At 49.4% G+C, this 57671-nt stretch carries 42 protein-coding genes (1 of these 42 running past the window's edge); 20 read left to right on the top strand and 22 right to left on the bottom strand.

All coding sequences use genetic code 11. The annotated features are described in order from the left end of the window. From CVT49_00210 to CVT49_00120, 19 genes are all read left to right on the top strand, one after another. Positions 1-819, top strand: the 3' portion of a protein-coding gene (locus CVT49_00210) for a hypothetical protein (GenBank protein ID PKK84999.1). 249 nt of this gene lie to the left of the window's left edge; the window shows 819 of its 1068 coding nt (coding positions 250-1068); its start codon lies beyond the left edge, outside the window; the stop codon is at positions 817-819. 46 nt (positions 820-865) lie between these two features. Continuing rightward, positions 866-4411 carry a hypothetical protein gene (locus CVT49_00205; protein ID PKK84998.1) on the top strand — a complete coding sequence of 1182 codons (3546 nt, stop codon included), beginning with the start codon at positions 866-868 and terminating at the stop codon, positions 4409-4411. Then, the gene (locus tag CVT49_00200) at positions 4408-5628 is read left to right on the top strand and encodes a hypothetical protein (protein ID PKK84997.1); all 1221 of its coding nucleotides are present in this window, start codon (positions 4408-4410) and stop codon (positions 5626-5628) included. Before CVT49_00205 ends, CVT49_00200 begins: the two co-directional genes overlap by 4 nt. Next, entirely contained in the window at positions 5625-6080 is a 456-nt protein-coding gene (locus CVT49_00195; GenBank protein PKK84996.1) for a hypothetical protein, read from the top strand. Before CVT49_00200 ends, CVT49_00195 begins: the two co-directional genes overlap by 4 nt. Before the next feature lie 5 nt (positions 6081-6085). Continuing rightward, positions 6086-7192: a hypothetical protein gene (locus CVT49_00190; protein PKK84995.1), complete on the top strand. Its 1107-nt coding sequence runs from the start codon at positions 6086-6088 to the stop codon at positions 7190-7192. Between the two features lie 22 nt (positions 7193-7214). Then, positions 7215-9611: a hypothetical protein gene (locus CVT49_00185; GenBank protein ID PKK84994.1), complete on the top strand. Its 2397-nt coding sequence runs from the start codon at positions 7215-7217 to the stop codon at positions 9609-9611. A gap of 255 nt (positions 9612-9866) precedes the next feature. Then, on the top strand, positions 9867-11321 hold the full coding sequence (locus tag CVT49_00180) for a hypothetical protein (protein PKK84993.1): 1455 nt from the start codon (positions 9867-9869) through the stop codon (positions 11319-11321). Beyond that, positions 11318-12415, top strand: a complete 1098-nt coding sequence (locus tag CVT49_00175; protein ID PKK84992.1) for a hypothetical protein — start codon at positions 11318-11320, stop codon at positions 12413-12415. Before CVT49_00180 ends, CVT49_00175 begins: the two co-directional genes overlap by 4 nt. Positions 12416-12437: 22 nt before the next feature. Continuing rightward, positions 12438-12878 (top strand): hypothetical protein, encoded by a 441-nt coding sequence (locus CVT49_00170; GenBank protein ID PKK84991.1) that lies wholly within the window; start codon positions 12438-12440, stop codon positions 12876-12878. 17 nt (positions 12879-12895) lie between these two features. Further along, positions 12896-14323, top strand: a complete 1428-nt coding sequence (locus CVT49_00165; protein PKK84990.1) for a hypothetical protein — start codon at positions 12896-12898, stop codon at positions 14321-14323. 30 nt (positions 14324-14353) lie between these two features. Then, positions 14354-14758, top strand: coding sequence for a hypothetical protein (locus CVT49_00160; protein ID PKK84989.1), 405 nt, complete (start codon positions 14354-14356; stop codon positions 14756-14758). Between the two features lie 76 nt (positions 14759-14834). After that, a complete protein-coding gene (locus CVT49_00155; protein ID PKK84988.1) occupies positions 14835-16613 on the top strand; it encodes a hypothetical protein in 1779 nt (592 codons plus the stop codon). A gap of 8 nt (positions 16614-16621) precedes the next feature. Further along, positions 16622-16996, top strand: a complete 375-nt coding sequence (locus CVT49_00150) for a hypothetical protein (GenBank protein ID PKK84987.1) — start codon at positions 16622-16624, stop codon at positions 16994-16996. Between the two features lie 21 nt (positions 16997-17017). Continuing rightward, entirely contained in the window at positions 17018-18688 is a 1671-nt protein-coding gene (locus tag CVT49_00145) for a hypothetical protein (GenBank protein ID PKK84986.1), read from the top strand. After that, entirely contained in the window at positions 18685-19611 is a 927-nt protein-coding gene (locus CVT49_00140; protein ID PKK84985.1) for a hypothetical protein, read from the top strand. The genes CVT49_00145 and CVT49_00140 overlap by 4 nt, the downstream gene beginning before the upstream one ends. Positions 19612-19741: 130 nt before the next feature. Beyond that, positions 19742-21148 (top strand): hypothetical protein, encoded by a 1407-nt coding sequence (locus CVT49_00135; protein ID PKK84984.1) that lies wholly within the window; start codon positions 19742-19744, stop codon positions 21146-21148. Positions 21149-21164: 16 nt separating this feature from the next. Next, positions 21165-22094 carry a hypothetical protein gene (locus tag CVT49_00130; GenBank protein ID PKK84983.1) on the top strand — a complete coding sequence of 310 codons (930 nt, stop codon included), beginning with the start codon at positions 21165-21167 and terminating at the stop codon, positions 22092-22094. A gap of 21 nt (positions 22095-22115) precedes the next feature. Continuing rightward, positions 22116-24326: a hypothetical protein gene (locus CVT49_00125; GenBank protein ID PKK84982.1), complete on the top strand. Its 2211-nt coding sequence runs from the start codon at positions 22116-22118 to the stop codon at positions 24324-24326. Between the two features lie 29 nt (positions 24327-24355). Beyond that, entirely contained in the window at positions 24356-24883 is a 528-nt protein-coding gene (locus tag CVT49_00120; protein PKK84981.1) for a hypothetical protein, read from the top strand. An 84-nt stretch (positions 24884-24967) separates the two neighbouring features. Here CVT49_00120 and CVT49_00115 read toward each other — a convergent pair whose 3' ends face one another. From CVT49_00115 to CVT49_00010, 22 genes are all read right to left on the bottom strand, one after another. Further along, positions 24968-26479, bottom strand: coding sequence for a hypothetical protein (locus tag CVT49_00115; GenBank protein ID PKK84980.1), 1512 nt, complete (start codon positions 26477-26479; stop codon positions 24968-24970). 14 nt (positions 26480-26493) lie between these two features. Then, on the bottom strand, positions 26494-27612 hold the full coding sequence (locus tag CVT49_00110) for a hypothetical protein (protein ID PKK84979.1): 1119 nt from the start codon (positions 27610-27612) through the stop codon (positions 26494-26496). Next, positions 27602-28897: a hypothetical protein gene (locus tag CVT49_00105; GenBank protein ID PKK84978.1), complete on the bottom strand. Its 1296-nt coding sequence runs from the start codon at positions 28895-28897 to the stop codon at positions 27602-27604. Before CVT49_00105 ends, CVT49_00110 begins: the two co-directional genes overlap by 11 nt. 27 nt (positions 28898-28924) lie before the next feature. Continuing rightward, the gene (locus CVT49_00100) at positions 28925-29974 is read right to left on the bottom strand and encodes a hypothetical protein (protein PKK84977.1); all 1050 of its coding nucleotides are present in this window, start codon (positions 29972-29974) and stop codon (positions 28925-28927) included. Between the two features lie 66 nt (positions 29975-30040). Then, positions 30041-31585, bottom strand: coding sequence for a hypothetical protein (locus CVT49_00095; protein ID PKK84976.1), 1545 nt, complete (start codon positions 31583-31585; stop codon positions 30041-30043). 400 nt (positions 31586-31985) lie between these two features. Beyond that, positions 31986-32468, bottom strand: a complete 483-nt coding sequence (locus CVT49_00090) for an adenosine monophosphate-protein transferase (GenBank protein PKK84975.1) — start codon at positions 32466-32468, stop codon at positions 31986-31988. After that, a complete protein-coding gene (locus tag CVT49_00085) occupies positions 32465-33274 on the bottom strand; it encodes a hypothetical protein (protein PKK84974.1) in 810 nt (269 codons plus the stop codon). The genes CVT49_00090 and CVT49_00085 overlap by 4 nt, the downstream gene beginning before the upstream one ends. Continuing rightward, the gene (locus CVT49_00080) at positions 33271-33966 is read right to left on the bottom strand and encodes a peptidylprolyl isomerase (GenBank protein ID PKK85112.1); all 696 of its coding nucleotides are present in this window, start codon (positions 33964-33966) and stop codon (positions 33271-33273) included. The genes CVT49_00085 and CVT49_00080 overlap by 4 nt, the downstream gene beginning before the upstream one ends. A gap of 1415 nt (positions 33967-35381) precedes the next feature. Then, the gene (gene ilvC, locus CVT49_00075; protein ID PKK84973.1) at positions 35382-36362 is read right to left on the bottom strand and encodes a ketol-acid reductoisomerase; all 981 of its coding nucleotides are present in this window, start codon (positions 36360-36362) and stop codon (positions 35382-35384) included. Positions 36363-36463: 101 nt separating this feature from the next. Next, on the bottom strand, positions 36464-39097 hold the full coding sequence (locus CVT49_00070) for a hypothetical protein (protein ID PKK84972.1): 2634 nt from the start codon (positions 39095-39097) through the stop codon (positions 36464-36466). 353 nt (positions 39098-39450) lie between these two features. Further along, positions 39451-40875 carry a hypothetical protein gene (locus tag CVT49_00065; protein PKK84971.1) on the bottom strand — a complete coding sequence of 475 codons (1425 nt, stop codon included), beginning with the start codon at positions 40873-40875 and terminating at the stop codon, positions 39451-39453. 5 nt (positions 40876-40880) lie between these two features. Further along, positions 40881-43637 (bottom strand): hypothetical protein, encoded by a 2757-nt coding sequence (locus tag CVT49_00060; protein PKK84970.1) that lies wholly within the window; start codon positions 43635-43637, stop codon positions 40881-40883. Beyond that, on the bottom strand, positions 43634-44224 hold the full coding sequence (locus CVT49_00055) for a hypothetical protein (protein PKK84969.1): 591 nt from the start codon (positions 44222-44224) through the stop codon (positions 43634-43636). The genes CVT49_00060 and CVT49_00055 overlap by 4 nt, the downstream gene beginning before the upstream one ends. A 34-nt stretch (positions 44225-44258) precedes the next feature. Beyond that, on the bottom strand, positions 44259-44843 hold the full coding sequence (locus CVT49_00050) for a hypothetical protein (GenBank protein ID PKK84968.1): 585 nt from the start codon (positions 44841-44843) through the stop codon (positions 44259-44261). A gap of 449 nt (positions 44844-45292) precedes the next feature. Next, complete coding sequence (locus tag CVT49_00045) at positions 45293-46741, bottom strand: hypothetical protein (GenBank protein ID PKK84967.1); 1449 nt, start codon at positions 46739-46741, stop codon at positions 45293-45295. Positions 46742-46756: 15 nt separating this feature from the next. Continuing rightward, positions 46757-49036 (bottom strand): hypothetical protein, encoded by a 2280-nt coding sequence (locus CVT49_00040; protein ID PKK84966.1) that lies wholly within the window; start codon positions 49034-49036, stop codon positions 46757-46759. Further along, positions 49029-49532 (bottom strand): hypothetical protein, encoded by a 504-nt coding sequence (locus CVT49_00035; protein PKK84965.1) that lies wholly within the window; start codon positions 49530-49532, stop codon positions 49029-49031. Before CVT49_00035 ends, CVT49_00040 begins: the two co-directional genes overlap by 8 nt. Continuing rightward, on the bottom strand, positions 49529-50119 hold the full coding sequence (locus CVT49_00030) for a hypothetical protein (protein ID PKK84964.1): 591 nt from the start codon (positions 50117-50119) through the stop codon (positions 49529-49531). The genes CVT49_00035 and CVT49_00030 overlap by 4 nt, the downstream gene beginning before the upstream one ends. A 55-nt stretch (positions 50120-50174) precedes the next feature. Next, positions 50175-50759, bottom strand: a complete 585-nt coding sequence (locus tag CVT49_00025) for a hypothetical protein (GenBank protein ID PKK84963.1) — start codon at positions 50757-50759, stop codon at positions 50175-50177. 505 nt (positions 50760-51264) lie between these two features. Continuing rightward, positions 51265-52662, bottom strand: coding sequence for a Fis family transcriptional regulator (locus CVT49_00020; GenBank protein PKK84962.1), 1398 nt, complete (start codon positions 52660-52662; stop codon positions 51265-51267). Next, positions 52559-54226, bottom strand: coding sequence for a hypothetical protein (locus CVT49_00015; GenBank protein PKK84961.1), 1668 nt, complete (start codon positions 54224-54226; stop codon positions 52559-52561). Before CVT49_00015 ends, CVT49_00020 begins: the two co-directional genes overlap by 104 nt. Continuing rightward, a complete protein-coding gene (locus CVT49_00010; GenBank protein PKK84960.1) occupies positions 54223-55503 on the bottom strand; it encodes a hypothetical protein in 1281 nt (426 codons plus the stop codon). The genes CVT49_00015 and CVT49_00010 overlap by 4 nt, the downstream gene beginning before the upstream one ends. Positions 55504-55788: 285 nt before the next feature. On the opposite strand from CVT49_00010, the gene CVT49_00005 reads away from it, so the two are divergent. Continuing rightward, positions 55789-57030 (top strand): hypothetical protein, encoded by a 1242-nt coding sequence (locus CVT49_00005; GenBank protein ID PKK84959.1) that lies wholly within the window; start codon positions 55789-55791, stop codon positions 57028-57030. Positions 57031-57671 lie beyond the last annotated feature (641 nt).

Raw genomic sequence — 57671 nt, 5'->3', positions numbered from 1 at the left:
TCCGGCGGCCCCCCGGCCACCATTATTGCCGGATGTCCCACCGTTCTGGTCGGTTCCGGCGGTGGCGGCGGTGGCGGCGGCGGAACCGGCGGTGAAAAAGCCGCCAAAGCCGAATCCAAGGGAAGTGAAGCCGAAGAGGGCCACAAGCTGGATGTCAAATTCGCCGACAAGGGCGGCAATCCGATTACCGGCGTTCAATATACCGTCAAGTCGCCGGACGGTGAGGAATCCAAGGCCCCGCTGGCCGGCCGCATCAAGAAAAGCGGCATTAAAGAAGGTAATTACGAAATCGAGCTGAAAGCAATCGTCAAGGCGGAGTGGTCGAAAAAGACGGCCGAGGTTGAAGATACCGTCAAAATGAAGGCCCAGGTGGCCGGTATTAAGTCCGGAACCAAAGCTACTCTGGAAATATTTGTCAAAGATTCCGGCCCTTTTGCTGACCGCCTTTTGAGAACTGTTGAATCCAAGGTTGACGGCGACAAAATTGAAGAAGAATGGGCGCTCAAGATCGATAAAAAATTTATAGATTTGCAGGCCGCAAAGGAAGGAAAAGGCGGCTATTCCGGCCCCTCTTTCTACTTTCGGGTGACGGCCGACGGCATTTCGACCCGTTCCGGAATCCTCGAAATCAAAGATTATATCGAACTGGAACTTAAGGATGAGGACGGCAATCCCATTAAAGGAGCGGGCTATAAGGTCTTTTTGCCCAATGGCGCTATCAAGGAAGGCACCCTTGATAATAAAGGTTATGCCAAAGTGGAAAAAGTGCCCCCGGGACAGGTAAAAGTCTCATTTGATATTAAAAAAAGCAGCGGATAATCCTTCAGTATCGGGATTATTGGCCGCCGCACAACAACTTCATTAGATGAAAAATTTTCTCAGCAGACTTTTCGGCAAGAATATCGCTTATTCCCACAGTCTGGTATCTTTTCAGGCCCAGCGGGTCAAAGTGGAAATTCTGGAGATGGAAGATGTCCTCTATCATCTCAACAGCGCCGTTATGCTTCCTTCCGCACCGGCCGGGAAAAGTTCTTCGCAGGGAGCATCCGACAAGCAACTTAAGGCCAAACAGGAAAAACTTTCCGGAATCCGCGCCCTGGCCGTTGTGTTCCGGCAATATGAATTCGATCCCCGCAAAAAAATCCTGATAGCCGCTCATACCGATACCTCGGGCGATGTCGAGCCCAATTTTAAGTTGTCCGACAAGCGCGCCAAAAGCGCTCTCTACCTGCTAAATGGTGACCGGGACAACTGGGCCAAAAACTGCTACGGCCAGCATAAGGTGGAAGATTATCAGCAGATTATGAAATTTTTTGCCCTTCGTCCCGGCTGGGATTGCGACCCGGGCAGCATTGATAATAAATTCGGCAAAAAAACCAACGCCGCCGATGAAAAGTTTTTTATTGCCTATCGCAACTTACACGCCGATCCGAAAACAACCGATGCCTTTCCGGAAAATCTGCCGCTTGATCTCGCCCGGAAGATAAATGATGATTCCACGCATAAGTGGCCGGAAATAGCCTGGAAAGCGGTCTATGACCTGTATATCGACGAAATGTGCAAGATTTTGGGAACAGACTACAAAAGCCTGGATTTGATGCGCCCCAAACGCATCCGGGAACGGTTTGTTGACAGGAATAAGCCTTATGTCGCCTGCGGTGAATCTTTCCCGCTCCAGAAACCGGACAAGAGCAATTACCGCTCACAACGCAATCGCCGGGTCGAAATTCTTTTCTTTAACGAGAAAGAAACCCCCGACAAAATCAACTGTCCCCTGCACATAGACAAGAAGCATACCGCCGCCGAATGTCCGCTCTGGTACGACAAGCACATGGATGTCAAATATGTCGACCCTGATTATATCAATTCCGATATCTTTCATCTTAAGTTTTCCTATTACGACAGAATCCTGAATGAAGTCAAGGGAGTTCCTGACGGCCTGGTGATCAAAGTCTTCAAAAAAAACGAGACAGAGCCCCTCAAATCGATAACGGGTTATAGTGAAGGCATATATACCATCGGCGTCCTGGGCCTGAAGAAAGGGGACAAAGCTTTTATTACGTTCAACACGGTCAAGAGTCCCGATGGAAAGAAACGGCAGTGGATTTACACCAAAAGCAAGAATGATTCGCCTGAAATGGTCGAAAAGACAGATGCCGAAATCGCCGCCATGGATTTCAAGGAGCGGATGAAATACTATGACCTTCCCGCCGATTGGTCGTCGCGCAACTATTTCACCCGCCATGAGGGCAAGGAAGATGCCGGCGATAAATACGATACCATTATTGCCAATTATAAGCCGTTTGGAAGCAAAAACACCGCCCTCGACAAGCCGCTGGTCTTTTCTCTCGATGATCTCGTCCTGGTGGATAAAAACAGCCTGCAAAATATAAAAGATAAAAATGATACCGATAATGCCGAGGATTTATCCAAAGATTCGCGGGTGACGCTTCTTTATCTGGATAACAAGGACAAATTCAAGGTGAAGGTGCATAAACCGAAGGATGATGAACCGTTTTTCAGCGATGTGAAGGATGGTTATAAGAAGAACCTGATATACGATAATCTGTGCAACGCCGATGGAAAGTTTCATCCCCCCTGCCGTATTGTCATATTTTGTAATGATTTCTATGACGTTTGCGACCGACGCACGACGAAGGCCGCCGGCTTCGATTTCAATAAGGGTCATATTCTTGGCGCTCGCGCGGCCACGATAATACATAAGAAGCCGTCTCCGGCATCAATCATAAAAGGCTCCGATTACAGTTGCACCCGGCCCGTCAGCGGCTTCGATGGTGCCAGGAAAGACTATGACAAAGCTTACTGCTGCAATGGCGCCGGTAATTTCGAATTGCTCTATCTTCATAACTGCGACTATGACTATGACAACAGCAAAATTTATGCGGCCTTGATTTTGTACTGGTCATGTCGGTTTGCTTTCGGAACCGGAGGGATAGACCCCGACGACAAGGATAATTATATCAAGGAAGGATTGATAAACGCCACCAATCGAGCCGGGGTCAAGGATTATCAATATGAAAAGTTTGACGGATCCGAAGATATTATTATAAAGCCGCTTTCGCTTTTTGTGGCCAAGCAGGATTATAAGGACGGCGCTACTGTCGTAAAAAGAGGCGGCTCCCATAAGTGCCTGGTATCTCTCGTTAAAGACAGCGAAGGCAGTAATATGGGAAATACTTCAGGGCAATTGCGCCATTCCGCCTATAAGGAGGAGAATAAACATTATAACTCGGCCCCGGGAGATCCCGATGATCCGCTCAATACCAAGGATGATTACGACAGTACTAAAACCAAGCGCTTGACGGTCGCCCATGAGTTTACCCACGCCTCCGGCCTTGACGATGATTACGCATACAGCCTGATGTTGTGCGATCCATGCATGAGATACGAACAGTACTATGAAGGAATGCCCTACGTAATCGACGAGTTTTCGCTGATGCTCTCGAATCACGCCCTCAGAATGCGTCATTTCTGGGGCCATTTAAACTGGCTTAATGATGCCTCGAAATTGGGCGGCGAATTAAATGCGTTCTTAAAAGGGACAAAATTTCAAATCATCCTGAAGGGTGATTCCTTCAACACTCTTGAATTCGAACTGACTGACGACAAATACCGAAATATTTATAAGGCGGCTTATGATGAAACCAGGTTTTCCTTCGGCAACAATGCCGTATCCGACCTGCTCTTATATAAGCTGGGCGATGATGAACTTGCCAATATCATCACCAACGGTCAAAAATACGGTGGTATGCTGATTGTCAGGCCGTTCTTGCTGTTTAAATTCGTCGACGGCGGCAATACCGATGATAAGAAATGGATCACCACCGACGTCACCGGTAAGGAAACACATCATTTTGCGACCTGGCTGACCGCTTTCAACCGCCGTCTGGATACGATGTTGAACAAAAAATTCAGATTGGAATGCTCCGGCGCCACTGCGCAGAAGGAGAAAGATTTCAGAAATACTTTTATCCGCTTCGCTCCATTCTATGAAGTCGAGCTGGATCTTGGCGGCTGGAAGTATCTGAGTACCTTCAGGCACAACACCAATCCTCCTAAGGTCACGACAACGAATTATGTTAACGGCCATACGCATGTAAAAATTACCGTCACCAGAGACGGCACTCGGAAATTCGAAGCCACCGGCGCCCTGGCGGCTCCCTTTGATGTTAACAGCCTCGCGCTTGAAGTCGGGAATAATGTCGATCAGAAAAGAATTATCCGCCGCATTTTTGGAAACAAAGAAACCGCCATCGAGCAAAGAAAATTTCTTGTCAGCGTTCACGAGAGAGCCAAGGATCTGAAAAAAGAAGATTTTAATAAACTTAAGACCTGGATCAAGAGTAAAACAGGTGCTGCTAATAATTTTGATATTATAGATATAACATGAGCTTGAAAACTTATTTCAGCCAGTGCGGTCTTATCCTGATGACCATTTTATTCGGCCTGTTATCCAATGGCTGCAGGGCGGAGTCGCCCGGTCGTCAGGCGCAAACGTCCGCACAAAAAGGAGAAATAATGAGTGCAGAAATATGCCCGACTTATTTCGGAAATCCCAGACGAAGTTCATTTATACCGGTGGTCTCAAACACCGGCGGCGTTATCGAATGGCAAACACCATTGGATTTGCCGGGAGGTGTCATCCCGCACGCCGCGCTTATCTGGAATGACAATATAGTCCTGGAGACCATGGATGGGATTCAGGTTTATTCCCGACAGGGGAAATTCGTTTTTAAGCAGAAAAAAAATTATGGAGCTCCCTTGGGGGTCGCCGGTGAATTCCTTTTCACACAGGATCCGAAATTCTGGCTGACCGCCTTTAATATCAAAGGAGAAATCACACTGGAAGAAGCCGACTTTCCCAATGCCAATAACAAGGATTATAACGTTTCGATGCTGATCGCCGGCAAGAGTGATTTTATCGCCGTCATACAGTTTAACGGTGGCCCTGAAAATCTCAAACCCGAAATTTTTGTCGAGCTTGCCAATTACGGTGACATCCTCCCCAAATGGCAAAACAGATTTGACGGCATACAGTCAGCCGCTCCTTTGTATATGGCGGACATTGGATTGGTTGTCGTTTTCACCAATGAAATCATTTTTATCGATGCCGGAACAGGGGGCGAGAAATCACGCCTCGTATTGCCACTTCCTTTAATTTATTCCGGAAGTGCCGACATCGACGGCACCCTTTATCTCATCGGCAATGATGACGGACAGGCAATCCTGGTTGCCCTGGCTCCGGATGGAACCGAAAAGTGGCGGTTCAAAATCGACGGCGGCATAGCCGAAGTGTTATCCAAACAGCCCCCGGTGGTCGGCCTCGACGGCCTGATTCATGTTCCGGCGGGGCGAACGCTGAAAACCGTCAAAGACGGCCGGCTCATTCGTGAATTCACCATCGAAGAGCGCACCATTGACCATTGCACCGCGCTGGCCGATGGTTCCGTGCTGATAACGGCAAAGAACACGCTTTACCGGGCCGATGCTTCGGGAAAGAAAATTTACGGTTTGCTGTTCGATCATGATATTGTCACCCCGCCCGTTGTCGATGCGCAGGGGCATGTCTATATAGCGACCGCCTTCGAATTGTTAAGGATCGATTGATCGGGGGAGCCATGAGTAAGAAAAGAATCCTGTTTAAGATCAACCTGCCCGATGAATGGCAGGATCAGACCGTGCATACCTTCATGGGCCCCGATGACAGCGGCCTGCAGCATATGGTGACCATTATCGTCGATAAGGATGCCGGGAGCTACGGTCTCGAGGAATTCGCCCGCGAGCGAATCGATAACGTGGTCGATACCATGCAGAGCATCGAGGTGCTCAAGGATGAACAGAAAGAACTGGCGAACGGTATTTTGGTGCATGAATTCGTCTATCGATGGATTCCGACCGATAATAAAGTCATTTTCAAGAAACAAGTATTTATGATCATCGACGGCATCGGCTACACTTTTTCGTCTGACTTCACGAAGAAAACCTTGAAGACCATCGCCATGCAGGTGGAACAGATGATTAACTCCTTCCGGCCGCTTGACCTGCCGGATGAAGAATAAAAGTTATGGATCTGAAGTACAACAAAGCCACCGACACCGAGCATGAAATAAAGCTCACCTCTTACCTGATTTCGGCCTCCTGGCGATACGGGGCGGTGCATGCCGGGCAGAAGGCGCAGGTTGAAGTTCTGACCTCATTTGTCGGCAATGGCACGGCGGTAAAGATTACCGGTCGAAGCGGCAGCGGCAAAAAAATCGGCAAGCTCGACGGCAAAATCAAAAATAATAAATTTATCGGCGAGATTGACATCGATGAAGACGCCAAAATCGGCGACGATGCTTATTTCGAGGTCGATATATCGAAGGCCGGTATCAATGGCGAATCCAATACGGTCCCGATTCTGCCCCCGATCGAGGTTATCAATATGAAATGGAGTGCCGCCGAAGCGCGCCGGGGCGATATTTTGACCCTTTCGGCCGATATCAAGGGTGTCGTCAGCGGGATCGAAGTCAAAATCACCATCTATGAATTCGACCGCGATAAAATACATGACAAAATCACCGAGTTTCCGGCAACCGTCGCCGATGACAAAATCGAAGTCAAATGGGAATATGAGTATCACGAAGATACCGATGAAATCGCTTCTGAAGAAGAACTGCAGAGATACGGCAACAACTACAACCCGCCCGAGTATTTCTTTGTCATCGAAATAGATGGTCTCAAATTCGGCAAAGACCAGGAATCAAAACTGCTCGAATTCAAAGACTGGATCGAGATCGAACTGCTGGATGTCAATGGCCGGCCGGTACCCAATGTTGACTTCGAAATTAAAATGCCGGATGGCGCCACGCAAACCGGTAAACTAAACAGCGAGGGCAAAGTCAAGGTCGAAAATGTCCCGCCGGGTCAGTTTGTCATAACTTATAAGGATATCTATCCTCAGCTTGATGTGAAGGATGCTCCTCCGCCGGAGGATAAAGCCGCGGCCCGCCGCAGTCCCGATGATGGTCAGGTTACCCGGGAAAAAGATGAAGACGATGAGGCCGAGGGATCACAGTCCGAGGGCGACGAGGCGCCGGACAGTTTTGAGGGCAGATCCGAAAGCCGGAGCTCGTCCGATTTCGGCGGAGGTGGCGGCGGTCTCGAAGAGGAAGAGCCATTGCAGGGATAGGAATTAATGAAACGAGGGGAAAATGTGCCGTCATGATGTGAGACCTGATGGAAGTGCCGCGATGGGATCGGGCGGTTCTCGGACAGCCGTCATGAGGAACCATGCCCGGCTGCATTTCCGTCGCTATAATTATGTCATATATCAGAATATCGGCGCCAATCTGGAAGACGGTTTCCTCTCGTTCCTGAGCGGTTTGTTCAACGGCCGTAACGGGGATTTTTATTATATCGACCCGACCACCCCCGACAACCTTAACATCCTGTTCAATGTCTCCAACCCGTCAGGCATTCCGTCCCAGTACCGCTCATTTGAATCCTCGGCCTATGGCCGGTTTATATATCTTTTTACTTCCGGAACCCGGAACCGCGACAAGGTCACTGAATTGGAATATCGCGGAGCCAATGACTGGACGACAAATACGTACGAATGGCCGGATGCGGGAGCGCTGCGGGCGGTCAGGACCGATTCTTCCACGGAAGCTTATTTCACCATGGATCGCGGCGATCTGTCCCATACTATTGCCATTGCCCTGCCCGGCCGTCTCTCGACCGAATCGATTGAAAATATTTTCACGGGAAGTTTTTATACAAGCGCGCAGACATTCTGCCGTCTGGAAATGACGCAGCCGTCCGGCGGCGTTTCCGCATATGATCTTGATATATATGTTTTCGATCCGGCGCATATTATCGCTCATTCGGTCGATGTCATCTCCTATCATACCCATCTCATGAGCGTGGTTGATGCCCGCGAAACCCATCCCCGATTAAGCAGCTTCGAATCAAGGCTGCGCAAGCGCGGCATTCTGGCCTGCATGGTCAAGCAATTGGTTGACAGCGAAAGCAGTTTGCAGAATGACGCCAACCGCTCCCGGCTTAATTCGGCCTTCGATCGTTTTGCCAATTACGGCCACCGCAAGGCGAAATTTATCGACAATCTTTATAATTTTCTCAATCACAATATTTTGACAAATCTCGAACGGGGCCTGATGGAGCACCGGGCCGGAAATGTCCGTCCCGATGGCGCTGTCTGGCTGCAAATAGTCGCGCCTTTGGCCTCCATCGCCGGCGATCATATTTTGCTGTCATATTATTTCAATGATTCGGCGGGGAATTCGACCAATGAAAGCGCCTGGGCCACCTTTTTCAAAACCTCCCGGCGGCAGGGAAATGCGTCGGAGAGCGCCACGGCCAACGCCTGGAACCAGGTCATGGGAACTCAGGATTACCTTAAACTGGCCATCGGCGTAGCCGAATCAAGAGCCTATCATCTTGTCACCGAGCATACTGCCGGCAATATGACCTGGGAAGCATTCAATCAGGCTCTTGACGGCGACCGTCGTGCCTTGAATCAGCTGCCGGCCAGTGTCCGGCGAACCGGAACCGCCGTGCGGACGATGCGCAGCATCAACAAGACTTTCAGCTGGGCCGGTCGGCTTGGCCGCCTTAAGGCGGTTTTTTCCGGCGAAGTTACCACCTCAACTTTCACTGCGGCTCTTGATTCCCTGACCGATCTGGCCGACAGCCGTGGGGCGGCCGCTATCGCCGTCAAAGCCAGCGCGATAAAGAATATGATTGATGTCATCAGCAATTCGCGGGATTTTGCCGCGCGCATCAATGTCGATGATTATGATGCCGCCCTCGGTCACGGTTTGGCCATAGCTGCCGGATTGACCGAAATTGGCTATCTTGTCGCCACCGGCACCACCCTGGGCGGCCCGGTCGGAGCCGCCGTCGCTATTGTCGGGTCTGTCGGCGCCATTATCGTGCTTCTGGCTACCGACAGCGATCTTGAGCTGTTTGTGGAATACAGTATCTGGGGTACCGATCCCCGCGGATCGACCGGTCAGCCCGATTGGGCCGTGACAGCATTCAATCGCTGGACCGATGATGATGCCGGGGTCGACCGCATGCTGGGGTCGCTTCTTAATCTGCTGCATAAATTTGATGTTAAACATACCCATGATACAATTGTTCATGTTGTCGCAATCGAAATTGATACCAAATTCCTGCCTGATGCGGCGATCTTTCAATTTCGAGGGCAGTTCGGCAACAGCGCCGGGCAGCAGAGCCGGGTATCTTTCAACCTTCGATTTCCTTCACGACAGCGCCGACATTATACCCGCCTCACTGTCAGGCAGACCGGCGCCAGTATCATAACGGGAGCCAATGTGCAGGTCGTCACCGAAGGCGGCAAACACACTATTAAATTAAATCTTGGGGTAACCAGCAGCGCCACCACCGGCGAGGCCTGGATTCGCTGCCTGCCCTTCGGGCACCGTGAATTTACCGTCCCCCATGGAGATAGAGCCTTCCATCTGGAGCGGCTGGTCGAGCATACCGGTACGGCGGTGATTATTAATCGCTGGCGCGACTATGATTTCGAAAGCGATGAATGGGGCCGAATGCCCTCATGGACATAGACATAAAAAGGTGCGGACTTGATTTAAACAGCGAATCGAGCCGGTTCCTCTATGAAGAAACTGATTTGACAGGTTTTATGGCTAAATAAACCGCATCGTTTGCCGATAAATATTTTATTGTGGGACAAGAGGTTAGTTGATGTAAATTATCTTGACTTTTAATGAGCGGGCACGTATCATTCAAGTCAGGAATTTTGCAGGAAAATAATTATAGATAATCTGACCCCTCTTAATCTTTAAGATCAAGGGTAGCTTATGGATATTGCCAGCTATTCCTCGGATTCGCGAGCCATTGTCAAAAACGCCAAGGAAGTGGCGGCCGCTTTCAAACATCCCGAAATCGAGGTCGAACATCTTCTTATGGCGATTGTGCGTCATGAAGCCAGCGAAGTCGAGTCAATTCTCAATCAGCTCGGAAAAAGTCCATCATTCGTCGAATCGATTGTTGAGATCTATCTCAAGGACCAGTCGAGCCGCTCCGTATCACGAGAAAATCTGACTATCTCACCGGCGGTGCAGACGGTTCTTTCACGGGCCATTGAAGAGAAAAACAAACTGTATGATCCTGTGGTCGAACCGGAGCATCTTTTGATCGCCGTCTTCGACCCCAACTCGGCGCTGTCTGCGTATGTCCGCGACAAGCTCGACATACAGAAAGAAGCCATCTATCGGGCCATTGCCGAAAGCAAGGCAGTCGAGGAAATCGCGTCCGGCACACCGGCCAAAGAGGGCGAAGCGCCCGCCGAGGGTAAGAAGGAAGTCTCCAAGACGCTGCGCTACTGTGTCGATATGACCAACCTGGCCGCGGCCGGTGAATACGATCCGATGATCGGGCGTGAAAAAGAGCTGCAGCAGACCATTCAGATCCTGTTGCGCCGCCGAAAGAACAGCCCGGTGCTGGTCGGCGGAGCCGGAGTCGGCAAATCGGCCATCGTCGAGGGTTTCGCCCAGGCAGTCGTGGCCAAAAAGGTCCCCAGGGTGCTTCAGGACGTCCGCGTCATGGAGGTCGATATGGGGGCGATGGTCGCCGGCGCCAAGTACAAGGGCGAATTCGAAGAGCGCTTCAAGGCGCTCGTCGGTGATGTCGTCAAATCGGCCGGCAAGACCATTCTTTTCATAGATGAAATCCACACCATCGCCGGAGCCGGCGGCGGCGGTGGAATGGATGCTGCCAACCTGATCAAACCGGCCCTCGCGCGCGGCCAGATACGCCTGATCGGCGCCACGACCGAGGAAGAATACACCAAGTACCTCGAGAAAGATAAGGCGCTTGATCGCCGTTTCGAAAGAATCAAAGTCGAACAACCCGACTTTGATGATGCCGTGCTTATCCTCAAGGGTGTTGTCGAAAAATATGAGGACCATCATAAAGTCAAATTCGATGATGACGCCGTCACCAGTGCCGTAAAACTGGTTCAGCGCTATCTGAGCGAACGCAACCTGCCCGATGTGGCGCTCGATGTTATCGATGAAGCCGCCTCGGAGTTCGGCGTCAAGAAAGAAATGGCGGAAGAATCGATTCCGCTCATTGCCAAGCAGTTCGAGGAAGTCGAAAAACTGCTGGCCGCCTGTGAGGGCAAGAATCCCGAGAAGGACAAAGACGAATTCGATAAACTGTATGAGGCTTATGATAGATTTGAGCGCCAGTTCAACACCCTGCATGAACACTGGGGTCATCGCGTGGAAGTTATGACGGGAGCGAGCCAATGAGAAAAGACAGACTTAAACCGGATGAAATGAAAAAGGCCCTCGAGGAGAAAAAGGCTCTCTTCGGCTCCTTGAAAACAGTCGTCGAAAAGCTGGAATCCAAAATCGAGAGCGCCGATATTGCCGCCGTCGTCGCCCGCCGCACCGGCATCCCGGTCACGAAAATGATGACGGCCGAAAAGGACCGCCTGATTCATATGGAATCATTTCTCTCGGGCAAAATTATCGGCCAGGCCAATGCCATTAAGGCCGTTGCCAACGCCATCAGGAAATCCCGCGCCGGCCTGAAAATGCCCAATCGCCCGGTCGGATCGTTTCTCTTCCTCGGCCCCACCGGAACCGGCAAAACATATCTTCCCAAACTGCTGGCCGAATTTCTGTTCGATGACAAGAATGCCATGGTGCGGATGGATATGTCGGAGTTCATGGAGGCTCACTCCGTGGCCAAGATGATCGGCGCCCCGCCCGGATATGTCGGCTATGAAGCCGGCGGTATTCTGACCGAAGCGGTTCGCCGCAAACCGTTTTCGATAGTGCTGTTTGATGAAGTCGAGAAGGCCCATCCCGATGTATTCAACGTCCTCCTGCAATTGCTCGATGACGGCCGCCTGACCGACGGGCAGGGACGGACGGTCGATTTCTCCAACACCATCGTCGTCCTGACCTCGAATTACGCCGCCGACAAGATTCTCGATGCCGACCGCGAGGGACGCGAGGTCAACATGGAGGAGGTCCGCGGGTTCCTGTTCAGCAAATTCCGCCCCGAATTCCTCAACCGGCTCAATGATATTATTATCTACCACACCTTTACTCAGGAACAGATCGAGAAAATCGCCGCTCTGGAGTTCAAGCAATTATGCGTATTACTTAAAGATCAGAACATTAAAGCCCAGCTGAGCGATGATGCCCTGAAGAAATTGTCCCACGACGGCTACACTATCGAACTGGGGGCGCGACCCATCCAGCGTACTATTGAAAGGGATATTATTAATAAACTGTCTGTCGATATTATCACCGGGAATGTTTCCCCCGGCGATGAGATTATGATAGATGCCAAAGACGACGCTTATGTCTTTACAGTGAAAGAAAAGTCTTAAACTAAAATAAACGGAGGAATAAATGGCAAAATTTATTCTTGGTGCAACCGAAAGGATCAAGAAAGACGATTCCATTCCGGTTGAGCTTCTGCCGTCCAACAAGCTGCTTTACCTGGCCAAACTTAACAACAACGAAGAGGCCGATGTTGCACCCGTGCGGTGCAACAACCTAAAGGATGTCTTCGAAAAGTTCCGGCCGTCGTTTTCAGCCGAGTTGGAATCAACCGAAGGTGAACCGATCAATGCCGAGTTTGAAATCAAGGCAATGAAGGATTTCACGCCCAAGCAGATGATCGAAAACAACGACCATCTCCAGAAAACATACTACAGCAAGGAAATGCTGGCCGATCTGGACAAACAGTTGAAGAAAAACAACGCTCTCAAGAAAACCCTGACCGACAAAGAAAAGAAGGAAGCGCTGCTGAAAGCGGCGAAGTACTATATTGACCTTCTTACCGAATAGAAAAGAGGTGATTTGTAATGGCAGAAGAAGAAAAAGAAAAATTGCAGCCGCAGGAAGCGCAACCCAAGCCGGCCGCCGAAGAAGTCGTCATGGAGAAAGTCTCCGATGATGAATTCGCATCCATACTGAAGGATTCATTCGGCGATTTCGGCAAGCTGGCGGCTCTGTTGCCGTCGTTTAAAACCGCCGATGGCGACCTGGTCCGCGGCGTCGAGTGGCTCGACCCGAAGAAGGATTTCCAGCGCAAAGAATTCCTGACCAAAAAGGATTTCGCCACTCAGCGCAAATTGCTGGCCGAAAGATTGAAACTGTGGGTCAATGCCCTCGGGCAGAGCGACAATGTCGACGATATCCGCAAAACCATCAATGATAAGTCGGCCAAGCTCGAAGAAAACCTGGCCAAAAATATGAAAAAGGTCCACAAAGCCAGCCGCGAACTTGAAACCACCTATCGCGCTATCGACAAGTTTTTCGCCAACGCCCAGGCGGAACCGGATGAGAAGGTCAATTCATATTTTTCGAACATCAGTATGGAGCAGTTGACCGACCCTGATGACAAGGCGAAATTCGAAGAGGTCTCCAAGGCGGTGGCCGATCTGTATCGCGAGTGGAGCGTCAAGGAATGCTTCGCCATGGCTGTCATTCCCGGCTGGGCCGGAAGTGTCGAAAATATCGACAGCATCGCCCGCCAGCTCGGTCTGCCCAATAAACTGCATGTCCTGACCGATCTTCCCAATTTCGAGAAGTTCGAAGATGTCATGGAAATGCTCGAAGATCCGGCCTATGCCAACCTGCCCGGCATCGATGCGTACAAGCAGTATGTCTCCGTGTTCGCCAACTACGTTATGGCCCGCGAGGCCAACCAGTATGAAGATGACGACATGTGGATACCGCCGTCGGCCGTCGTCGCCGGCAAGATGTACCAGGGCGATGTTACTGTCGGTATGCAGCAGCCGATGGCCGGATTCAAACACGGCAAAATCAACGAAGCCAAGTATCTTCGTTTCAAGGCCAATCAGCCCGATGCCTCGAAAATCAATGAAAAAGGCGTCAATCCGATGGTCAGTTTCGAGGGCACTGCGGTGGCGATGGGCGCCTCGACGCTCTTCACCAAAGAAACTTTCAATGTGTATTCAATCCGCAGAACGTATGACTATGTTTACAAAACGCTGCGGAATTACCTTAATAAACAGACTTTCTCGGTCATCGATCAGAAATTTGTCGATACCCTCCGACGCGATATCGACAAATTCATGAAGGCCATTTCCGGCGGCGATAATATCCTTCAGGATTACAAGGTCGAAATTTTCGCCGATGAAGAGATGCGCAAGCGCCAGGAAATCGATCTGAAAGTGTCGCTCAATCCGAAATATCCGGCGCGCACTTTCAACATCGAATTCACGGCCTGGAATGAAGGCAATCAGACCAATGTCAAAGATAAGTAGCCACTATAAACTATAGGAAGGAGATTAGTCATGGCGAGAAGACCAACTCTTGAGATTGACGGCGTTGTTTACAGGAATGTGTATGAAGTATCGTATGCGCTCTATACGGCCAAGGACGAAACCGGTCGTCCTTCCGACCGCGCGCATGCCGGTGTCATAAGAATCGTCAGAGAATCCGACGAAACCGTCGACATTGCCCGCTGGGCGATGGACTCCAGCAAACCCAACTGGAAAGCCGGCAAGGTGACTTTCAAGAACCCGGATGATGCTGCTATGAAAGAGCTGACCTGGGAAGACGGCTTTATCACTGCTTATGAAGAGCATTGTCCTCATATCAAGGACAAACCGGATGAGCAGATCTGGGAGTGCTTCGAAATTTCATGCCAGGTTGTGAAAATAAGCGATGCCAATATCGACAACCGCTGGCAGGAATAGAATATAAACCGAATGCCGGGCGGAGCAATCCGCCCGGTCTGAAAATGTTCATAACTAACCGGCGGATTGGATAAGTATGACAGTTTTACAGACATCCGCAAATTGTTCCGTCAAGGTCGAGAACGAGGAGATTAAACACAATGTCTCCAGCGTCCGACTGGAACAGTACATCGACAACCACCACGGGCTGGCCGTCCGGGTCAAGCAGGTGAGCAAGGGCGAGGGCGGCAAGGAATTCGATGATCCCTCGACCTTCACATCCTTTCTCGGTAAATCGATCTCGGTGGTTATTACTCCCACCGGAGAACTGGTCGATAAGGGTCGCCAGCTTGAATTTATCGGTGTGGTGACCGAGGTCAGCCTCGATCACAGTATCGACGGTATCAATACCGTCCTTATCAGGGCCGAGAGCCCCACCATTGCTATGGATGGTGCGCGCCACAATATGTACTTCAGCGAGCAAAGCGCTTCCGATATTATCGGGGCCATCCTTCAAAATTACCCCATCACCAAGGGAGAAGTCGCCTCCACCAAAGGCGTCTTTAAATTCGATTCCCAGTATATGGAAACCGATTATGAATATATTTGCCGCCTGGCCGTCACGAACGGTTTGTTCGCATATTACAACGGCAAGGAATTCAAAGTGACCAAGGCCGGAAGCGGCGACGCCGAGGAGCTTATCTGGCGCGAGACACTGGGAGTTTTCAGACTGGGGCTCGGTACCGGTCATTATGACTTTGAGTCCAAAGTTTATAATTATGAAGATGCCAAATCTTATTCTCAGGATACCACCAGCTTGAAACCCGAAGTCGCCCCGTCGGATCTGGTGAAAAAATCATTTGATTCATCGCTGAAAATTTATAAGAAGGCCGGGTATTCCGATTCCCCCAGGGGAGTGGCCGATCGGCAAACCCTCGAAAATTATCTGAAGACCGAAAAATCCCGGGCCCTCGGCGGCATCGTTAAGTGTCACGGTCAGTCCAATGTCCCCCGCGTCATGGTCGGGAAATGTGTCAAAATCAAGGGCATGGATAAGCTCGACGGCATGTACTGGGTCAAGGCCGTCAATCATATCTTCGATGAGAGCGGCAAATATCATAATACTTTTATCTGCTCTCCTATTGACGCCGCCTATCCGGAACAGCAGCCGATGATGAGAATCGGCGATGGCGTCGATACCGGAGCGGTCGAAGTTTCCGAAAGAAAAACATTCAAACAGCCGCTCTTTACCGGCCTGCATACCGCCGTCGTCGTTGACAACAACGACCCCGAAGCAATGGGCCGTATCAAAGTCAAGTTCCCCTGGACCGATGATGCGATCGTCCGCTGGGTTCGTCTGGCCGTGCCCCACGCCGGCGATAAACGGGGATGGGTAAGTCTGCCGGAAATAGATGATGAGGTTTTAATAGGCTATGAGTATGGCGACACCGATTTCCCGGTGGCCATCGGTTCGCTCTATAATGGACAGGCGATGCCGCCCAAGAATATCGGCGGCGACAAGAATAATGTCAAAATGTTTATGACCCGCAGCGGCAACCAGATCGTTTTTAACGATGAAGACGGCAAGGAGCAAATAAGTATCGTCAACAAGGACGGCTCCAATACCATCGTCATGGATATGTCGGGGCCGAGTATAACTATCGAGAGTAAGGGCGATATTAATATTAAAGGAAAAAATCTTACCCTGGAGAGCCAGGAGGCGCTCAACCTTAAAGCGGGGTCGGATTTGAAAGCAAAAGCCGGCGCCAATGCCGAAGTGGAAGGAAGCGCTAATTTGAAACTTAAAGCCGGTGCCATGCTTAATGTTGAAGGAACGACGGTTGCCGTCAAGGGTAACCCGATTCAGCTTAATTAGTGATATAAATGGATTATCTTGCACTACCGCTGCAGCTAAAAAAGGGCTACCTGAACAAAGCCGGCCTGTATGAATCGATTTCCGTGTCAATCGGCCTGTTATTGAGCAGCCGCCTGGGAACCCTTCCGTTCAATGCTTCCTATGGATGTGATATCTGGGAAAAAGAATTCTCCGATCTATATACCGCCAACAAGGCCGATATCAGAGCCAGCATCCGCAATGCCATCGATAAGTTCGAGAAACGGCTGTATAATGTGTCGGTGACGCTGGTCAACGTCGATACCAGCCATTTGCATGCCCTTGGCATAGCGGTTAAGGTGATCGGACTTTTCCAGGAAGACGGTGAAGAGAAAAAATTTGAGGAAACCTTTACGATCGGCTAACCGCCCCAGCGAAAGAGTACAATGGCAGACAATAAATTTCGTACCCAGGAGCAGGTCTTCAATGAAATGCATCGAGAATTACGCCGGTGGAATCCCGAGGTCCCGGAATCACCCGAGCGCCTGGACCCCATCCTGAAGATTCTGCTGCAACTCTACTCAACCCAGATTTCACGCGTCGATAAAAAAATCGATATGGTTTACGAGAAGGCCTCGACCTCACTCATCAGGTCGCTCTGCCCGGAAAGCAAACGATGGCCGGTGCCCGCCTTCACCGTTGTCCGCTGTGTCCCCACCGACCCGGTGGTCGATGTCGACCAGCACACCAGATTTTTCTATAAAGAGGAACGCGATGGCGGACAGACATTTTTCTTCTCTCCGCACCGCAAGGAAAAACTGGTCGCGGCTGAGGTCAAACATATTTATCTCAAAATAGACGGCGCCATTGTCGATCTCTCCCCCTCATCGGTCGAAAGCACCTCGACCCATACGACCATGCAGGTTTCGCTGCCCCGGGGGAAAACGGCTCAAATTTATCTTGCCGTCGATCACGCCGGATCGGCGAAAAATTTCGAAAATGCAAATATTTTTATAAATGGCATTCCCGACGCCCTCAAACAGCTTCGCTGGGGACAGTGGTATCCGGGAAGTAAAGAGGGCCGTTTCCATGAGGACTCCGGCTTCTGCCCCGGTCTGACAACCAGCATCGAGATGCTCTTCAACCGCGAAAACGGGCCGGTCAACTGGGGCGGTCTGCGCAGCAGCGCCGACCTTTTCAAACCGCTCGAGAATCATTTTATTTTTCTGCCCGAAATTTTTGTCTCGACCTGGGAAGTCGGCCCGCCTCAGAAAGAACTTTACGACAGAATGCTGGACTACGGTATCACCATTGAAGAGGGTGATGACCGCTTTTACTGGATACGGATCGATCTTCCCGAAGGCGGCAACAAACATTCCATGCAGTCGCCGTTTGAAATATATTTCAATTGCCTGGTGGCGATTAACAAAAATGAACTGACTCTTTTTAAACATACCGGCGGTAATCGACTGGTCGAAATCGAACTGCCCGAAGATATCTCGAACATTCTCGATATCCTGAAAGTCGTGGATTCCAACGGCCGGGAATATATTCCCAGCCACCGGATCAGCACCGATCAGTCGCAGAAATTTTATTCTCTGGAAGAGAAAAACAACCATTTGGTTCTATGGTTCGATTTTACCGGCAGCATCGACCTCCCGCCCGATTCCATCACCATCAATTATTCGGTGACGGCCGGAACCGAGGCCAATGGTATTGAAGCCGGGAAAATAGCCGAGCTGTATGAAAACCACCCCGGGATCGTTTCGGTGGCCAGCATTCTTCCGGTCAAAGGGGCCATTCCGGCCAAGACCGACAAGCAGATTTTAACCGAGGTGTCGGCCCGGCTGCGCAGCCGCGACCGCGCCCTGAGCTTTCAGGAAATTTCCCGATGGGCCATGACCTTTGATCCCCGCATTCTCAGGGCCGAGTGCCAAAACGGCGTCGAGCGCACCGATCACGGTGTCAGGCGATGTATCGTCGTTACCATCGGAATTAAGGCCGATGATTTCTATTCGAATGACGAGGTCGAATTGCTTCGCATCAGGCTGAATAATTTCCTTAAATCACGTTCGCCGGTCAATACCCAGTTTGCCATTAAGATTGAAAAGAAATGATAGTATCCGGAATAAATAAAATGCCGGAATTTTGCAGCCGGCGCACACCGTACCATTACGTCACGGCGATCGTCCTGCTAATGAGGCTCGGCGTCCAGTTGGGCAATATCGAACTGCTGGCCGAAGGCGAGTACGAAAATTATAAGGGTGAAGTCCTCTCCCAGGAACCGGCATCCGGAAGCCCCCTCAAAAAAGACACCCGCGTCGCCCTGCATATCGGGATGTCCAGCGCCGTGGATTACATGCCCTACCAGTTCTTCTACGGGCTCGAGGGAATCAGGGCCTCCGATCAAAGCTGGGATGACAACGCCCGCCGGTTCATGGCCCCGTTCGAATCGGCCTATGTCAAGAGCAAGGCCAATGCCGTCATGCATCAGTTGAAATATGATTTCGGCATTGTCGATCCCGAATATATTAAAAGAGTGCTGTTGCTGTTTGGTTTCGAGGCCGGCGATTATGTGGCCGATATCAATGAAATGCTGTTCTGGCTCTCCGCCCTTCCACCGTTTAATTTCTGGGCCGGAAATCCCGTTTTTGTCGAAAAAATATTGACCTATCTAATTGGATATAAATTTAAAATAATTGAAAATGTGACTTCCGAATTTGACATCCCCGAGACCATTCGATACCGCCTTGGCACCAAAGCGGGCCGGCTGGCGCATGAAACCATTCTCGGGCGAAGATTTTCGGAGCAGGATTCCGGGTATCGACTGGAAATCAGCGATGTTCCTTCTGAGAAGGCCGTCGATTTATTGCCGGGCAAGCCCTTGCGCAAAAAAATAGAATGGATTCTTGGTTTCTGTATGCCGGGGAACCTGGAAAGTCATATAAAAGTCCATGTCCTTCGAAGCAAAGTAAATGTCGGAAAAGAGTCTAAAAACTGCTATCTCGGCTATTCATCCTTTGTTTCGGGCAAGAGATAATTGATTGGAGAGAAAAGATATATTCCATTAACCTTGACTTTGAAAATTGTAAAATATATAATTGGCCTATTATATCCGAGGCAAGACAATGGGTAAATTGAACTTATATTCGGTTAACTGGCAGGATGGGATGCTCATTACGCAGCAGCATCTTAAGGACCAGGAAAGCTATTTTGAATCTTTGGCCCGCTGGCATGCGCTGCATGCCGGGGATAATTACGGGCTGGTCAGAAAGTCCCCTTCGGGTGAAGCCGCTCTGTCATTGATCGCAACGGTCAGCGGCAGCCGGCTGCGTGTCGAAATAAAACGCTGCCAGGCGCTGACGCCGGGCGGATACTTTATTGAAGTCAATGATAATCTCGCCGAGATAATCACCGGCGAAACCGATATTACCGAAACTCAGGTCCCGGTTTTTGTTGCTGCCGATGCCGACTCCAGGAAACTGACCGGTGACCCGGATTCGTCCGAAGATATCCCGCGAGTCCCGTTCCAGATGCAAAATTATTCGGTTCATCTTGGGAAAAATCCGCCTTTTCCCGAAATTCAGTATATTCAGGTGGCCGAATTGACAATTAATGGCAGCGAGGTTATGCCGTCGCCCGATTATTTCCCGCCCTGCATTACCATCAATGCCGATGACCGGCTGGCTCAAAAGACGGTCGATTTCCGCAACCGGCTGGAAAATCTTCTCAAGCTTTCCACCCGCGCCTATATGGCGGTGGCCGCCGCCGGGGCTCTTGAAGGCGCCTCGACTACTCTGCAGAAGGCCTTCAAGGAAACCGTCTATCACATGGTCAGCTATCTCGCCTCGAATCTCGATAATTTTATGGTCGGTCGCAACGCCATGCATCCGATTATGATGGTTATATATTTCAAACGGCTTTTCCGGGTCGTTTCCAGTCTTCTTAATCTTAGACCCGGCCTCAAGGATTACTTGAATGAGCGTTTCTTCACCAGGGAACTTAATTCCGAAGTGGGGCGCTTCATGTCCTCGGTCGATGCTTTCCTGCTGATGGAATATAATCATCGCGATCTCGGTTCTCAGATTAGTATGATCGAGAACATTCTCAACGTCCTGCGCGGCATGATGGCCTTCCTGGCCCAGACCAAACCGGAGCAGCTTGGCGAGCAGGCCGTTGCCACCGAAACATTGACCTATGCCGGCAAAACCTATCGCAATCTCGCCTATACCGCCTGTCGCATGGAACAGGTCGGCGAATTGAGTTATCTCCAGATTCAGATTGCCGAACCATGCCCTGTCAATGATTCCGTAATACTGATCAACAAGGACCTTTATTCCGATGCTGAGTGGCGCTCGATGCAGGTCAGGCTGGGCATGAATGAGGCCCGCGGTCTGGGCGAAACCGACCCGATCGATATCGATATTGTCACCTTTGGAAACAAGGTGGCGCTGCACCCGCGTGATATGCTTAAATCATCGTCGGTTCGGAAATGTACTCTCATATTTCGTGGAACCGGCAACCCGAAAAAACTTGCCGGATTGGGAAAAATGGATTTGATTGTGTACAAGATTTAGTTTTGGAAAATAAATTATGTCGGAAAGTATAAAAATATATATTCAGGACCTCTTCAGGTATCTCGAAATCTATGAAACCAATTACGCCGCGTTCGAGACCGAGGCTTTTTTCCAGACTTACAACGGCATCTTTGCCGTTTTTCAGGCGCTTCGCCAGCAGCGCGACAAGGCGGTCGATGTTGACCGCGTTTTTCTCGAGAAGATTAAGCAGTCGCCGCTCAGCTCCTCCGACCTGAGGCAGTTTACCATCCAGGTCATGATCACTTTCTTCGAATCGGAGGCCGATACCGATGGTACGTCGAATCAGGCATATCTCTATTGCCGCGACCTGCGTCCCGTCAAGCGTGATGCCGCCTTTTTCGAGGAGCATCTGGTGCCGATCCTCCTTCGCGAGGGCAGCCTGAATAATAACCTGAAATTGAATGACTTTTTCCTTAAAGAGATTTCGCGCTATATCAACAAATTTGCCCGCGCCACCAAGGCCGATATCAGCCCGGAGCAGTTCGACGCCCTTCCCGGGCATCATAAGCTTCTGGAATTGAGCCGGAGACGGCTCGATCTGGGCGATCAACTTGTCAAGGACCGCAATTCTCTCGAATTTCAGCTGCAGCGCATCGGCGTCTTTAATAAACTCAGCGAAAAAAACAAGACCTTCGATCATTATCTGCGTGAATGGCACTATTTAATCACGACCAGCTTCTGGGCCAGGCTAAAATCCAGCCTGTCCGAGTTGTGGGGCAAATTCAAGGGATTGTTCAAAAGCTTTAATTATTTTCGTCTGTCTCTCGTGCAGCGCAAACCGGCCTACCTGTTTTATGGGCTGATAATTATCATCTTCATCCTGCTGGCCATTTATGTGCCCATGAAATGGAACAGCTACTCATTGGAGAAATATCAGCACTTCGAAAAACAGGCGGCAGAAACACAGCAGGCTATCAGCAAGTAAGCAACAGGTATAGAATAAGATATGGGATTTGCAAAAATATTTAAATTCGGAAAAAAGGGCGCCAAGATGGCGTCCAAACAAAAAGGGAAAAAGGGCGAAGGCGGCGGCGGCCTGACCTGGCCGGCCGGAACACGTATCGGTATTTTCGGCCATGACAATTCGGGAAAGACGGTTTATTATACCGTTCTCAACGAGGAATGTAAAATTTCCAAGGATCTGCAGATTTCGGTGACCGATAATTCCACCGCCGGTGAGTTTCTTTCCAACTACCGCTCCATCTGGGGATTGGGAAGCACCGGCGAGGCCGGCACCGTGGTTGATTTCAAGGGCGAACAGAAGTTCCCCGATTCCACCAAGTCCGACAAGGTGCTTCAATTCACGGCTGTTCTTAACCGCCGCAAGAAACTTCCGGTCGTCGCTTATGACTACAACGGCAAGGGTGTCTCAATTACCGACCGCGGCGAAATTTCCGATAAAATTTTCGATTTTATGGATGGCTGCGATGGAATTTTGTTCTTTTTCGATCCCAAGATTCTTGGAGCCGAATTGCAGACGCAGGCCCATGTTGCTTCTTTCGTCAATATGCTTGAACGGCTGGCGCCTCTTAACAAGCGGCTGCCCATTCCGGTCGCTCTGGTGGTAAATAAATCTGATGTTCTCCCCGGCTTTTCCGAGAATCAAACCATATTGGTCAGCGGTGAAGAAGAGCATTTTATCGCCGAAGATTTTGAATTATTCGTGGAAAAAGTTCTTACCAGCAACCGCATCGCTTCCAGCTCCGAGTGGGCCGGTTCGGTCAGAAACGTTCTGGTAAAACTGCGGGAGTTCCTCCGAATAGTTGTCGGACGCACGCTCGATTTCCAGATTTTCTTTGTCTCCAACACCGGTTCAAATCCTGAAAAAATTGGTACTGATGTCGGCCATTCCATCTATGTCCCGCCGCCAAAAATTCGTCCGATCGGCGTCCGTGAGCCGTTCTACTGGCTGCTGTCAGCTATTGACAGGGGCAAAAAGATTGCTTTTTTCCACAAAGCGGCTAAATTTGTCGCCTTGATCAGCGTTATCTGGATGCTTTTCTATTCGCTGCCTTTCCTGTATCATTTTAAAATTCTTTATCCGAAACCGCAGCGGGTGGAACAAAATATTCTCAAAGCCTATGATGGTAATTACTTCAATACCACCGAATCGGAACGCCAATCCATCATTCGCGAATATCGCAATTATGAAAGCCGCTGGCTGGTCAGACAGATTTTCCCCGATTACCAGCTTCCGGCCAAAAAGATTCGCGAGATTTATTCCGACTTCAATGTCGGCAAAGCCATTACCCGCCTGGATAACCTGATCCTTGATTTCTCGATGATTGTTAAGGACTCGACTCGCTGGCCGCGTATCAATCCGAGCAATGACAGTCTTATTCTTCAACCCGATCATGAAAAATTGCTGGCCGGGCTCAATGAACTTCATGCCGGCGATGAAAGCTCCACCCTGTATGTTCGCAGCGACCGAACCCTTACCTACTGGAATTTATTCACGCAATATATTGCTCTCCGCAACGATACCACCGCCGCGGTCGCCATCCAGGATCAAATCAAATTCGATCGCGCCAACAGCCGCGATATGAGCGGCGCCGAAAATCAACTCGGCGATGCTCTTAACGGAATTGCCAAATTCAAAAAGCAGGTGGTGGCGCAGAAGGTTGATTCCAAAATTGCCCTCGAAGAATTCGAGGACATCAAAGACCGAATCAATAATTCCACCGAAGCCGCTTTTGTGCTCGGGAAGGCGGTCAATGACCTCAAAAAAATTCGCGGAAAACTCGATCCGGCCTCCGATCAGGCCCAGATTTCGGCCATCGATTCATTTATGAAAGAGGTCGACAAATGGTCGAAAAAGCGCCGCTATGTCTATAAAATTTCATCCATTCCTGAGATGGGCCATGTTCATGTGGAAGTGACCCCCAAAGGCGATAATCCGACCTGGTCATTGGAAACGCAGTTTCTTGAAGGCGAGGAATTTGCGCTGGAGTGGAAAATCGACGACGATATTCATATCGCATTCGATGAACTCAAACATAATTGCCAGTGGGGCAAAATCCCCAGCGACAAAACGGTCCTGAAAGGAAAATATTCTTTATTTGACATGGACGGTTCAATTTTATTTAATAATATAGGTAAGACAATTATTATAAGCTTCACTCCGAGCCTGAAGGATCAGCTCCCGAAGCTTGAGTAGAAAACAAGGACCTTAAACAGGAGTACAGCATGAAAAGAATAGATATTGGAGCAGTAACAAAAGTTTTCGCGGCTGTTTTGCTTTTTTGTTTGTTTTTGATTCCTGATTTATATGCGGGCAAAGTGCAGCTTCCGGAAGGAACCGAAATAAAGGTGCGCTTTGACAAGTCGATGCGAATCAACTCGGGGAAATTGACCAAGGGCGTCCCCCTTGCCATTACGCTTGACGAGCCGGTCATCATCGGGGGCCGCGTGATTATCGAAAAAGGCACCGCCGGGAAAGCCGAAGTGCTCGACGTGAAAGCATCCTCAAAGGCGGGCAAGCCGGGTTATCTTAAAATCGGATTTGTGGAACTGGAACCGAAAGGCGAATTTACGCGGGTCGATGTGCCCACTATCAAGCTGACCGGCGAAGTGGAAAAGAAAGGCAAAGGCAAAAAGCTGCTCTCCTATATGTTTATTTTTGGATTATTCATCAAGGGCAGTCAGGCCGAGATTCCGGCCGATGTTGTCTATAATGCCAAAATCGCCGAGACGGTTGTCATGCAGAGCGAATAATCCTGATATCCCGAAAAAAACTTAAGCCGGACACTGTTGGCAGTGCCCGGCTTTTTTTTGAAAGGCGAAATATCCGAATCTTTGCTATTTCTTCAAGGCCGTTATAATCGACTGCCTCCATATCCCGATCATTATCGAGTCCAGCGCCGAATCGGAAATACTGACCTCATCCAAGCCGCCCCAGAAATAATTGCTACTATTGCCGGATAGCTGGCGCCCCAATTCCAGTGGACTTGAGTTGGCCACAGGAACAGCGGTTCCGTCACCGGAAACCCAGGATCCCTCCTTTATCACCCGGCCGTCGATCATCCAGAGCGCCGATGTCGGATCACCAAAGACAAATGAGATTGCCAGTTGGTGATATTCGTTGTCCATCAGAGGCGTCGCCACCTGATACGCATGCCCCGGCGGCGTCCCGTATTCGAATGTTATTATGGTATTGGCTGAATTAAAAGTTGGTGTCATGCTGATTTGGTAATTAATATTTCCATCCGGAGCACGTTTGCTCATCAATGTCTGTTGTGTGACTCCTCCGGCGAACCGCGCGTACATCGAAATGGTAATCTCCTTGGTAATATCGAGCAAATTGTCGTCCGGCACTTCCACAAAATCACCATCGCCGTTGAATACGCGGGCCATGCCGTGAATACCGGGTTCGAGATAGGTGCCGGTGGCCACGCCGTTGAGATTATTGCCGGATGCATCATAAACTATGTTATTGGTGGAATCATCATTCATTCTCCAGTAAGCCACCGTCGAAAAGGTCGGGCGGTACATCTCAACGCTGCTCCCCTCTCTGACCACAGGCGCGGTTGGAATCGAATCCAGGTATTTGGATAACTCCAGGTAATCGATATAGATATTATCTATTACGACATCTTCACTGTACGCATAAGTCTGGAAATTGACGGTTGCCAATGTGGCATATCCTGAGTCATCCACCAGGAGTCCGACTCGGACTTCGTTTCGAGGAAATATCTGAAACCCAAAGCCGGCAACATCACCGATGTATTGGAGCGCAAGGGAATCGGCCAGTGATGGATTCAGTTCGGCTCCTTGGACGACCAGAAGGTCATTATTGTAAATAATACTAACCGTAATCGTATTCAATTCCATAATATTATATACCTTCAGATCCAATCCGAAAGATGATCCCTGCGGTATCACCATACGCCGCGGCGACAATTTAACCATCGGAACCTGCGGATATAGGTTAATCTCGATAATCACGCCCGTTATGGCGGCGATGTCGGTTGTTGTCTCTCCTCGGTAAATCAGCCTTCCGGCGTCGTACGCCTCGATAACAAAATGCCGGTTCTTTCCCGGAGGGACGATCACTTCTCCAACTAGAAACCCGTCGACCAAAAATAATACTCCGATTATGGGAGTTTCTATATCCGGCGCCGTCACGGTCAAAATGAATAAATCCAGTTGCTCGGCTTCGCCGAGCCCCATCTGGGCGGCATTGATCTTTATCTGGAGCGAGTGGCCCGACGTGCCTTCGGTCGGCCTTTCGGAGCAGCTTCCAACCAGAAGCATGGCTGATATCAGAAGAATTAGGCCGCTGATAATACTGAGTTTATTGTGCTTTATCATTTTCCGGGCCCTCCTTAAAATATCGCCGCAAGGCCGAAGGTTAATTGAAGCCCGGTCAGGTCAAGCGCGCCGTCATCGGCCGAGCCGGTGAAATATTTCAGGCCGACATCCAGATCCATTCGCTCACCGAGCTTGCGACCGTACATGCCGCCGATGCCGAATATGGTGGATTTATCGAATCCCTGATCGTTTTTGCCGATAAGCCGCATATCAATAGACGGCGAGACGTACCACTTCTTGTCTGGATGATAATTGAAATTGCCGTTAATGGAAAACTCATTTCCATAGAAACGGGCCTCTTCCGAAATACCGCTGAAAATGTCGAACTCAAGCGGTTTGAAACGATGCAGGTAGCGGACATATCCGCCAAGACTGTACGTCTTTTCGGTCATGACGCCTCTCAGGCGCATATCAAGCTGTCCGCCCGCGTCATATACTTCGACATCATCAAGCTTGTCGCTGCCGAATGAACTGAAGATGAAGTCGCCGCTGACTGCCGTCTTCTCGAACGATTGCGAGGCGCTGATATTGAAACTGACAAGATCACCCGGGTCATAGCTGCCCTCGCCTTCATACGGATCATATGAACCGTTGTACTGGTACATGATGCCGACACCATAGCGGGTATTCCCCTTAATGGTCGCCCCGCCGATCAGGGCATTGAACCCGAACCCCTCGCCGTACCGGCGTATCGGAAAAGATAAATAGTTTGTGGACAAGACATCAATTATCGCGCGATCGGCGTCCGGATCAAGTTTCTTTTTGCCGATCGGCAGGTTGATACCGCCGCTTAAAAGAAGCTGATCTTCGTACAGCGACTTGTTAACCTGCACCCGAAAATCGCTGAAGCCGGCTAATGTCGTATCGGAGTCTATCACCGACAATTTATTCGAGGCGTTGGCCATATAGAATTGCGCCTCCAGATTGTCCTGCAGCGGAACAAAACCGGTTACCGGCATTGCCAATTGATTAACTTTTATTTCGGCACTGTCGCCCTTAATTTTCCAATGGCTGTAAATCATCCTGGCTTGACCGGAGCCCGGCTGATCATAAATGATCTGCCCGTAAAGCTGGGGGGCGGCAACAATTGCCAGCATGAGCGGCAATATGCAGAGGTATATTTTATTGCGCATCGAGGTCCCCCCTTATTATGACCAGGACGCCCCCGTCGAATATTACCGGCGGCCTGAAGGCGGAGAAACCGAAGCGGTCAAAATCTATGTAGTTTTGAATAAAACCGCTGTTGATGATGGTCGAGATTTGCACCCCGTCCAGGCCGAGAACCTCAAGCTCCTTCTCACTTGCCTCTGTAACCGATGCCTCGAAACCTTCGAACGAGGTCGCTCCGCCGGGAGCGAGCGCCTGAAGTTTTCCCGCCGCCTGCATGAAATTCTTGTCCTGACCGGCGGCGGTCTGGAATTCCTGCCGTGCGGCGTCCGGCATTCCGCGGCTCTGGTAATCCAGTCCGCGGCAATAGGCCATGAAAGCCAGGAATGATTCGGTCGGCACCTCTTCGATGGCATCGCGTTCCGCTTTGGTCAGACTGATGCCCAGGCTGTCGATGATCTTGAACACGAAATCCTTCTGCAGTGCAAAGAAACTCTGCACCTTGCCTTCGACCGGTGTCGTCATCTCGGCCGAACTGTCAACCGTGTTGACTATGGCCCCGTCAAGCCTGATGCCGCCTTCGCCCGTACTCAGGACCGTTCCCGTGACCACCTTCCTGCTTCCAATAAGGCGCCCGACTCTTGGCGAAGTCGCCCGATCGGCATACTCCGATGAGCCCAGTTTCAATTCGCTCAAGATAGCATTGATCTTCATGCGATCCACGACCGTCAGCGATGATACTTTGGAAAGATCGCCGGCCGTAAACTCGGCCAGCCCCTTCGTGATCGGCGCCAGGTCGGCCGGAAGCTGCGAGCCGTCGAAATCGACCACCGCAATGCTGTTGTCCGGAATGGACGCGACATCGATGGCGTTCTCGTCGGCAATCGTTTGCTGCGCCTCTTCCTTGATCTTAAGGGCAATCAACCGGTCCAGGTGAGCCCGGATCATAGCCTCCGTCTTTTTTTCGGATTCCATATTCAAGGATGACGAATATGCCGCAATAGCCTGGTCATACTGCTTGCGCTGCTCGAAAATCAGTCCCATATACAGATTGGTCCGTGCATCCGGTTGAATATTATTGGCCTGTTTGAGCGCATCCTCGGCCTTGAGCAAATCCCCCTTCTTATAGTACGCCACACCAAGTTCCCGCCAGCCTTCATAACTGCCGGGATTCTTCTGTATGTCCCTGTATAATATATCGACCGCCTCGTCATACCGGCCCTCATCCGCCTGCTGCCGTCCCTGCATATACAGCGACTGGGAGCATCCCGCAGCCAGCAATAGAAGCAGTACCATCAGTTTCTTTATCATGTCGTCTCCCCTCGGATAATTGTAGCCTTAGCCGATAAGCGGACGGTAAATTTCCATTTTGCGTTTGGCTTCGGTGAAGGTGTTGTCGGCATCATAGGCCAGCTTGAAATACTCATAGGCTTTCTTGTAATCATACTGATCCATATATTCCAGGCCATGCGCATAAAGCTTCGCCGCATCCATCGACTCGGTATTGCTCTCCTTAAGAATCAGCTTGGTCTCGTCGGTCAGCATGATATTCAGCTTTTCGGCCAGTTCATTGACCAGTTCCTTTTCAAGCAGCACATAATCCGGTTTGCCTTCTTTATCGACCGACGCGATTATCTCCGATGTTTCGGTCTTCACCACCCTCACGATCATTCTCGTGCTCTTGGCGCTCAACTGCGTGATGCTGCCGAAAACCATCAATTGCGCCCCGAGCATCTTGCCGACCCGCGCCGCCGTGGCCTTGTCTATCTTGCCCGACTCGGTCAGTTCCAGCTCCTTCAGGACATAATCGATTTTGTCCCGTTCGACCACCTTCAGGGAACTTATCTGCGAGAAATCATGCTGGAAAAAGTCGGCCAGCCCTTTGGCCAGAAATCCCAGTTCCTCCTGGAATTTGCCGACCGAATAATTGTCGAACTCCAATATGGCGATCGTTTTGATCCCCGGATCGGTAGCCTCATCACAAACCAGCTTGTCCTTGGCTTGTGTCAGTTTGTACCATTGATCGCGCAGTTCCGACGGCCAGATCTCGCGCGGAAACAATATCAGGCAGGGATCGATGGTTGCTATTTTGGTCAGGAATTCATAAGCTTTACGCTGGTATTCCAGACCTTTGGCATAGGTGATAATACTCATCACTTCGTAGATGGCTATCGAATCCTTGCCCGTCAGGTTGTCCTGGCTGATAAGTTCGTTCGTGATAGCCATCCCCTTGTCGAATTCAAGGTTGCTGTATAAGTCGATTGCTTCGGCCAGTCTGGTCGCGACATCGCCGCTCTCCTGCGCCGATACCCTATTCACGGGCCCCGACATCAGGACAACCAGCAAAGCAAGACACAGCGCCCCCGCGGTCCTTACATACATATTCATGGCTGCTCTCCAGGTTAAATATTAATGACGATATTTCGTGTCTATCTATCCCAAAAATATAACAGCTTATTCTTCGGCATTGAAAAAGACGCGGTGCGATCCGTTGATTTCGACCTTCACCGTATCCACATAAGCCAGCATCTTGCCGCCCTGTTCGACATTGATCTTGATAATATGCTGTCCGTTGCTGAGATTGAACGTGAATGGTGTCTGCTGTTCTTGAAGCTTCCCGTCAATGTATATATCTCCGCCGCGCGGCCGCGAGCCGACAAGAACTTTTCCGTTGCCCGTGACCGGTTTCCGTTCCGGTTCCGGTTCGGGCTCCTTCACCTGGGCCAGTTCGAAAGTGTAGCGGCGCGGAAGGATCTCGCCCGGTGACAAATATATTGTATCATGCATAATCTTATTAACTGCCCGATTGTTCTCGACCCGGATATAATGCATCCCGGTGTCGCTCGTGAGCGATGTTTCCGCTATGGCGGCGCCGATCAGGCTGCCGTCAAAATAAAAATCTCCCGATGGTGCAATAGTCAGTGCCAGAATACCTGTGGCCGCAACCGATACTCCTCCGGTCGATACGGTCGTATCAGCGCCGGTGGTACCTGTCACCGGAGTTGTTTCCTTCTTTGTCTCTTCGCCGGATGGAAAGAATAAATATAATGCCGCGGCGACTAATATAACTACGGCAGCGGCGCCGATTATCAATGGCATCATCTTTGACTTTTTGCGCGGCTCACGGGGAGGTTTGGGTGAAGGCGTCGCCGTTTCTTTTGCCGCCGCCAATTCCAGACTTATACCTCGGCCGCATAACGGCGCCAGTGCCGCAATCATCTCGCCCGCCGATTGAAACCGCTCTTCGGGCTGGATGCGCAGCGATTTCATGATGATACCGGCCAGCTCTTTGGGAATGTCGGAATTCAGCTTGGCCGGATTAACCGGCTCGCCCGCCAATTTGGCGTCGCGTAAAATAAACTGGTTGTCGCTCTTGAACGGCAGTTCGCCGGTCAGCATATGATATAAAGTCGTCCCGGTCGCATAAATATCGACCAGGGAATAATTGACATTTTCCGCCCCGCTGAACTGCTCCGGCGACATATACGCCGGCGTTCCCGCCGCCGTCCCGGCAATGGTTAGATTCGGATCGGTTTTGCCTTTGGCGATGCCGAAATCGATGACTTTCACATGGCCGTCTTTGTCGATCATGACATTGCTCGGCTTGATATCGCGGTGCGAAATATCTTTTTCGTGCGCGGCCTTGAGCACCTCGAGCACCCGCGTCATTATCCAGCAGGCCCGGGCCACCGGAACCTTGCCCTCTCTTTCAAGAATCTCCTCGAGCGACTCCCCGTCGATATAATCCATGGCGATCACAAAATCATCACCATGATTGAAAAAATGCTTGATGCGGCCGATATTGGGGTTGGCATCCAGAAGGGCCAGCTTGTCGGCTTCCTGCCGGAAACGCTCCGCCATCCTTGGATTCGTGAGCACTTTCAGGACCACCTTAAGGTTCGGAACATCCTGGTGCACTGCAAGATAGACCCGCGCCATGCCGCCCGTGCCGATCCGTTTCAGTATCCTGTAACTGCCGATAAATTGCTGTTCTTCCATAGTGTAAAAATATACAAATTTGTAATATTCACTGCAAGAAAAACTATTGTAAGTCGAAGTATTTGAGTTTCTTAATTATTTATACACTTGTTTCTTGTTTTAAACACGACCTTTTTCGCCAAAAAGGGGTAGTGGACGTAATTCAAGACCCGAATTATATCTATTTTTTTATGGATTTATTGCAGCAGTAGGTTAAAATCCCCGCCTTCCCTGATTGTAATCTGGGGCGAGGGGGTTTCAACAATTTCTTCTTTTTGCCATCATTAAAATGTGATCGGCGGGTTCTCAAACCCGCCGCGGTCGGTCTGAGGACCGACCGATCACAGAACATATTGTGTCTGGGTTCACTTCCAGGGTGGCCGTGCCAAACTTGTTTGGGGTGGAGCACAACGAAAACAGGCTACCTCTTATACCCAATATCGCGCAGAAATTTATGGCGGATTTGCTTGTGCTCGGCGGTCTCGATACCGGCCGGCATTTGCCCGTCGATAACGCCCATCACGCCGCGCCCAAGCTCGGTCTCGGCGACAATAACCTGCACCGGGTTGGCCGTGGCGCAAAATATCCGGCAGACTTCCGGGACAGATTTGATCCTCGGCAGGAAATTAATCGGGTAGCCGTTGCGCATGAATATTATAAAAGTGTGCCCGCAGGCGATATCGAAAGCGGTTTTCTCGGCCAGCTTGATCAAATCCTCGCTGTTGCCGTCGGAGCGGATCAGGCAATCCTGCGATGCTTCGCAAAAAGCGATCCCGAATTCGACCGAGGCCGATGAGGTCACCATCGCTTCATACAAATCCTCGACCGACTTGATGAAATGCGTCATCCCGAAAATCATGTTAAGATCGGGCGTCATTTTGATATCGATTACCTTGGTTTTCATATCTCCTCCACTGAAATTCTTTCGTCGAACAATGAATCATCCAGGCCGGAATTGACCACCGGGTTGGTGTATGTCTCCTCGGACTGGAAATATACTCCGATAAAGAAAGCCGCCTTGCCCTTGCCGAGCAGTTCAAACCGATCCGGGATCCAGATTACTGAGTCGTATGGCTTGTAATTTATCGTCATGTCCAGTTCTTTGAGCTTGAACATCAGTTTGCTGACCAGTTTGGCCGGGCTGAAATCGACCCGGACCAGGTTATAATCAGCCGTATCGACATAATACAAGCAGTTCAGCAAAGTATCATTTTTCTCGCGGGCGTCGGCACGAAGCATATAGCACGTGAAACCATTGATCTTTTCTTTGGCGATTCCCTTGTAGCTGACATCATACATCCCGGTGTAAAGCATCTGAAGCGGAATCGTCAGGTCATAAGTAAAATCGCGGTTTCCCCGCTTGACCCGTTCTTCCTGCTTTTTGTCAACTTCGGTCACCAGGGCCTCGCGATCCTGCAGGACCCCGTCGAGATAAAGGGCGACATACTTCTGATGGATATGAAACGTGTCATCTATTTTTTTCAAGTATATTTTCTTTTCGTATCTCTTTTCCTCGGTAACCTCACCTTCCTTGTCGGTGCGGCGTTCATAGAAGATGGCATCGAAAGTCATGTCGCTGACAGCATCAAACTGCCTCTGGTGCGCCGCCAGCACCGAGTCGATCAGAGGAACAACCGCAATCTTTTCCACTGGAAACACGCTGCCCGAAACTCCCAGAAACAAAATGACAGATAAAAGCATTATTTTCATTTGTCGGTCCCCACAATAATTTCTATTCGTTTGATTTTGTCCCCGCGGACAATTTGATCGACCACCTCCATACCGGTTGTCACCTGCCCGAATATGGTATAACGAGCGTCGAGATGCGGCTGCGGCATCAGCGTGATAAAAAATTGCGATCCGCCCGTATCTTTACCCGAATGTGCTATCCCGACCATACCGCGTTTGAAGGCCATATCGCTGTACTCATCCCGAATAGTATAACCGGGCCCGCCCCAGCCGTCACCGTGCGGATCACCCCCTTGGATGACAAATCCCGGGACCACCCGGTGGAACATCAATCCGTCATAAAAACTCTGCTGTGCCAGGTTGATAAAATTATAGACAGTCAGCGGAGCGACATCGAAGTAAAGCTCCATCACTATCTCGCCCCGCTCCGTAACAATTTTCGCCTTTGGATTAGTGCGATTATTTTCGATCAGTGATTTAATCTTACGTCCGCTTATTAAACCGTTCGGAAAGGCCGCGTAAGCCGATTTATCCTGTCCGAGTTTTTCTTTGTACACCTGTGCCGCCTGACGGCTGACAACATAATTCTTGTCGAGCAGGGCATGATACAAAATATCCTCCGCCAGAGAATCAGTTTCGTTGTCCAGAAAATTCGAGACCGCATCGACAATACTTCGCTTGATATCGACATCTGATTTCTCCCGCTCATTCATAATCGAACCGAGCTGCGGCAAATATTTCCTTATCTTTAATTGCCCGATTTTATCGATGGCAATGGCCCGAATTATCGGATCCTCATCCCCCAGCGCCGTTTTAATATAGTAATCTACATTTCCCGAATCGACCGTGCAAAGAACTCCAAACGCTGCCGCCCGAACAGTTGCGGCGCTGTCATTGAACAGTGAGACTAGCCTGGGCTCGGCAACTTCACCGCCTATTTTTCCCAGCGCGTCGGCAAGCCGCGCCTTTAAATAAATATCATTGAGATCACTCAGGCTGTCGATAAGCGGAATTGATTCTTCCCCCGTGATCTGTGCCAGGTAATTTATCGCCGCCGCCTTGATATTGATGCTCGACGACATGTTTATATCATCGTGGGCATAATCCAAAGCCGCATCGCTTTCCAGTTCAGTGAGTGATTCAAGCATCAGCACCTTCAGCTTCTCGTCGCTTTCATCGGCATAGTGCGATCTCAATTGCTCGACGGCCTTTTCCGATCCGATTGATGTCAACGAAAGCACCGCCTGGGCAATAACATTGTTGTTGCGGTCATTCAGGCCGGATGCGATCGATGATGTCCGGCTGTCATCCTCCGGCAGCGCCAGACCGCGAAGAGCCAGCGTTCGGAAGAAGGGATCGGAGTCGGGAAGCCATTCGGCATAGAGATCGGCGGCATCGCCGATACGCATCCGCACCAGCGCATATAGCGCCGCTATTTTCACCGGACGAACCGGATCATCGGTGCCGAGATCGACAAGCTGCTCCGATGCATCTTTGTAGCCGGCCCGCCAGACCGCATAGGCGGCCTGCTCACGGACACGATGATCGAGGTGGGTCATAAATGAGGCCAGCAGCACATTGACATCGGTCATGGTCGAGTCCGACAGACGGCCGACCGACTGAATACAGGTGGCCAGCAGCTCCGGTTCGAAATCGGGACAAACATCCAGAAGCCGCGCCGCAAAGCTTTTCTCACCGGTCAGCCCGATTGCAAAAGCCGCTGTTCGGGAAACTTCGGCGATCGAGTCCTCCAGCATTGCAAAAAGGCTCCCGGCCGCTTTAACATCGCCGATCCGCCCGATCGCCAGGGCCGCTTTGGCGCGAATTTCCGGGTCCAGGCTTTTGAGGTAATCCTCGAAGTTCCCTGTCACCCGGCGCGTATCCTCTGCCGAAATAATCGAAGCCAGAACAGCTTCCTTGCTGAATCTGAGGTTCAGCAGGTCAAAGTAAAAAACTGCTATGGCGCCAAGAATTAAGATTAATAGCAGAAATGAAAGGGACATCTTTTTCATATCGAATTACCTTCTAATAAATTACGGTTCAGCGCGATTATTTATATATAACTGAAAATTAGCCCCAAATCGGCGGCGGTCAACAAAAATTCAGTATATATAATAATGTCGGGAGGTTATTTTCGGCGTTTTTTTGGAGCGAATTTAAGAGCCGATTTATCCAGCGCGGGTGTGGTCATTTTCTTCAAATCGGCTTCCAGCTTCTTTATTTTATCAGGTGTCAGCTTATGCAGCTTTTCGGCAAAAGAACCATTTTTGATTTCCTTAAAAATCATTTTCATGTGCTTTTTCGCGGCTTCGTCGATAATCCTTCGCCCGTTCAGAAATGAACCGTATTTGGCGGCCATCGATATGCGTTTATACATCCCTTCGATACCAAATCGCTTGATAAGGTCGATAATCAGATCAAGCTGATAAGCCACCTCAAGATATGCCTTATCCGATGACAGCCCGGATTCGACCAGGGTCTCATGACCCGCCTTGATAAGCTCCGTCAGACCGCCGCATAAAACAGCCTGCTCGCCGAACAGATCGCCGACCGCCTCATCGGCAAAGGTCGTTTCTATCATGGCGGACTTATCTATTTTCATGTCATGGATAAGTTCCTTAAGTATCCGCCCGGCTTTGCCGGTTGCGTTTTGATGAATGCAGTAAAAATATCCGACCGGTTCTTTATTTAAAAACTTTTCGCGTACTGCTGTTCCCGGTCCAAGCGGCGCTAGCAGCAAGACATCACAAATTGCCGGCGGTATTACCTGTCCGAAATGAACCGACAATCCGTGAAGGAAGACCAGGGTGCTCCCCGGTTTGAGATGGGGCGCTATTTCCTTATAGTAAACTTTGGCGTGAAGGTGATCGGGAAAGGCGAAGACAATAATATCGGCCATGCCGACCGCTTCGGGAACGGCAAATATATTTCGCATCCGATCTCGTTTGGCCGTCTTGCGTGATCGATCCCGGGGCGGCACACCAACAACGACCTCGCGTCCGGAATCTTTGAGATTGAGCGCCCAGGCCCGCCCCTGCGAACCATAGCCGATAACGGCAATGATTTTATTCTGCTTCATATACATAATATAATAAATGAAACAAACCATAGGTATATTATTCCGAATAAAAAATGCCGCTCGAAATGAGCGGCATTTTTTGGGATCGATACATTTTCGGAAGCCGGAGCACCCGGCCTCGAAAAAATTGTCTATTTCATCAAAACCATTTTCTTGTCGGCGGTGTATTCACCAGCCGTGGCTTTCATGAAGTAAATACCGGAAGCCTGCTGCGAGGCATCCCAGTTGATCGAAACAACACCGGCATTGCTGAAGCCGTTGAATCCGGCGACCTTCTGGCCGGCGATGTTGTAAATATTGATATTCCATTCGGAAGCAACCGGCAGACTCATCTCGATAGTCGTGGTCGGATTGAACGGGTTGGGGTAGTTGCTGAGACTGAATTCGTATGGAATAATGCCGTTCTGCAGTTTATAAACATCGCCGCTCTCGCATGACTTGGTCACAAGGTTGGCCGATGAATTGTAAGTGCAGGTGGCATGAGTCACGTTGGTGACTTCAAAGCACCACTCGCCGCTGCAACTCTTGGTCTTGAGCGTGGTTATAACAACCGATCCGTCCGAAGCGGTCGTGCCCGTCTTCGATTCGGTCGTATTTCCCGTGACACTTACATAAACAGTGGCATTTGAAACCGGCTGATTATATGCATCATAAATATAGATGGTGGCGCGGCCGGTGCAATTGCGGCCGGAGGGGATTCTGATTACTTGAATGTCCTGCACATGCATCACACAACCAACGGGTTCGGTAACAGTGATATAGTTGGTCTTGGTTTCAATATCCGAACCGCAAGCGTTGGAGGCCGTCAGTGTTACGGTATAGGTTCCGGCGGTGGTGTACTGATGCGAAGGATTCTTGACCGCTGCGGTTCCGCCGTCACCGAATGTCCAGCTCCAGGCGGTCGGGTTGCCGGTCGAAAGATCGGTGAAATTAACCGTCAACGGGGCATTGCCGGAGGTCGGAGTTCCTGAGAAGTTAGCCGTCACGGCACTGGATACGGTTATATAACCGGTCTTGGTTTCGGTATCATTGCAGGCGGCTGAGGTAACCGTCAGGCTGACCGTATATGTTCCGGCGGTGGTGTACTGATGGGACGGATTCGCGGCGGCCGAAGTTCCGCCGTCGCCGAAAGTCCAGCTCCACGATGTCACCGGTCCGGTGGACAGGTCGGTGAAATTAACCGTCATCGGCGCACAGCCGGAGGTGGGTGTGCCGCTGAAATCGGCGGTCACATCGCAGGCCGGCCCGGCCGCATCGATGCACTTGCGGGCATCAATAATGCCGACACCGACATACTTGGTCGGGTTGTACCACTTGACATTATTCGGATCGGTGATAATGGCGAATTTCTCGGGACCGGTCAGGGCGGGATTGTATGATTCCAGGAGAGCCGCCACGCCGACCACATGCGGGCAGGCCATCGAGGTTCCATCCATCAGGGCGATATAATCGCCGGTCGGATCATCCGAATTGTGATAGGTGCTCAGGATCTCGACACCAGGAGCGGCAATATCAACCCATGAACCATAGGTCGAAAAACTGGCCGGGTTCCCGCTCTGATCGGTGGCGCCGACATCCATGCAATCAGCGCGTCCGCCAAGATAGTCATAGTTGCTGGTGTTGTCGTTACCGGCGGCAACAATAACCATGACGTCGCGGGCCAGAACGGCGTTGACTGCGGGTCCGATATAACTTGAGGAGCCCCAGGAACAGTTAATGGCGGCGACATTGACACCCTTATCGACCATGGTCGCCACATAATACATCGCCTGGGCGCAGTAATCCATACTCATCAAGCCGCCCAGCGGGCTTTTCCAACCGGCACGAAGGCACATGATTTTTACGCCGTTGGAAGTAAAGTTGGTGGTGCCGTCGTTCCAGCCGCCGGCAATGCCGGCCACGCCGAAGGTGGGGTCATTATTGGTAATGGCCGCAATTGTTCCTGCAACATGCGTTCCATGACCGGCGCAGTCGGCCGGATCGTTGTCGGCCGTGGTACAGTCAACATCGTTGCACTGCGATGAAGTCGTTACGAAGTCCCAGCCCACGACATCGTCGATGTAACCGTTGTTGTCATCGTCGATACCGTTTCCGGGAATTTCTCCGTTATTAACCCAGATATTACCGTTGGTGCTGTTATCAGTCGGTCCGGGAGGATTGGTGCCGCCCAGATCGTAGTGATAATACCGCACACCGCCGTCGATTACGGCCACCACAACATTGGGATCGCCGGTTTCTTTATCCCAGGCCAGATCGGCGCTGATACCGTAGGTATCCCAGTAATGCCACTGGTCATAGGGGAATGTTTCCGGGGGATCGTCATAATAACGGTCAACCGGGCTGGCACTCATGTAGTACAGACCGATCGGTTCGACCTTCTCGACAAAGGGCAGACGGCTGTAGGCTTCCATGACGGCGTCAAGATTACCGTGAGGGAATTCGGCGATATAATGACGGGTCAGGGGCTTGTCCGACGGATGCGTCAGGCTGGCCTGATCGGCCGCCGGAAACTGCTTGGCAAAACCGTGGACCTTAAAATTGTTGGCGATTTCATCAATGGCTGCATTTCCGGTAATTGCCAGACCGGCACGGGACTGAGCATACATGGAAGGAGTCCCGTCCTTGACGACAACAAGGCATTTATTCTGGGCATAGCCATAAAATGACGGACCAAAGTCACGGTCGACTTTGATGATATCGGCCGCAAAAGCTGTACCGGTGATTATAAATGCGGTAAATAGAAACAGAAGTGTTACTCTTTTCATTTTTCCTCCGATGAATGATTGAAGAAAAAGTCAATTGATCCCGGTTAAATTAAATAGAATAATATACTTATCACCTCCTTACCTTATTATTCTGCATAGCGGAGAAATCAACGGGATGTCTGCCTGCAGGTTATGTGACGCCAAAAAAGAGGTCGTTCATGCATTAGTTTCCCTACATATAATTAGAGCAGCCGGCAGTGGAAAAAAATACATCAATTTCCGGCCCGACAGACTGTCACCAAGAAAAAGAACGGTGATTTTAATTGAGAGAATACCGGGTGGGCTATATATGCAACAAGAACGGCCCGGGAATAATTGCCCGGGCCGTTCCAAATATTTAATCTAAAATAAACTTAATTCTGTGGTGCGCCGTTTCCGTTTCGATATATTTGATCTATCAGAGAGTTAATATCGACAGTATCAATCGAGCCGGAAAGATCAACATCCCCTCGCATCGTTTGCGGTTTCGGAGGCGGTCCGTTGCGATACACAAAGCGCGATAAATAGCTGACATCCAGGACATTTGTCCCGCCAAGCATATCGACATCACCGACAACAAGATCCCAGACCGCCGCAAAGGCATTAACCCGCCCCCAGCCGTACATCGGATCGTTGATCGTAACCGTCCCCCAATAAAGTTCGGTCTCGGCAGTCGATTTAATCAGATTCCTGACCGAATAGCTGTTCAGATTGGGGTCGATGCTCATTACCAGGGCACAAACACCGCTTACAATCGGCGCCGAAAATGAGGTGCCGCTCCATGTGCCCCATTCATACTCGCCGGCCAGAGAACTGTATATATTGACGCCCGGCGCGCAAACATCGATATAATTACCATAGTTGGAAAACCAAGCCAGGTAGTCCAGACTGTCAATAGCGGAAACCGCAATTACACCGGCATAGGCCGAAGGATAGGTGGCCATTTCCTGGCCGTCATTGCCCGGGGATGCCGCCAGCGCCGGATTGGCTTCAAGCGCGCTGTTGATGGCATCAAAAATGACCGGATCCGGCTCGCTGGTGCTGAAACTCATGTTGATGACATCGGCGCCGTTGCTTATCGCCCAGTAGATGGCTTCGGCGACCTGGAAACTGCTGCCGAGTCCTTCGGCATCAAAAGCCCGCAACGGCATAATCATGCAGCCGGGAGCAATACGCTTGATAATCCCGCTGACAAATGTCCCATGACCCAGCAGCCCGCCAATCTCTTCCGCCGGGTAATCGTCTTTGTCAACAAAATCATAACCGTTTGCAGATATTGAGTTTTCGAAAAGAGGATGATTGAATTTCAGGCCATTGTCAATAACCGCCACCGTCACCGCGACTCCGGTCGAAATCAAATTCGCCGAATCGGCACTGACCAGGATAGCTCCCTGCTGATCATAATAAAGTTCGGGACTGACTCCGTTAATGAAAATAGGCCGGTTTTCATCCGGGAAGGATTGACTGATCTGGCCTATTTCCGGAATCGCACATAAATAATCGGGCTGGGCAAATATTACACTGGGATTTGCTTCAAGTCTGTCGATCACACTGTCAACCGGCAGCGGGTCGCTGTAATAGACAAGAAAAGTGCTTTTGCCGGCAATCGTGTCGATTGCGACAGCATCAAGATCGCTCAGAATCGGAGCGAGCAGAGCGCCCTTCTGAATCTTCAAGACCACATGATTCTGAATCTTGTCCTGAGAAAATGTCTGCTGCAATGGCGCCAGGGCGATAATTACAAGGAACGCTATTACAAGCAAATAAGGGAGGTTTCTTTGGCGGTGCATTTCAATCATCCTTCCTAAATGCCCAGCAGCACGAAAGAACTCCAGAAGGCCGGGTTGCCGGTGACTTCGGCCAGTTCCGAAACGGCGCTGTTGTAGGCATTAAAAATTTCTTTTTTCTCTGACAGTGATTTATAGAATTTGATCATAAACAATGTACTTACCTTATCGGCCACGGGCCACAAGGTCGCCAGAACATATCTGCTTCCCGCCTGGTAGAAAGCTTTGGCCAGACTGAATGAATTACCATAATATAATCCGGGAGCGGCCGTTTGGCAACCGGAAAGCGTTACCAACCCTGCTTTTAAACCGGATTGAAACAGGTCAAACGGGAAAAAAGGCCCGTCGCCCATCAGAATTCTTGAAAAAAGCGGATTTTCCGATGCCCGCGAGGCATGCGCCGCAATATGAATAAAACCGGTCGCCTTCGCCGCCTCCCGGAGAAGATTGGCCCGATTGGCTTCCCTGTCCAAATACAAATGCGAACCTTCAAAAATATTTTTTATCTGCCTGGCTTCGATCGATATCGCCGGCAGCAGGTCCGATGAAACCGCAAAAATCGCATGCTGTTTATTCGTGATGTCGGGCGGCGTCCGGCGTCGATGACAAATATCCCCGGGATTGACCGCCAGACAAACCTGATATTCGTTTATGAGATAATTACCGCTGCCGTCTTTCAAGGCATTAAATGGAATCTGCCCGAAATATCCGTCCGCCACAATAATCAGTTTTTTGCCCGCGATTCTTGCTTTTAAAGGCGCAATAAGGATGTCATAAAGTTCTCTTAGATATGATTCGGAAATCTGTCCGGTTTCATCCGCATCGGTTATTCCGGAAACGACCGATTCAAAAATAAAATGCAATTTCCGGAGTATCAGCGCCATGTCCGACCGCGAAACCGGCAGTTCCACAAATTCGGTTCTCCCGGATGTTACGCAAAAGGCGCCGATACCGGAATCGTTCTCAAGGTAATTGATGACGGTTTCATCATCCTGAAGAAAATCCCGAATATTATATTCCGTGCGGATCAATTTTTTGGCCACGATTTCATTGGGGTAAAGAATCGATCTGATCTTTCTCTCGTTCGACCAGAGTTGTTGCTCCAGCGAATAATAGGAGGTCGGGGTCCCGCGCTGGCCGCTTTTGGGAGATTGGCTGATTTTTTTCAAGGCCGCCCGCAGTTGTTCTCTCCGGTCGATTAACGGGGAGGGAATTTGCGATGAGATTGCTCTATCCCTATCGATTTTTCCGTTTATCAGTTCCAGAGCCGAGAAATTGGATTGAAGCGATTCATCGGTCCGGCCAAGTTTCAAAAGGCAGTCAACGACCATACGATAGCAATCATACTTGTCAGAAATGAAGAAATATCTGACCTCATCCGGATACAGCCCTTTGAGCATCTTTTCAATGGCGCCGACAGCCTTGCGAAAATACTTTAAGGCTGTTTCATATTGGCTCAAACGGAAATGGCATTGGCCGATCAGGTAATTCAAATTATAGGATTGATACCCGGCCAGTTTTTCGATGGATAGTTTTCCGGCAAGTTTCAAAGCCATCGGCGATTCGCCCGCCATCGTGAATCCTTCCAGCCGGGCAATCTCGGCATCCAGCTTTTTTCTCTCATTCCCGGTCCGGGCAAAAAGTCGGGCCGCCTCATCCGCGGCCGTAACCGCCGTGGAATAATGCTTCCGCGCTATATTTAGTTTGCTCCGGGACATGTTAATCATGCCCAGCCAGAGCAGATTTTTTTCCCTGGAGAAAAGTGTCTCTGCTTTCTTCAATCGACTCGAGGCCTGGGTGTAGTCCCCCAGTCTGATCCTGACATCGGCGGAAAAATAGCTGGCCTTGGCCTGCTCGTATCTCATGCCCAGTTTTCTAAACTCAGGAATAATCTGATCCGCTATCATCGACGCCGACCCGTATTGATTCAGTTGAATGTCGATCTCGGCCATATCCAGCATGGCGGCGGCCGCCGACTTCCGGTCGCCGAGGCGGATGAGATCATCATGCACCGCCTCGAAAGCCTTGATGGCATCGGTATATTTGTCCCGCAGAAAATGCAGATAGGCAATCGAATAAAGCGCTTGATTCCGGGCTATTTCCAGTCCGTTTTCGTGATAAAGTTCGGCCGAGGCGCGGTACAGCTTTTCCGCCTGGTCCAGCCTGTCCATGTTGGTATAAATATTGGCCCGATTATACTCGACAATAGCCAGAGGCACGCCCCCGGCCCGGGCGAAAATTTCCCTCGCCATATTATAATATTTCAGGGCCATGCGGTTGTTGTCCATGCGATGATATACATTGCCGATATTATTCAGAACCTGGCCCGCATCATTGCTCAATTGCTTCCTGCGGAAATATGACAGAGATCTTCGGCCGACCTGCAACGCTTCTTCGTACCGGCCCAGATACATATAAACATCCATCAGTCCTTTACCGAGCCTCGCAATCCCCTCCGGTTGCTTCTGCTCTTCAAGCAATCGGCGGGCGGCCAGATAATGGCGAAGAGCCGGAGCATATTCACCGGTCCAATGACAATGCCGGCCCTGGATGGCCTTCAATCGCGCCTGATACCGGCGGGGAAGATATTTAAAAATGCCCTTGACGGCATCAATGAAGTCACCGGCCTCCTTCAAATCGGTTCGAATAAGCCGATTGATGCTCTTATCCAAATCATCAAGAAAAGCGACGTTATCGCCGCCATAATCGGATTCAAGATATTTCTCGAAGGCTTCCTTACCGGAGAGCTTCAGTATCTGAGATAAGACAATCATAAGGATAAATCAACGATGCCAATTATCTGCCCGTCTGATAATAATGTCATTTTATACTCGGCGACCGGAACCCGCTCGAATCGGAAAAGATTAAAACGATCAGCTGTCACCGAATAGGATCTTTTGCCGGATTTTAGCCTGACTTCGAGCGGTTTATCAAATTTGGCCTTGTGTACCTGCCCGATAATCTCACGGGAGTCGGTGGACACAGGGTAAAGCGACAATTCAAGATCATAATCGCCGATCTTGAACTTAAGGCGCCGGCAATCGACCGCCGCCGGCCGAACCCCTTCCGGGAGCGGTGTCAGTTTGGAATCATATGTCCGGACCGCGTAAACCTCGGCCCCTTCGCGGCGATTTCTCATGAAATCGTCAAACATTCGGGATGCCGACTCCGATGCGAAATTCAGTATCTGACTCCAGTCCCCTTTCCCGGTGTCAATCTGAATATCCTGAAGAAGTTGATTTATGATCCTTAATTCAGGATCATTTTTCAGAGCTTCCCTTACCGCTTTTTCGGCATCACCAGTGAGTTCGCCTCGATTGAATTTCAAAAGAAGTTCAATCTTGTCGACATCATTCTGCATTTTGCCTCCTCATTATATATAGAGCGCCAAAAATTTACAAAAAATACTTTAAAAACAATTCATTACGTTTCAATATCCGATAAAGTTTTTTAAAACACCGCATTCGGCTCGGGCCGATCGATGAAGCCGGGATTCCAAGTTGTTGCGCGATTTCCTCATAGGATAGATTCTCGGAACTGAAGAAGAGTGCCCGGATCAACCGATATTCCTTTGGCGGAAGTTGTGCAATCGCGTGCATCAATGCTTCATGCCTCTCTGATTCTTCATAAATATCATCGGGTTGTTTCGGTGATGATAAAAACAAATCATCCGCCAGAGCATCCTCGACTTTCTGCAGTATCTTCGATTTATGCATCAGGGCATAAATCACCCGCCGCGTTATAGTCGTGACATAGGACAACAGCTTGTCGGACGATCTGAGATTTCCGAGGTTTTTCCACAGAAGATAGGATACCTGCCCATGAATATCGTAACTGTCTTCCCTGGAAAGCTTCATCCGGCCGCAGATTGAAAAAACAAGGGGCGTTATTCTCCTGATCAATTCCGACCATGATTGCTTTTCACCCTCAAGACAACCTGTTACCAGATTCGATATATAGTTATCTTCCGGTTTACTCACTGATTTACTTTCGAATTAGCCAAATCTAAAAAATTGCGGCAATCAGTCACGAGTTATCTCATGTTGTTGTGCGCGTGCGGCATATTGCCGATAGTCTCCAATTATATAATGAAATAAACGGAATGGAAAATTCCAAGAACGAAATGCAAATATTGTTTTTATTCCGGCGGCACCCCTGTTGATATAAAATCAGGAGATGAATCAAAAGACTCATCTCCTGTAACTAACCACATAAAAGAGAGACTATTCGAAGACCATACCTATGGTTCTGGAATGAGCCCGATATGGCCTTTCATATTTTATTAGAGCGGGGCAAGCTCAATAAAAATACAAATATTTTCATAATTGCGGTTTTTTATGCATTTTTCTCCCAAAAAACGCAATAAAAGCCCGGCCGTCAGGCCGGGCTTGTCCCATGAGTAAAGAACGCAAAACGAAAGTAGCTGCTTTTATTGGCAGCAGGGCGGCGGTCCGCTATGGTTCAAATAATTGATCAAATACGAAACATCCAGATTATTTATGATTCCCGAGCAATTAACGTCACCGATTTCATTGATGGGAATCGGCGCCGGGCCTCCGTAATTCAAATAATTTATAAGATAATTATAATCGAGCGAGTCGATTAGTCCGGAATGATCCACATCGCCCCGGCAAAGGCAGATTGCGGAACGAAAAACATCATCACGACCATAACCATATAAAGAATCATGGGGCACGACCGTTCCCCATAATAGATCATTTTCGGCGGTCTCTCTGATGAAAACTTCCATGCTATCCCCCTCCATTGACGGCTTTAGCCCCAGTATTAAGGCACAACCGCCGCTTACCTGGGGTGCCGCAAATGAAGTTCCGCTCCAGTAACCCCAGTCGGATTCATATTGAGTGTGTAACGCGCTGTATACCATAACACCCGGCGCGACAACATCCAGATTGGCGCCATAATTGGAATATCCGGCCAGATAATCCAAAGAGTCAATGGCCCCGACCGTAATTACTCCGGCATAGGCGGCTGGATAAGATGTGACCGAGCAACTGTCGTTTCCGGCGGAAGCCACCATGGTTATGCCTGCCTGACGGGCCGCTGCAACGGCTGTCTCCACCGCGGAGTTGGATATATACATATTGAATGACATATTGATAATATCCACGCTGTCATCAATTGCCCGGTAAATAGCCTGGGCAATCGCGTATGAATCACCAATACCGCTTTCATCAAAGGCCCGATACGGCATAAGGCTGCAATCCGGCGCCACTAATTTAATCAATCCCGAAACAAAGGTTCCGTGCCCCAGCATGTCGCCCGTTTCCTCCGAGGGATCTCCATCATTATCGACAAAATCATATCCCGTGCTGTCGGCCAAACCAGAGAACAGAGGGTGATTGAAATCAATGCCGTTATCAATAACCGCCACAATAACACCGGTTCCAGTCGACAATAAATTGGCCGAGTCGGCACCGCTGCTATTGGTCGCCTGTTGATTATAATACGGCCCCGGACTGATACCGGCTATAAAGACCGGGTTGTTCGCGTCAGGGAGATAATCATCCTGAGTATTTATTTCAGGCAAACCGCATAGATAGTTCGGTTGTGCGAAGACGACGCCACCTCTTCGCCCAAACGCTTCTGACACTTTTTCCACCGGCGTATTGCCGGGGAAATCAATCAGCAGGATATTTTGTCGAGGCAAATCTTTGATGACTTTTCCCCTGATGTCCGACAAAAATTCGTGGGCCGAACGTCCTTTTTCCAGGCATAAAATAACCTGATTAGGAACGGATGCCTTATGTGATAGGTTTTTATTTTCATTAACGGCGAATGAATTCTGAATCGTCAAAAATATCAAAAGGATAAAAAGAAAGACAAAGGCGCCTCTTACCAAATATCTGACTTTTCGCATGATATACTCTCCTTACTATGTTCCCAATAAAACAAATGAACTCCAAAATGCAGGATTATCAGTGATGTCGATAATTTGATCGACTGCACTTTGATACGCCTGATAAACATTCCCCACATCAGCCAGAGTCTCGTAAAAGTTTATCATAAAGAGCATACTCAGCTTATCAGAGACCGGCCACAAAGTTGCCAAAACATGATGACTCCCGGCTTGGTAGAAAGCTTTGGCCAAACTGAACGAGTTGCCGTAGTACAGACCCGGTGCCGCGGTCTGACAACCAGAAAGCGTGACTAATTCGGCCTTGACACCCGATTGAAAAAGATCGAACGGGAAAAACGGCCCATCATTCATCAATATTCGGGAAAATAAAGGATTTTCGGATGATCTTGATGCGTGAGCCGCAATATGCAAAAACCCATCAGCCTCCTTTAATTCATTTGTTAAATTCATACAATTGGCCCTGTCATCGATAAACAGGCGCGATTTTCGAAAAATACTCTTAATCTGGCGGGCCTCTATCTCAATCAGCGGCAACAAGTCGGATGATACGGCAAAAACAGCGTTGCGTTTGCTCTTAAGATTCTTTAAAATTCCGGATCTGTTTTTCAAATCCTGTGGATTGATAATGGTGTTTATTCTAAATCGGTCTTTTATATATCGCCCCTGACCATCTTTCAGAGCCATAAATGGTATCTGGCCAAAGATGCCATCAGCGACAAAAATGACATGTTGTCCCGGTATGGATGAAAGCAGCGGTTCGATTATTTTCTGATAAATAATATTGAGATAATGCTCGGATATCTTGTATGAACGGTCAACATCCCTTTGCCCAAATACAGCGTTCTCAAATATGAAATGCAGCTTCCTCAGTAAAATATCCAGTTCCTTCGGCAGTATAGCAAACTTTATAAATTGAACCTTTTGCCCTGAAGCACAAAAAGCCCCGGTCATTTCATTCGATGAAAAGAAGCTGACAATAGTTTCTTCACTTTCAATGTATTGATATATATCCCGGCCCTGATAAAAGTCGTCCGGGCCGAGATACTCCCTCTCCGGATATACAATTGTCCTGATCTTTCTCTCGTTCGACCATAATTTATGTTCCAGTGAATTATAAGTGGTCACACTTTCAACACCACGCTGACCACCCTTGGTTGACTGGTTCAGTTTCTTCAATGCCGCCCGCAAATTGTTCCTTTTTTCGATCAACTCCGGCGATATTTCCCGTCCGGTTTCGGTTTCATGGGTCGTACGATGATTAATTACCTCCAGAGCTCTCAGATTACTCAGGAATGAATCCTCCACACGCCCAAGTTTGAGAAGGCAGTCAATCATCATTTGATAGCTTTCATACCTGTCCATGACAAAGAAAAATCTGATTTCATCAGGGTACAGTCCTTTTAACATCTTCTCGATTATTTTGACGGCCGCCTTGAATTCCTTCAGAGCCGAGGAGTAATCCCCCTTTTGGTAATAACATTTACCAATCAGAAAACGAAGGTTATGCTTTTGATGACTCGTCAGTCTGCGCTTTAACAGTGGGACCGTCAATTTAATTGCTCGTTCGTAATCTCCCGATGCAAGCACCGTCTCAAAAGTCATAATCTCGGCATCCAGCCGATGCCGTTCATGACCGCTTCTGGCATAGGATATTCCCGAGTCGGCCGCATATTGAAGAGCCTGCTTGTAGCGTCCTCGCGCCCGGTATAGCCGGCTTTTTGCCGCATTGACCATCCCCAGCCAAAACTGATTATTTTCCTTTTTGAAAAGATGCTCCGCCCTTCTTAATTGTGTGGCGGCCAAATCAAAATCCTTTAACTTAATCCGGGCAACGGAGGCAAAATAGTAAGATCGGGCTTCCTCATTTATCAGGCCAAGCCTGTGAAATTCAGGGATTATTTGATCGGCAAGCATTATCGTCGTACTGTACTGGGTTAGCTGTATATTAATTTCGGCCATATCAAGCAGGGCATTGGCCGCACCCACCGGATCGGCGAGCTCCTTTGATTTCTCATATACTTTTTCGAAGAGCCTGATTGATTCGGTGAACCTGTCCTCAAAAAACAAAATAAAGGCCAGGGCATAGTTGGCCTTGTTTTCACCTACATGCATGCCATTATTATGATAAATCGCCGCCGCCTTTTCATAAAAACCGCGGGCCTTCCTGATCATGTTCATTTCGAACAAAACGTTGGCCCGATTCAGCTCCACATAGGCAAGCTGAAAACTTTTATACTGCTGCATGATCTTTTTGGCTTTATCGAGATATCTCAGCGCCAATCGATGCTTATCCATGCTTATCCATGCGATAAAGCACAATACCAATGTTATTAAGCAGATGAGCAGTGTCGAATTCCATTCCCTTTTTTTGATAATACCGCAGCGAAGACTTGCCTATTTCCAGCGCTTCCTTATGATTCCCCAGCTTGCTGTAGATTTCTATAAGCGATTTGCCGAGCCGGGCGACTCCATAGGCGCTGCCCGCTTTCTTGAACAGGCCGATCGCCTTCAAATAATACTTCAGGGCTTTTTTGTTCTCTCCGACATATACATAATATCGACCTATCATAGCCAGTCGGCGCGGTTCGAATTCTGCCGCCAGATGATGGAAAACTCTATCGACACTTTGAATATATCGCCAGGCCTCATTGAAATCAGTCTTAAGCAGACTATTGATGCTTATGTCAATATCCTGAATAAACTTATAAGTATCGCCGGCATACCTGGTCGCAATAAATTTTTCCAGCGCGGCGCGATCGGAAAGTTTGATTATTTGCGGCAGTTCAATCATAGTTGCAGTTCCACCGTCCCAACCCGGCTGTTTTTTGCCAGCAAATCCAGGACATACCTGGCCACCGGAATTCTCACGAATCGAAAGAGATGGAATTGATCAGCAGCCTCTCGATATTCATGCTTGCCGGACCGCAGTCGCACCGTTAAGCCGCCCTCAGTTTCAAGATTGTAAACCTGCCCGATTAGTTCATATGAACTGGTCGATACCGGATACAATGAAATCTCAAGATCCATTTCGCCGACCTTGTATTTTAACCTCCTGCTGTCAACCGTAGCCGGTCTGACCCCCTCCGGCAATGGCAGCATCATGGAATCAAAGACGGTAATACCATAATGGACCCGGCTTATTTTTTTGCTTTTCTGATAATCGTCAAACAGCCGGGTGGCCAGCTTCAGAGTTGAATCCTGTAACTGGTTCCAGTCCGCCTTCTGCCCCTCAAGGAAGAGTCCCTTGACTACGGAAAATAATCCGATCAGGCCGCGGTCGGCACTGATCAGCCTTTCTGTCTCCCGATGCTTCTCGGCGGTGAGATTACCTCTCAGGAAATCCAGCATTAACTCAATTTTATCATTTTCCTTTTTCATACCATTCCCCCATCAACCTAAAGAGCAACAAAACCCGATTTTGATACCAAAAATTTCATTTCTTTTTATCCAAAAGCTTATGCATTCTTTTCAAGCAACGCTCCCGGGTCGGGCCAATTGAGGCCACCGGTATCCCAAGGCGTTGGGAGAGTTCCTTATAGCTTGGCTTGTCGGTGTCAAAAAACAGGGCCGTCAATAAGTCATGACAAAGACGGGGCAGTTTTGCCATGGCCTTTAAAAGCGCCTCGCTGTCCTGGGCAATTTCCATATCAATATCCGGAGTCGGAATCGCTCGGGAATAAATTTCATCCACGATTGATTTATGCATATGGTTGATATAATTAGACTTACGTGTAAGCTCACGAATCTCCCGGCGGGTCATGGTCGCAACATAGCTAACCAGGCTGTCACGGGACTTTACATTCTCAAGATTCTTCAACAATAAAAGAAGAACCTGGCCAAAAATATCATAGCGCTCGTCACGAGAGAGCCGCATTTCATAGCAAATCGCATGGATTATTGGATTCACGCGACGAACCAATTCACTCCAGGCCCGGGCATCTCCTGCAAGACAGCGGTTGACCAAAGATGCTAATTCACTGCTTTTTTCTTTACTCACGGAACTAATAGCTATTGTAATCTAAAATTCAATCAAGGATTAAGTGTCTTAGTGTCAAAAATATCTGCCGATCTTTTTTGCCATTACCTCCTTTGACCGCTTTTTGCCTTATTTCCGATCATTGGTTGATTCTTTACTTGGCATCGAAATACAGCATAACAACGCCGCCGGGCGGAAATTGATAATATCAATATTTGAATTGAACCTGGGATTAAGCTTGTGACCTCTGCTGTCCCTGTTATAGTATGGCGGCGCCGGATTCCTTGCAAACCCGGGGATAAAAGGATACCTGATAGAAGTACATAATATCCATGGTGCATATCTTAGCATCCCTATAGAAAATTCCTATCCTTAAGAGTAACCAGGACACCAAAAAATACATTTAATGTTTAAAATATTGCATTTCCCGGTCTGGTTTACCGAAAAAACGTGTTTAGTCCGACCGCGATAATTTATTTGCTTCAATACCCTGGCCTCAGCCTGATTTGATAATCACTCCCCGGCCGGACCATAAATTCTCTTCAGTTCAGTTTTCGCTGAGTTTTTTTAATTTTTTGTACAGATGTGAACGCTCAATTCCCAATTCCCTGGCCGCCTCGGTAATATTCCCATTGTGACGCCTGATGGCGGCATTTATATAATTAATTTCGAATTGACCAACCGCTTCCTTCAATGAAGCCGAAATAACTTCACTGTGCCTCGGAAGAAAAGGCTCCAAATCCTCACGCTCGATATCGACCCGATCGCAATATATATTGACCCGTTCCATCAGATTCTTCAGTTCTCTTATATTCCCCGGGAAATCATATTCTCTTAAATAGTCGATGGCACTTTCTGTCAGTCGACGGGCAACCGTCCCCGATTCATTGGCAAATTTCATAAGAAAATATTCTGCCAGAATACGAATATCATCCTTTCTCACTCTCAATGGCGGGATATGAAATTGGACGACATTGAGGCGATAAAGCAAATCCTCGCGGAATTTGCCCTCATTAACAAGCTTAATCAAATCCTTATTGGATGCGGCGATAATGTTGCTGTCGACTTTTGTCACTTTGTCGGAGCCGACCGCACCGATCTCCATCGTCTCGACCGCCCGCAGGACCTTGGCCTGAGCTGTCAATGACATCTCGCTGATCTCATCCAGAAAAATTGTCCCGCCGTTGGCCTCCTGAAAACGTCCCTTGCGGTCCTTCCCGGCGCCGGTAAAGGCCCCCTTGATATGACCAAAAAGCTCCGACTCTATCAACTCCGAAGGCAGGGCGGCGCAGTTGACCGCAATAAAGGGCCCGTCCGGTTTGCGCCCCAGACGGTGAATCATATGCGCCACCAGTTCCTTGCCGGTTCCGTTTTCGCCCAGAATCAGAAAGCGCGATGCCTTCGATGCCGATCGGGCAATGTCCTCCCTGAGTTTATTAACCAGCGCAGATTTTCCGATAAAGTCGCCGTAGAGAAGCGAAGAAAGTCGATTTTTCTCTTTTAACAGCCGACTGGTTCGGGTGGCATTCTCGATGGTTATCAGGACGCGATCGAGCGACAGCGGTTTCTCGATAAAATCATAGGCTCCGGCTTGAATCGCCTCCACCGCCATGTCGATATCGGCATGCCCGGAAATCATAACAACCGTCTGTCGCCGGTCGGCCGCCAAAATTTCCTTTAACAGATCCAGCCCGTTGCCGTCGGGCAGAAGCACATCGAGAAAAATTATATCGAAGTCAGCCCGGGAATACTCTTTTCCCTGCCTGTAATCGGACGCGGTGACAGTCTCATGACCGCGCCGATCAAGAGCCGATTTCAAGGTGCTTCGAATATTCTCTTCATCATCGATTACTAATATTTTGGCCATTTTCAAAAGGTATCTTAATGTTAACTCCGGCGCCCCCTTCGGGACGATTATATATATCAATGACTCCGCCGTGGTCATGGATAATTCGCTGACAGATAATCAGACCCAGCCCGGAACCATCCTTCTTGCCGGACAGGTACGGTTCAAACCGCCTGTCCAGTATGGATGGTGCAAAACCCGGCCCGTCATCCTCGATAATTACCTCAATTCCCTCAGACGTATCATTTACGACAATATTTACCTTTACATCCGGTCCCGACTCGAAACTGTTCTTGATTGTGTTCAGGAAGACCTGCCTTATGGCTTCAGGATCAATTCGGAAATTCTGCCGCCGGCTCTTATTCGTGATCTTCAACTGGCCGTTGTCGATGTTACGCTGATACAGGCCAGCAATCGCGTCGATAAATTGCCCGGCTTTCACATTGCCGATAACCGGGGCATTCATCCTGGCGAAACTGACAAACTGATCGAGAAGTTTGGTCAAGCGGCGGACCTCATTCCGTATCGTCGCCGTGCACTCCAGTAATGTCTTTTCGAAATCGGGAAGTTTTTCCGTATAGGAGCGACGCAAATCATCAACCGACAGCGCAATCGGCGTCAGCGGATTTTTTACCTCATGAGCAATCTTCTGACTGATACTTTTCCAAGCGGCGATCTTTTCGGTAGTCGCAAGTTGCTTCTGCAGATTCTTCAATTTCGTCATCATCTCGCTGAAGGAATCGGCCAGTTGAGAGAACTCGCCCTCCTCATAAGCCATGACCGGTGTCGAGAAATCCCCCTGCGCCACCCGATCGGTGGCGGTGACCAGATTATCGATTTCCTTTTTTGCTTTTCCGGTAATATAAATGCCCAGCAGGATTGCTATAAGTATGGATAACAGTGCCACCGTACCGGTGGCTGTGAGAATCGATACGATGATTTCGCCTCCGCTTCCCCCCGTAAATTCGGACATCAAAAAATAACCGGATTCACCGCCGCCGGCAAGAATTGCATGTATTTTCCCGTCCTTCTCATACAGTTCATTCTTATTCATGCCTTTCAGATCGATCCGGCTCGAATCAGTATCGGGTTGAAACAACACCTTGAAATCAGCCGTTCTGACCGCCCCCAGTACATTAATAAGATTCTCATCGATATATTTTCCGCAGTACACAAACAGGTTATCGTTGAGCGGATAAAGGTACGCTATGGCGGCATGCGGACCGCTTATATCATACTCGATCGTCTCCATAAAACCATGAACCGGGGCGCGGCCATCAGTGAATTGCTCCTGAACCATGCTGCCGATCAGTCCGGGACGATGGCCGCTGGCCAGGACCTTGCCTGCACTGTCGATAATTTCCACGAAATCCAGCTCCGCCGGTTTTTCGGACAGATTAACTTCATGCATTCGGCCAGCTTTGACAAGCAGTACCGCTTTCTGCATGGATGCTGATGCCGCATACAGCTCGGCCTTGTTGCGTAGATCGCCTTTGTATGTCTCGTACAACCTGATAAGAATATTAAGATCATTATAGGCGCTCTGGTAACCGAAATTTTCAAGCTGCTGCATCGAATTGAAATAAATCACCGCCATCACTGTCAGCGGCGGCAGCAACGCTATCAGAATCAGGTATATGCGTATTTTCCCGGTAAATGTCATTCCGATGCACCCCCCGGCAAACTGATCCGTCCGATCATGTCAAAACGGTTGTTTATGTACATATCATAATCGAAATTTCTTATATAATCGTACGCGGTCATGTATATCGTCGAGCGAAACAGCGGAAACACACCCAGATCATCAATCAAACTACGCTCGGCCCGGTCATAAAAATAGTTCGCACTGACCGCGTCGGTTAAAGCATCCCCCTGCCTGATATAATTGTCGATTATTTTTAGAATCGTATTAACCGGCTCACCCGAAACGGTATCCGCCGAAATGACGCTGACAATGTACTTGAGACTTGCGGCCCGGTCATTTTCGGATAATGGAACAAAATCCATATATAAGTCATGATCTTTGTCACGGTCCTCTTCCAGCCGGCACTTTATCCGGTCGCGATTGAGGATATCGATAAAATAATTGGCCGTCTCGATAAGGGCCGCTTCGGATACTGCAATCGATATTTCCTTCGGCTTCTTGCCGAGCGCTTTCAGCAAACTGCGGCCCTTTTCCGGATCGTAGTCATAGAATCGCGGAACAGAAGACTCTTTGAAGTATAGGGAATTAAATTGCCTGATGCCGTCACCCGCAAAATAGGCCGATGATTGCGCCGAATTGAATCGATAGTACATCGAAGTCGATAATATCCCCCGTTCATTGACCGGATGCGTTATATTGGGAATCAACACGGCAAAATATTCCGCCGGATAGGCGGTGGTTGTGATATCCACGCCGAATGACTTGTACTCATTAAAGGAAATACAGCCGTCAATTTGATGCGCCTCCAGCGCCAGCGTCATCTCCAGGAATGAATCATAAATGACTATCTCAAGCGGGTTGCCCGCCGATGTTACCGTATGAAACAGCGGTGCCGACTCGCCCGGAATATTCTCGCTGTAAAGCAGGGTCGATTTGCGCCCCTCCGGCAAATCGAAACCGATTCGAATCGTGCTGACACTGTCAATATCCGCTGTCTCGATTATTGCGTGGAGAGAATCAATGTTGGACAAGGCAAGCGAACTGTCCAACTGATAACTGTATGATACGCCCGGCTGTGATGATGCAATCCGCCCGGTCATAAGCGAGTCGGTGTTATTGTACAGAACAAACCGGCTGTTCGCGAAAATGTTCGCCTCTTCGCCAAACGGAAAATATAATCGATCAAGTTTGTGCTGAAGAATATTGCACCTGACCTGCCCCGCCCATGCCGAGCCAATCGATAGTAACAGGAGCGCGAAAATTAGAATCACTGTGATACAATTGCTTTTTGACATATCGCTAACTTATAATGAATTTAATCTTTCCCGGCAAAACCGATCCCTCCAACCGCGCCAAAAGAGCGTGTCATTTTTGACACAGCTAATATAATAAGTTCTAATAGCTTATACAATCTATATCGGCACATGTGTCAGATTTGACACATAAATAATTAAATCGAACCCTCATATATTCAGTTATCTGTTTGTATATCAACGACATAACATTTTGGCACAACAATTGTATAGGCATAATAGTGACGCTGAAAGAAAGCAAGAACCCATAACCTTAAGGAGGTTGTCATGTTCAAAAAGTCACTTTATGCCGCAGCGGGAGCGATCATCATCATGTCGCTCGCCATCGCCGGATGTTCATCCGACGAAAAACCGAAACAGGCTTCAGTCGTCAAACAGGTCGTCGGCGAAATCACCGACTCGATTATCAACCAGGCGGTCGAGGCGCAGTTTGCAGGGGCCCCGATCAAACTCAAAGATTACACCGGCAGCCGTTTCGGGGATATCTCCGATGTTCTCATTGTCGATTCGGTCATCTATGCCGCTTTTGACCGCGGCCTGATTGTTTACAATCTGGTCGACTCGAGTTGTCGCGCTATCGATGCCGGCGAAAAACTCAATGCCGTCGCCATGCACAATGACCAGATATTTGCCGGCGGCAATAATCTCTTTGTCTTCAAAAAAGGCGTTCTGGAAACGGTCGGACATCATTTCGAAAAACCGATCAATGCTTTGCAGTCGTACGACGGCCAATTGATGATCGGCACCGGTCAGGGGTTGTACTCCAAAGCGGATAATGATTTCAAGCTGGTTCGCGAGGAGATCCCGGTGGTCGCCATGACCGCCGATGAAACCGGTCTCTGGGTCGGCACCGACGGCGAAGGATTGTTTCGGATGGAAGGTGACGATTTCAAAAAGCGCTACCTGCTTCGCGATACGACCATCTTCGACAATGTCAACTGTCTCGATTACAACCGCGGTTATGTCTATGTCGGCACCGATGATGCCATGTATATCTATGACGGCGGCTCATGGGATACCTGGACGACCGAGAATGGTCTGCCCTCGAATGTCATCCATGATATCGATGCCAGCGGATGGGTTGTCTATATCGCCACCGACAACGGTGTCATCGGGATGTTCGACAACAATCTCTATCCGGCGCGCTCGCTCGAAAACAAGGTTGTCAACGTAGTGCAGAAATTCGAAGGCAAGGTCATCGCCGGGACCGACAGTGAAGGTCTTCTGCTGAAATCAGGCGCCTATCTCAGGACACTGGTCGAATCGGGCGTGATGGCCGAAGAGATCCAGGGTGCGCCCGCACCTGAAGAAATCCAGGCCATGGAAGAGACGCCCGCAATCGAAGAAACCGCCGAGATCGAAGAGGCAAACGTGATCGATCAGCCGGATGAAATCTCTGATTCCGAAGCTAATGAAGTAGTTGAAGCGGATGATGCCGTTGAGGAGAAAGCTGAAGAAATTAAGGAAGTAGAAAGCAAACCGGCCACGCTCACTCTTTCCGGTGAGTAATGCCATTGTATCCTCCATCAACCTGTGGCCGGAGGCCTGCGATAAGGCCGCAAGCTGAAGGCCACAGGTAATCCGAAGCACGATCCTTATGGGAGGGATCCTGCCTGTCAAAGCCCCCCTCGACCAACCCCGGCCGAGGGGGAAATCATTTTATTGCAAGGATGTCGCATGGTTTGCATTGCATTCTGTATCAATGACTGTGTCGAGCAGGTCGAAATCCCATGCCTGAGACCCAAAGGGTCGAAGGTCACGAGCGAAGCTCCTGTCGAAGATCCTGAGCCCGGCGAAGGAAGTCTTGCGAAGAGAGCGAAGCGAGGGAGGTTTCGACATCTTTATTCTGCCGTAATTTATTCATCAAATACGAATGGCATTACGCAACAAATCACCATCAAATTACTATCGTTTTTGCAGCGTTTTTTGCGAAAATTTCCTTGTACTATATTTTCTTTCATTTAATTACACGGAATTGGGTTCGTTTTCCCATTTTTAAAGTTTCGACTTCATTTTGGTAGCAAATTTGTAATCGTGGGGGCCGACCCGCGTGTGTATTGTATCAGGAGATTGATTACAGAATGTATCAGGACATATGTTACAGTATAGGGTATTTTCCTTCTTTAGATGAGGAGGAATGTCATGCCCTG

Source organism: candidate division Zixibacteria bacterium HGW-Zixibacteria-1, assembly GCA_002838945.1.
Lineage (GTDB): Bacteria > Zixibacteria > MSB-5A5 > GN15 > PGXB01 > PGXB01.
This window is presented reverse-complemented; position numbering and strand designations above follow the sequence as displayed.

Excerpts from the sequence above, each read along its gene's own strand:
- CVT49_00205 (PKK84998.1), top strand. The coding sequence starts at position 866 with ATGAAAAATTTTCTCAGCAGACTTTTCGGCAAGAATATCGCTTATTCC.
- CVT49_00200 (PKK84997.1), top strand. The coding sequence starts at position 4,408 with ATGAGCTTGAAAACTTATTTCAGCCAGTGCGGTCTTATCCTGATGACC.
- CVT49_00190 (PKK84995.1), top strand. The coding sequence starts at position 6,086 with ATGGATCTGAAGTACAACAAAGCCACCGACACCGAGCATGAAATAAAG.
- CVT49_00185 (PKK84994.1), top strand. The coding sequence starts at position 7,215 with ATGTGCCGTCATGATGTGAGACCTGATGGAAGTGCCGCGATGGGATCG.
- CVT49_00180 (PKK84993.1), top strand. The coding sequence starts at position 9,867 with ATGGATATTGCCAGCTATTCCTCGGATTCGCGAGCCATTGTCAAAAAC.
- CVT49_00175 (PKK84992.1), top strand. The coding sequence starts at position 11,318 with ATGAGAAAAGACAGACTTAAACCGGATGAAATGAAAAAGGCCCTCGAG.
- CVT49_00170 (PKK84991.1), top strand. The coding sequence starts at position 12,438 with ATGGCAAAATTTATTCTTGGTGCAACCGAAAGGATCAAGAAAGACGAT.
- CVT49_00165 (PKK84990.1), top strand. The coding sequence starts at position 12,896 with ATGGCAGAAGAAGAAAAAGAAAAATTGCAGCCGCAGGAAGCGCAACCC.
- CVT49_00160 (PKK84989.1), top strand. The coding sequence starts at position 14,354 with ATGGCGAGAAGACCAACTCTTGAGATTGACGGCGTTGTTTACAGGAAT.
- CVT49_00155 (PKK84988.1), top strand. The coding sequence starts at position 14,835 with ATGACAGTTTTACAGACATCCGCAAATTGTTCCGTCAAGGTCGAGAAC.
- CVT49_00150 (PKK84987.1), top strand. The coding sequence starts at position 16,622 with ATGGATTATCTTGCACTACCGCTGCAGCTAAAAAAGGGCTACCTGAAC.
- CVT49_00145 (PKK84986.1), top strand. The coding sequence starts at position 17,018 with ATGGCAGACAATAAATTTCGTACCCAGGAGCAGGTCTTCAATGAAATG.
- CVT49_00140 (PKK84985.1), top strand. The coding sequence starts at position 18,685 with ATGATAGTATCCGGAATAAATAAAATGCCGGAATTTTGCAGCCGGCGC.
- CVT49_00135 (PKK84984.1), top strand. The coding sequence starts at position 19,742 with ATGCTCATTACGCAGCAGCATCTTAAGGACCAGGAAAGCTATTTTGAA.
- CVT49_00130 (PKK84983.1), top strand. The coding sequence starts at position 21,165 with ATGTCGGAAAGTATAAAAATATATATTCAGGACCTCTTCAGGTATCTC.
- CVT49_00125 (PKK84982.1), top strand. The coding sequence starts at position 22,116 with ATGGGATTTGCAAAAATATTTAAATTCGGAAAAAAGGGCGCCAAGATG.
- CVT49_00120 (PKK84981.1), top strand. The coding sequence starts at position 24,356 with ATGAAAAGAATAGATATTGGAGCAGTAACAAAAGTTTTCGCGGCTGTT.
- CVT49_00115 (PKK84980.1), bottom strand. The coding sequence starts at position 26,479 with ATGATAAAGCACAATAAACTCAGTATTATCAGCGGCCTAATTCTTCTG.
- CVT49_00110 (PKK84979.1), bottom strand. The coding sequence starts at position 27,612 with ATGCGCAATAAAATATACCTCTGCATATTGCCGCTCATGCTGGCAATT.
- CVT49_00105 (PKK84978.1), bottom strand. The coding sequence starts at position 28,897 with ATGATAAAGAAACTGATGGTACTGCTTCTATTGCTGGCTGCGGGATGC.
- CVT49_00100 (PKK84977.1), bottom strand. The coding sequence starts at position 29,974 with ATGAATATGTATGTAAGGACCGCGGGGGCGCTGTGTCTTGCTTTGCTG.
- CVT49_00095 (PKK84976.1), bottom strand. The coding sequence starts at position 31,585 with ATGGAAGAACAGCAATTTATCGGCAGTTACAGGATACTGAAACGGATC.
- CVT49_00090 (PKK84975.1), bottom strand. The coding sequence starts at position 32,468 with ATGAAAACCAAGGTAATCGATATCAAAATGACGCCCGATCTTAACATG.
- CVT49_00085 (PKK84974.1), bottom strand. The coding sequence starts at position 33,274 with ATGAAAATAATGCTTTTATCTGTCATTTTGTTTCTGGGAGTTTCGGGC.
- CVT49_00080 (PKK85112.1), bottom strand. The coding sequence starts at position 33,966 with ATGAATGAGCGGGAGAAATCAGATGTCGATATCAAGCGAAGTATTGTC.
- ilvC (PKK84973.1), bottom strand. The coding sequence starts at position 36,362 with ATGGTTTGTTTCATTTATTATATTATGTATATGAAGCAGAATAAAATC.
- CVT49_00070 (PKK84972.1), bottom strand. The coding sequence starts at position 39,097 with ATGAAAAGAGTAACACTTCTGTTTCTATTTACCGCATTTATAATCACC.
- CVT49_00065 (PKK84971.1), bottom strand. The coding sequence starts at position 40,875 with ATGATTGAAATGCACCGCCAAAGAAACCTCCCTTATTTGCTTGTAATA.
- CVT49_00060 (PKK84970.1), bottom strand. The coding sequence starts at position 43,637 with ATGATTGTCTTATCTCAGATACTGAAGCTCTCCGGTAAGGAAGCCTTC.
- CVT49_00055 (PKK84969.1), bottom strand. The coding sequence starts at position 44,224 with ATGCAGAATGATGTCGACAAGATTGAACTTCTTTTGAAATTCAATCGA.
- CVT49_00045 (PKK84967.1), bottom strand. The coding sequence starts at position 46,741 with ATGCGAAAAGTCAGATATTTGGTAAGAGGCGCCTTTGTCTTTCTTTTT.
- CVT49_00040 (PKK84966.1), bottom strand. The coding sequence starts at position 49,036 with ATGGATAAGCATCGATTGGCGCTGAGATATCTCGATAAAGCCAAAAAG.
- CVT49_00035 (PKK84965.1), bottom strand. The coding sequence starts at position 49,532 with ATGATTGAACTGCCGCAAATAATCAAACTTTCCGATCGCGCCGCGCTG.
- CVT49_00030 (PKK84964.1), bottom strand. The coding sequence starts at position 50,119 with ATGAAAAAGGAAAATGATAAAATTGAGTTAATGCTGGATTTCCTGAGA.
- CVT49_00020 (PKK84962.1), bottom strand. The coding sequence starts at position 52,662 with ATGACCACGGCGGAGTCATTGATATATATAATCGTCCCGAAGGGGGCG.
- CVT49_00015 (PKK84961.1), bottom strand. The coding sequence starts at position 54,226 with ATGACATTTACCGGGAAAATACGCATATACCTGATTCTGATAGCGTTG.
- CVT49_00010 (PKK84960.1), bottom strand. The coding sequence starts at position 55,503 with ATGTCAAAAAGCAATTGTATCACAGTGATTCTAATTTTCGCGCTCCTG.
- CVT49_00005 (PKK84959.1), top strand. The coding sequence starts at position 55,789 with ATGTTCAAAAAGTCACTTTATGCCGCAGCGGGAGCGATCATCATCATG.